The 57,671-nt window shown below is 37.8% G+C and carries 44 protein-coding genes and 1 riboswitch (1 of these 45 running past the window's edge); of the genes, 27 read left to right on the forward strand and 17 right to left on the reverse strand.

What is annotated here, in order from left to right; all coding sequences use genetic code 11:
- Positions 1 to 52: 52 nt before the first annotated feature.
- The 5 genes from B3317_RS17060 (at position 53) to mobV (ending at position 5,321) form a co-directional block, all read left to right on the forward strand.
- Positions 53 to 766 carry a hypothetical protein gene (locus B3317_RS17060; protein ID WP_291113974.1) on the forward strand — a complete coding sequence of 238 codons (714 nt, stop codon included), beginning with the start codon at positions 53 to 55 and terminating at the stop codon, positions 764 to 766.
- A 170-nt stretch (positions 767 to 936) separates the two neighbouring features.
- Positions 937 to 1,221 (forward strand): hypothetical protein, encoded by a 285-nt coding sequence (locus B3317_RS17065; protein ID WP_291113976.1) that lies wholly within the window; start codon positions 937 to 939, stop codon positions 1,219 to 1,221.
- Between the two features lie 4 nt (positions 1,222 to 1,225).
- Complete coding sequence (locus B3317_RS17070; RefSeq protein ID WP_291113978.1) at positions 1,226 to 2,434, forward strand: VapE domain-containing protein; 1,209 nt, start codon at positions 1,226 to 1,228, stop codon at positions 2,432 to 2,434.
- Between the two features lie 247 nt (positions 2,435 to 2,681).
- Positions 2,682 to 3,647 (forward strand): toprim domain-containing protein, encoded by a 966-nt coding sequence (locus B3317_RS17075; RefSeq protein WP_291113980.1) that lies wholly within the window; start codon positions 2,682 to 2,684, stop codon positions 3,645 to 3,647.
- A gap of 258 nt (positions 3,648 to 3,905) precedes the next feature.
- Positions 3,906 to 5,321: a MobV family relaxase gene (gene mobV, locus B3317_RS17080; protein ID WP_291113982.1), complete on the forward strand. Its 1,416-nt coding sequence runs from the start codon at positions 3,906 to 3,908 to the stop codon at positions 5,319 to 5,321.
- Between the two features lie 177 nt (positions 5,322 to 5,498).
- Here the strand turns inward: mobV and B3317_RS17085 are convergent, their stop codons facing one another.
- From B3317_RS17085 to eno, 12 genes are all read right to left on the reverse strand, one after another.
- Positions 5,499 to 5,858, reverse strand: a complete 360-nt coding sequence (locus tag B3317_RS17085; protein ID WP_291113985.1) for a DUF4751 family protein — start codon at positions 5,856 to 5,858, stop codon at positions 5,499 to 5,501.
- Between the two features lie 134 nt (positions 5,859 to 5,992).
- Complete coding sequence (locus B3317_RS17090) at positions 5,993 to 7,477, reverse strand: fimbrillin family protein (protein WP_291113988.1); 1,485 nt, start codon at positions 7,475 to 7,477, stop codon at positions 5,993 to 5,995.
- Positions 7,478 to 7,499: 22 nt separating this feature from the next.
- On the reverse strand, positions 7,500 to 8,420 hold the full coding sequence (locus B3317_RS17095) for a fimbrillin family protein (protein WP_291113991.1): 921 nt from the start codon (positions 8,418 to 8,420) through the stop codon (positions 7,500 to 7,502).
- 47 nt (positions 8,421 to 8,467) lie between these two features.
- A complete protein-coding gene (locus B3317_RS17100; RefSeq protein ID WP_291113994.1) occupies positions 8,468 to 9,313 on the reverse strand; it encodes a fimbrillin family protein in 846 nt (281 codons plus the stop codon).
- Positions 9,314 to 9,357: 44 nt separating this feature from the next.
- Complete coding sequence (locus tag B3317_RS17105) at positions 9,358 to 10,191, reverse strand: FimB/Mfa2 family fimbrial subunit (RefSeq protein WP_291113997.1); 834 nt, start codon at positions 10,189 to 10,191, stop codon at positions 9,358 to 9,360.
- A 22-nt stretch (positions 10,192 to 10,213) separates the two neighbouring features.
- Positions 10,214 to 10,783, reverse strand: coding sequence for a DUF3575 domain-containing protein (locus B3317_RS17110; RefSeq protein WP_291114000.1), 570 nt, complete (start codon positions 10,781 to 10,783; stop codon positions 10,214 to 10,216).
- Between the two features lie 233 nt (positions 10,784 to 11,016).
- A complete protein-coding gene (locus tag B3317_RS17115) occupies positions 11,017 to 12,810 on the reverse strand; it encodes a helix-turn-helix domain-containing protein (RefSeq protein ID WP_291114003.1) in 1,794 nt (597 codons plus the stop codon).
- Positions 12,811 to 13,197: 387 nt separating this feature from the next.
- On the reverse strand, positions 13,198 to 14,388 hold the full coding sequence (locus tag B3317_RS17120) for a PDDEXK nuclease domain-containing protein (RefSeq protein ID WP_291114009.1): 1,191 nt from the start codon (positions 14,386 to 14,388) through the stop codon (positions 13,198 to 13,200).
- Positions 14,389 to 14,407: 19 nt separating this feature from the next.
- Entirely contained in the window at positions 14,408 to 15,661 is a 1,254-nt protein-coding gene (locus B3317_RS17125) for a site-specific integrase (protein ID WP_291114012.1), read from the reverse strand.
- A gap of 501 nt (positions 15,662 to 16,162) precedes the next feature.
- Entirely contained in the window at positions 16,163 to 16,975 is an 813-nt protein-coding gene (locus B3317_RS17130; RefSeq protein WP_291114015.1) for a DUF190 domain-containing protein, read from the reverse strand.
- Between the two features lie 6 nt (positions 16,976 to 16,981).
- Positions 16,982 to 18,232, reverse strand: coding sequence for a voltage-gated chloride channel family protein (locus B3317_RS17135; protein WP_291114018.1), 1,251 nt, complete (start codon positions 18,230 to 18,232; stop codon positions 16,982 to 16,984).
- A 91-nt stretch (positions 18,233 to 18,323) separates the two neighbouring features.
- Positions 18,324 to 19,604: a phosphopyruvate hydratase gene (eno, locus tag B3317_RS17140; protein ID WP_291114021.1), complete on the reverse strand. Its 1,281-nt coding sequence runs from the start codon at positions 19,602 to 19,604 to the stop codon at positions 18,324 to 18,326.
- Between the two features lie 169 nt (positions 19,605 to 19,773).
- A riboswitch (Fluoride riboswitch) is annotated at positions 19,774 to 19,842 on the reverse strand.
- A 543-nt stretch (positions 19,843 to 20,385) separates the two neighbouring features.
- Here eno and B3317_RS17145 point away from each other — a divergent pair.
- From B3317_RS17145 to B3317_RS17210, 14 genes are all read left to right on the forward strand, one after another.
- Positions 20,386 to 20,973 carry an RNA polymerase sigma-70 factor gene (locus B3317_RS17145; protein ID WP_291114024.1) on the forward strand — a complete coding sequence of 196 codons (588 nt, stop codon included), beginning with the start codon at positions 20,386 to 20,388 and terminating at the stop codon, positions 20,971 to 20,973.
- 69 nt (positions 20,974 to 21,042) lie between these two features.
- Positions 21,043 to 21,996, forward strand: a complete 954-nt coding sequence (locus B3317_RS17150; RefSeq protein ID WP_291114027.1) for a FecR family protein — start codon at positions 21,043 to 21,045, stop codon at positions 21,994 to 21,996.
- A gap of 173 nt (positions 21,997 to 22,169) precedes the next feature.
- Positions 22,170 to 25,493: a SusC/RagA family TonB-linked outer membrane protein gene (locus B3317_RS17155; RefSeq protein ID WP_291114030.1), complete on the forward strand. Its 3,324-nt coding sequence runs from the start codon at positions 22,170 to 22,172 to the stop codon at positions 25,491 to 25,493.
- A 12-nt stretch (positions 25,494 to 25,505) separates the two neighbouring features.
- The gene (locus B3317_RS17160) at positions 25,506 to 27,134 is read left to right on the forward strand and encodes a SusD/RagB family nutrient-binding outer membrane lipoprotein (protein WP_291114033.1); all 1,629 of its coding nucleotides are present in this window, start codon (positions 25,506 to 25,508) and stop codon (positions 27,132 to 27,134) included.
- 22 nt (positions 27,135 to 27,156) lie between these two features.
- Positions 27,157 to 28,194, forward strand: a complete 1,038-nt coding sequence (locus B3317_RS17165; RefSeq protein WP_291114035.1) for a glycoside hydrolase family 18 — start codon at positions 27,157 to 27,159, stop codon at positions 28,192 to 28,194.
- Positions 28,195 to 28,208: 14 nt separating this feature from the next.
- Entirely contained in the window at positions 28,209 to 29,354 is a 1,146-nt protein-coding gene (locus B3317_RS17170; protein WP_291114038.1) for a DUF1735 and LamG domain-containing protein, read from the forward strand.
- 29 nt (positions 29,355 to 29,383) lie between these two features.
- Entirely contained in the window at positions 29,384 to 30,802 is a 1,419-nt protein-coding gene (locus B3317_RS17175) for a BT_3987 domain-containing protein (RefSeq protein ID WP_291114040.1), read from the forward strand.
- A gap of 35 nt (positions 30,803 to 30,837) precedes the next feature.
- Positions 30,838 to 31,830 carry a hypothetical protein gene (locus B3317_RS17180; RefSeq protein WP_291114043.1) on the forward strand — a complete coding sequence of 331 codons (993 nt, stop codon included), beginning with the start codon at positions 30,838 to 30,840 and terminating at the stop codon, positions 31,828 to 31,830.
- A gap of 235 nt (positions 31,831 to 32,065) precedes the next feature.
- Positions 32,066 to 33,373 (forward strand): MFS transporter, encoded by a 1,308-nt coding sequence (locus tag B3317_RS17185; RefSeq protein ID WP_291114046.1) that lies wholly within the window; start codon positions 32,066 to 32,068, stop codon positions 33,371 to 33,373.
- Between the two features lie 27 nt (positions 33,374 to 33,400).
- Positions 33,401 to 34,402, forward strand: a complete 1,002-nt coding sequence (locus tag B3317_RS17190) for a glycoside hydrolase family 130 protein (protein ID WP_291114048.1) — start codon at positions 33,401 to 33,403, stop codon at positions 34,400 to 34,402.
- Between the two features lie 7 nt (positions 34,403 to 34,409).
- Complete coding sequence (locus tag B3317_RS17195; protein WP_291114051.1) at positions 34,410 to 36,734, forward strand: GH92 family glycosyl hydrolase; 2,325 nt, start codon at positions 34,410 to 34,412, stop codon at positions 36,732 to 36,734.
- 23 nt (positions 36,735 to 36,757) lie between these two features.
- The gene (locus B3317_RS17200; protein WP_291114053.1) at positions 36,758 to 39,019 is read left to right on the forward strand and encodes a GH92 family glycosyl hydrolase; all 2,262 of its coding nucleotides are present in this window, start codon (positions 36,758 to 36,760) and stop codon (positions 39,017 to 39,019) included.
- A 31-nt stretch (positions 39,020 to 39,050) separates the two neighbouring features.
- A complete protein-coding gene (locus B3317_RS17205; RefSeq protein WP_291114056.1) occupies positions 39,051 to 40,481 on the forward strand; it encodes a glycoside hydrolase family 125 protein in 1,431 nt (476 codons plus the stop codon).
- 52 nt (positions 40,482 to 40,533) lie between these two features.
- Positions 40,534 to 40,977, forward strand: coding sequence for a hypothetical protein (locus B3317_RS17210; RefSeq protein ID WP_291114059.1), 444 nt, complete (start codon positions 40,534 to 40,536; stop codon positions 40,975 to 40,977).
- Positions 40,978 to 40,983: 6 nt separating this feature from the next.
- Here the strand turns inward: B3317_RS17210 and B3317_RS17215 are convergent, their stop codons facing one another.
- The 3 genes from B3317_RS17215 to B3317_RS17225 are packed head-to-tail and all read right to left on the reverse strand — an operon-like array spanning position 40,984 to position 43,337.
- Positions 40,984 to 41,436 carry a hypothetical protein gene (locus B3317_RS17215; RefSeq protein ID WP_291114062.1) on the reverse strand — a complete coding sequence of 151 codons (453 nt, stop codon included), beginning with the start codon at positions 41,434 to 41,436 and terminating at the stop codon, positions 40,984 to 40,986.
- Entirely contained in the window at positions 41,433 to 42,689 is a 1,257-nt protein-coding gene (locus B3317_RS17220; RefSeq protein WP_291114065.1) for an ABC transporter permease, read from the reverse strand. Before B3317_RS17220 ends, B3317_RS17215 begins: the two co-directional genes overlap by 4 nt.
- A 12-nt stretch (positions 42,690 to 42,701) precedes the next feature.
- The gene (locus B3317_RS17225; protein ID WP_291114068.1) at positions 42,702 to 43,337 is read right to left on the reverse strand and encodes an ABC transporter ATP-binding protein; all 636 of its coding nucleotides are present in this window, start codon (positions 43,335 to 43,337) and stop codon (positions 42,702 to 42,704) included.
- 705 nt (positions 43,338 to 44,042) lie between these two features.
- Between B3317_RS17225 and B3317_RS17230 the strand changes: the two genes are divergently transcribed.
- From B3317_RS17230 to B3317_RS17255, 6 genes are all read left to right on the forward strand, one after another.
- On the forward strand, positions 44,043 to 45,011 hold the full coding sequence (locus B3317_RS17230; protein ID WP_291114072.1) for a CobW family GTP-binding protein: 969 nt from the start codon (positions 44,043 to 44,045) through the stop codon (positions 45,009 to 45,011).
- A gap of 12 nt (positions 45,012 to 45,023) precedes the next feature.
- Entirely contained in the window at positions 45,024 to 46,214 is a 1,191-nt protein-coding gene (locus B3317_RS17235) for a GTP-binding protein (RefSeq protein ID WP_291114075.1), read from the forward strand.
- Positions 46,215 to 46,222: 8 nt separating this feature from the next.
- Positions 46,223 to 48,568, forward strand: coding sequence for a TonB-dependent receptor (locus B3317_RS17240; RefSeq protein WP_291114078.1), 2,346 nt, complete (start codon positions 46,223 to 46,225; stop codon positions 48,566 to 48,568).
- A gap of 105 nt (positions 48,569 to 48,673) precedes the next feature.
- Positions 48,674 to 49,735: a DUF4625 domain-containing protein gene (locus B3317_RS17245; protein ID WP_291114081.1), complete on the forward strand. Its 1,062-nt coding sequence runs from the start codon at positions 48,674 to 48,676 to the stop codon at positions 49,733 to 49,735.
- 34 nt (positions 49,736 to 49,769) lie between these two features.
- Positions 49,770 to 50,249, forward strand: coding sequence for a DUF4625 domain-containing protein (locus B3317_RS17250; protein WP_291114084.1), 480 nt, complete (start codon positions 49,770 to 49,772; stop codon positions 50,247 to 50,249).
- Between the two features lie 238 nt (positions 50,250 to 50,487).
- On the forward strand, positions 50,488 to 51,321 hold the full coding sequence (locus tag B3317_RS17255) for a class I SAM-dependent methyltransferase (protein WP_291114087.1): 834 nt from the start codon (positions 50,488 to 50,490) through the stop codon (positions 51,319 to 51,321).
- Between the two features lie 437 nt (positions 51,322 to 51,758).
- On the opposite strand, the gene B3317_RS17260 is transcribed toward B3317_RS17255, so the two are convergent.
- Positions 51,759 to 52,094: a hypothetical protein gene (locus B3317_RS17260; RefSeq protein ID WP_291114089.1), complete on the reverse strand. Its 336-nt coding sequence runs from the start codon at positions 52,092 to 52,094 to the stop codon at positions 51,759 to 51,761.
- Positions 52,095 to 52,366: 272 nt separating this feature from the next.
- Here B3317_RS17260 and B3317_RS17265 point away from each other — a divergent pair, with 272 nt between their 5' ends.
- Complete coding sequence (locus B3317_RS17265; RefSeq protein WP_291114091.1) at positions 52,367 to 54,745, forward strand: hybrid sensor histidine kinase/response regulator; 2,379 nt, start codon at positions 52,367 to 52,369, stop codon at positions 54,743 to 54,745.
- On the opposite strand, the gene B3317_RS17270 is transcribed toward B3317_RS17265, so the two are convergent.
- Positions 54,742 to 56,052, reverse strand: a complete 1,311-nt coding sequence (locus B3317_RS17270) for a sigma-54-dependent transcriptional regulator (protein ID WP_291114094.1) — start codon at positions 56,050 to 56,052, stop codon at positions 54,742 to 54,744. The genes B3317_RS17265 and B3317_RS17270 overlap by 4 nt on opposite strands.
- 454 nt (positions 56,053 to 56,506) lie before the next feature.
- Between B3317_RS17270 and B3317_RS17275 the strand changes: the two genes are divergently transcribed.
- Positions 56,507 to 57,671, forward strand: the 5' portion of a protein-coding gene (locus B3317_RS17275; protein WP_291114097.1) for a hypothetical protein. Its footprint extends 8 nt past the window's final position; only the first 1,165 of its 1,173 coding nucleotides appear in the window; it begins with the start codon at positions 56,507 to 56,509; its stop codon lies beyond the right edge, outside the window.

A 57,671-nucleotide genomic window follows, 5' to 3' on the forward strand; every position in this document is an offset into this window, starting at 1 on the left:
GTATCGTAAAAATAAAAAATCTTCGTAATTTTGTAGAGAAATTTAGTGAAGTATGGATAAGTATCGAAAAATATACAACGATAACTTCTTGGGAACATCAGATGTTTCCATCCTTAAATTCTATTATGCCAGCTTTAAGATACAACAAGCGAAAGGTAAAGCTCCTGATGTAAATGTCTTTTTAGATGATTGTGCGAAAATATCTGAAGAGAGTAACCTTATGCTAAAAGTTTCCAGCGTAATACCGTTCTTTAATTTGCTTTTTGGAACAGGTAGAGAACAAAAACATATAGCTGAAATAATAAGGACCAAACGTGAAGAAGTAGAGAAGCTATTCATACAGGATGATATTTCGGATGAAGCTATAAAATCTATGTTGTATGGCATGTCATCTTTTACACAAGCTGGTAGCTTGACAAAAGAAGATATGATACAGGTAGTAAAAGATAAAATTCTAAAATGCTATTCTATAAAAGGCAGGAAGCAATTAGGCGATCGTATTTTCGGCTATTTATTGGCTTCGGAACTTATTTCCGCCTATACACCCGAAGAGCGATTGCAAGCATGGCAAATACTTATCGGAGAAAAAATTGCTCCGTCCGATACAAAGCTACACGCGACTCCCTCCTTAAACCGTAGTAATGTCGATAGTAAAACACTTCTAAAGCATTTAGATACGATTCGGGAATTTTATTCTGAAATTAGACTTGCAAAAGCGGTATCGATTATTGAAAAAGACATGAAAACTCTATCGCTCAAAGTCTGAGACTCTCCTTTATTTCTATTCAGTTATCTTTATTTATTCTCAGCGTAACAAACGGACTTGCCCCATTTCGTGAGTTGTTGTCCCAACTTGTCCCAGTGATATAAATTGCTTATATTCAGATAAATTGTTATATATATTTGTCTTTCGAAATTTCTAAAATTATTAGTAAAATGAGAAAGACATTCAAGAAATTCTGGTTAAAATCAGAAAATGAGGAAGCTATTGAGAATAGTATTCCTCAAGAACAAGTATCGCCGGTTGACAAGGCGATGAACAATCTAATCAAAATGAAAGAGGCTGTTAAACTTCTCAAGGCCTCTGCTCCCACCGTCCGTAAATATGCCAGACTTGGTTATTATAAAGAATACCGATTCGGCGAAAAACTTGTATTTTACAACAAAGAAGAAATCTTAAACTTTATCTTAAACCGACTCAGAACCGCAGAAGATTCTTGATGCCATGAAAGAAAAAGCATCAGCCTCTGCCCGTAGGTCGAAAAATGAACGGATTGAAGAGGAACTGCGGACACTGTACAACTTTCGGTTCAATACCGTAAAGAGCCGGACAGAGTACCGGGACATCCATGCACAAGGGGAATTCAGGCCTGTAACCAAATACTTCCTGAATTCCCTCCGCCGGGAAATTGATGTCCGCATTGGCATTACCACTTCTGCGGATAATATCCGGGCTATTCTCGAAAGCAACTTTGCGGAAAAAGTACATCCCATCCGGGAATATCTTTCTCGATTGCCTTTGCTGAATCCGTTGGACTTTGGATATACTGATCAGCTCTTGCAAACCGTTGAAGTCTCCAATCCTGATAAGTGGAAAGAATACATTTTAAAGTGGCTGATCGGGGTTGTAGCTAATGCGATGAGTGATGTCGGTTGTCAGAATCACACTTGTTTAGTGCTGACTGGCGAACAAGGTAAGTTTAAAACAACATGGCTCGACCATCTTTGCCCAGATCCGTTAAAAAGCTATCTGTTCACAGGGAAGATAGATCCACAGGGAAAAGATGTATTGACCCTGATCGCCGAATACCTGTTTATCAATATTGATGACCAGCTGCGAGCTTTAAACAAACATGATGAGAACGAACTCAAAAACCTGATAACGACTCCGGCTGTCAAGTACCGCAGGCCATACGATACCTATATTGAAGAATACTCTCATCTGGCGAGCTTTATGGCATCGGTGAACGGCAACGATTTTCTGACTGATCCTACAGGCAGCAGACGCTTTCTTCCATTCGAGGTTATCCGTATTGATATCGACAAGGCTTTATCCATCAATATGGATCATGTTTTCTCTGAAATCATGTATTTATACAAACAAAGTGTCCGCTATTGGTTTGATAACAAGGAAATAGAAGAATTACACAGGTTAAGTTCGGGTTTTCATGTGCAAACAGTAGAATATGAAATGCTGATGCAGGGTTTTGAAAAGCCCGATGATACGGACGATTCGTTTATGACAACGGCTCAGGTACTGAACTATCTAAAGATATTTAGCTCTTTGCCCCTGTCAGAGAAACGGATGGGCGAAGCCATCCGGAAGGCTGGATTTACACGGACTCAGAAACGGATTAACCGCAATCCCTCTCCTGTATATGGTTACCGGATAAAGAAGATTAAGCCGAATCCCTTTGTCGATCAAGAACTGTAATAAAGATGATGCATTCTTTTTGCTTACTACCTTACTACATAACAGATAATCCCATGAAAGAAAAAAGATTAGATGTAGTAGGTGCAAAAATATCATCTTACTCTCCTGTTACTACCTTACTACAGTTGTAAGGTATTTAGTTACTACAATTCGATATAGATACTACATATTACAACCTAAAAATAAAACACTTAAGTCATTTGTAGTATGTAGTAAGAAAAAGTTTTACAAAATTAAAAACAAGATTATGACAACATATAACGAAGCAAATAAAATAAGTATCAAAGTCTATCTGGCTAATAGAGGTATCCATCCGGTTAAAGATCATGGTTATTATGGCATGTACCGTTCTCCATTCAGAGAGGACAATAATGCAAGCCTGAAAGTCGATTATAATAAAAATCTATGGATCGATTTCGGAAGCAATGACGGGGGAACAATGATCGATTTGGTTATGCGAATCAATAATTGTTCATTGAACGAAGCAATGCAAGAACTAAATCGATACAACAGTACATCAGTAAATCTGCACAACACTACAACAGCACAACAGCAATCAGAGTCTTTTTCTTTTCACGGCAATAATTCAAAGAAGAATACCCCTGCTATAACAATACAAAAGGTGCTTCCGATCACACACCAAGCCCTGATCGATTATATATCGGAAAGAAAGATAAGTCTTGATATCGCCAAGCAATATTGCTCTGAAATTCATTATTCCGTGAACGGAAAATCTTTCTTTGCTATCGGTTTTCCAAATGATAATGAGGGTTGGATATTACGGAGCGAGCCATTTAAGGGTTGTACTTCTATGGATGTAGCAACATATAACGGAGCAAACAATACCAATAACACAAAAGAATCGTGTTTAGTCTTTGAAGGTTTTACCGATTTCCTCTCCTACCTGACATTAAGGAATATTCATTCTCCCCAAGAGGATGCTATAGTACTTAATTCACTATCCAACCTTCCCAAAGCTATCGACAAGCTAAAAGAATACAAAGAAGTCCATACTTATCTCGATAATGATAGTCCGGGAAAGAAAGCTACTCTAACCATTAAACAAACTCATCCGGCTGTAATTGATCAGTCAGCAAAGTATGCAGGCTATAAAGACCTGAACGAGTATCTTATTTCGATCAGGCAGATACAGCAAAAAGAGAAGCCTAAAACGGAAGTCGAACGGAAACCCTTCAAAGGTTTCAGACCCTAAACTTTCATGCGTACCCAAGGGGCTTTTGAAAAAGCCATAGCCTATTAGGGATTTTTCTTTACGCTCTCGTTTCACTACCACTAAAAAATCCCAATAGGCAAAGGGTGTTCCCCCTTTTGAATCCCCCTGAGCGGTCTGATGACCGCAGTCGCTTTAAGCGACTATTTGGAATGATGAATCATAGTCCACCGACAAGGGATAGGCGGCAGGCATGGTTTCCAATTATCAAAATTACGAACTTTTTAATTAAAAATAGCTATGGGATATGTTGTTCTTCATTTAGATAAATCACCACGAAACGAAGCGGCGATGACAGACCATATAGAACGGAAAGTAATAGCTCCGAATGTCGATCCGAAACGGACACATTTGAATAAAGAATTGATTGAATTTCCCGAAGGAGTAACCAATAGAACGGAAGCGATACAACACCGACTGGAAAATGCAGGGCTAAGCCGTAAGGTCGGAAAAAACCAGGTACAGGTTATTCGACTTATACTCTCCGGCAGTACTGAAGACATGCTGAGAATACAAGCGGAAGGCAAACTCGATGAATGGTGTCGGGATAGTATGGATTGGCTAAAAAAAGAATACGGAGAGAAAAATGTTGTAGCGGCAACTTTGCATCTGGATGAAGATGCTCCGCATATACACGCTTCGGTAGTTCCGATTGTTCAGGGAGAACGGAGAAAGAAAAAATCCAATAAAGAACCGGAAGCTCCCAAAAAGCAGTATAAGAAGAAAAACATAAATAGGCCTCGACTCTGTGCTGATGATGTAATGACCAAAGAAAAGCTGATCCACTATCAGGATAGTTATGCGGAAGCTATGGCTCAATATGGATTGGATCGAGGTATCAAAGGATCGGAAGCCCGGCATATCAGCACATCGGAGTTTTATCGCAATCAAAAAGAAGAGTCCAATAACTTACAGGTAAATATAGGCTTATTGCTGATGCAGGAAGAATCCAGACGCAAGAACATTGAGCAACTCAAACAACAGGAACAAGAGGCAAAGCAAGATTTCGAACAAGCCGAGAAGCAGAAGCAACAGAAAGAAGCCGAATTGCTACAAACAGAACAGGTACTTAGTAAAACTAAGGGCGAATTGAAAACCGAGAAACTCAAAAATACGGCGGCCGATGTAGGTTCTACTATTATGGATGGGATTAGCTCTATGATAGGTTCTTCCAAAGTGAAACGGCAACAGCAGGAGATAGAGTATCTGAAAGAAGAAAAGGAAAATCTAATTCAAGAAGTGAAGACTCTGAAACAGGATATGCAGACCAAGCAAAAGGAACATGAGACTGCATATGATAAACTAAAACAGGAGCTAAAGAAAATCTATGACTTATTTCCAAAGATCAAAGAGTTGCTATGGATTGAAAAGTTGTTACAGACTATGAAGTTTACAGAGAGTCTTATCAAGAATATATTAGAAATAAAACCTGTTGTATTCAAAGGGGATGTATATTCTCCTGAATACAAACGATATTTCAAAACGGAAAGGTCTGTTGCGGAGATCAAGCAACATTCAGAAAAGCCAGACAAATATGAACTGACTATTGACGGAGTGGATGATACAAACTGGTGCAGGAAGAAATATAAGGAATCGTTGGAAGCTTTGGGGATAAAACCGAATGAACCTAAAAAAAATCAGGGACAGAGACGGTAAATCCTAGAAGAAATCAATATAAATTGAAATAGCTCAAACACCTATTTTATCCAACTTTCAAGTGATCATATATGTAACAAAGAGTCATTCCCGATAAGGTATGGCTCTTCGTGTTTTCCAATACTATTGAGTAAGCTGAAATTTTTCAAGTATCCCAATAATTATGGATCAAAATGTTTAGTCGTGCAAATGATTTATCAGTATCAAAAGTTCACCTTTCCATTTACGACCATCCCAACCAATATAGCATATATGGTCATCAGTATGAGATTTAGATTCATCACCTTCGGGAGAATGCACAAAAGTTGTTCCGTCAAACTTCAGTTGCCATTTTTCACCTGCGTCTGAAATGTAGTTTAAAATATTATCAGTATGCCCTTTGTCTTTTTTCCCTTCGGGATAATGATAAAATTTACCATCTTTAAACTCAGCTGTCCAACGGGTTTTATCCCATGTCAGATAGTCAAGATAATTCGAAGCTGTTTTAATCTCTTTTGGATTTTCTAGAGAAGTAAATACAAACCATGTACTTTTCATAATCATTTTTTTTAAATTGTTTTACATTCATTTGTCTTTTATCCTATTTCTTTTTCCTCCTTTCTTTAGAAACAGCTCTATTTTGTTTTTCCTACTCTATTTCCGGCTTTTCGGATACCACCTTTATTTATTCTTTAAAAATCATTTATCACTCTCATTTTTGCATTGTTACCACTCCACAGTAAGAAAAATTTAGATCCTGAACTAAAGTATATATAATATACAAATCCTCCTCCCGGGGTAGGATTTCCCCATTCATCACTTTTAGGTGATCCATAATACAATGAACCTGTAATATTATCTCCACCTGCATCTGTTATTTTAGTATTGAACCAAGTTTGGGCGGAATCGTTTCTATTTCTGTTACTTGGGTAGTCTTCTCCCCATGTCTCGTAATTCATCCCATTATAAGCACAATAAAGGTAATCCATATCTACACTCAGGGGTGTATACCAACCTGTGCCCGCATTATAAGTAGTTCCATAATTTGTAGCCCATGTTTCATCCAGTGCAACCTCTGCCCGTTCATACAATCCGACAATTTTCCCATGTACACTAACCTTATCATACGGATGATTGCCAGCTCCTTGATTACTTAGCCAGAATACAACACCTACAGCCGGCATTCCGCTGATAAGTACTCCGTTTTGGTATATGGCAGTAGGATCTGGATAGTAGTCGCCTACCTTATACCCCTTTTGTATTGTACCCTGTGTTGCAGGATTACCTGTTCCTATCCAACTTGTAATACCACTGGAGCTAACAGTTATACCGGTCTTGCCTACTGTAATATTATATTGATGGTTTTTACCTATCTGAAGTTCTGTATTCGCAGGAAAATTCCATTCAAATTTGCTTGCATTGTCGGTTAGAGTTACAACCAATTTATTTCCCGATAAGGTTTGCGGTATAACAATAGCTGAACTGCTCAACCCATCTGTGGCGGTGTTGGCTATTAATGTCTGCCCGCTGTTGGTTTCCGTTACCGATCCATTTGCCAAACTTACACTGGCAGTAGTAGCAAGATTGGTAATTTCTATTTTAGCTCCTGTCAGATTTGGGGAACCTGTACTCGAAATCAGCATAAAACTGAGCTTGCTTAATGCATGGTTGAATCCCAAATCTACTGTACCACTATTTTTATTGTAACCACCACTGGCGGTATTTGCCGTATTAGCATATAATACATCGATATTGGCAGGACTAGTCTGATTGCTTACATCGACAGGATAAATATAATTCGTTAATGAGGATTTATACGGGTAGTAGGCGATAAAGTCCACTTTGTCTCCATTCTGTGGATAGAAAATAGGCGTGCCACTCACAGGAGTAAATCCGCTTATAACGTTGCCGCCTGTCTGCGCCTTATATTCGACATTATCAGCATCCTCTGTTATATAGCTACTATTAAGGGGTTGCCCATTCTTTAGCATAAAAATGCCTATGGGATCATTCAGCGTCCATTGATTGCCATCATTTGTGGTTTTGGTTTGGACAATGCCTGAACCGAACTGCACGGCAACAGGAGCAGCTTTGCCTCCTACATCCTCATCGCTGTTGCATCCCGTTAGGAGGCAGGATGCAACAAGAAGAGTATATAATCTGATTATTTGCTTCATAACTGTTCAGTTTCTGACTATTTTACTTGGCAGTACCCGAAACAGCTCCTACCTGATCCCATCCATTGATAGTACCACGAACAGCTACGCCTGTGCGTTGCACCGTAACATTGAAGGTGTGTTTTTCAGCTTTGGCAAAAGTTGTGGCAGGGACTTCATAAACAAATACTTCGCTTTTGGCATTGTTCAGAGCGAACTCAACAGTTACCACACCTGCGGTAAAAGACTGGGGCACTACAATCGCTTCGTACAGCTTTCCGCCAGTAGTGTTTTTTGTCAATATGTCTGCAACGGTATTTGGTGTACTCAATAAATCTGTGGTTATGTTATAATTAGCTTTTGTATTCAACCCATTGATGGTTACAGTCATGTTAGCTAGATCGGTTTGTGTAAGCCCGTTATCGGTGTCGGGAGTTGTATTGATTATCACCTTAGTCAACTTGTGATCGAATGCTAGATTTACATAGCTCACTCCTTGTGTTTTGTCGTATCCCGATCCGCTATTGTTGGCCGTTGCCCTCATCAGGTCGATAGCCGACTGATTGCTTTGGTTGGCTACATTTATGGGATATACATAACTGCTTACCGAACCACTGTAGGGGTGATAGGCAATAAAGTCTACTTTCTGCGTAGCATCCACCGGATAGTAAATAGGGGTAGTGGATGTGAAAGTTGCTGCCGCACCTGTGGATGTTGTAGTGTACTTAATATTTTCGGCATCTTCGGCTATAAGCACGTCTCCGGTTTCTACCATATAGATACCGATTGCCTCGTTGCCTTCCCACTGATTGCCATCGCTTCCGCCTACTTTGGTCTGGTTAGCAGATACACCTGACGAAAATTTTACATGTCCGTCGTTTGTTTCGGGTGTGTTGTCTTCGTTACTACATGATACAAGTAAAATTACTGTAATTGCTAATGCTGACAGAAATTTTGTTTTCATAATCTGTTTTGTTTAAATTATTTTATATATTATTTATTATTCCTATTTTATGGTTGAGTTGTACTGTATTTCTTTATATTTCCGCTTGTAAGGGCCACATTTGTTGCGGGAGTGACTGTGTAAGGTATGTCGTTTTTCTTCCACACAAAGCGAATATCCATTGTTTGAGGAGGCACTAATGCCCAGCGAAAAAAGGTATAATAACCACTAGTATATCTTCGCCACATTTGGATCGTATTCTTTGTGCTTCCGGGTATTATACTTTGATTAGCCAAATTTATAGTGCAATCGGTTACTGCCTCCAATAGATTGACTGTTGGTGGGGTGTTAACATTATCAGCTATAGCTAATTCTATCATAGCCAAAGCATGTGAAAATAGTAAAACTAGAACATTGTCATTTTTAGAAACATTCTCCAGTTTAGCCCACAAAAAATCATTTTTCTTATAATACTCACCATCATTAGACGCTTGATCTATCGGTACATTGAAAATGTAAGCATTCGGGTTGGTCATACCGGCATCGTAGGGATAATAGGCATAAAAACTCAAATTATCACCATCGTTTGGGTAATACTGCGGAGTGATGGTAATCCATGCTCCATTGTTGTAAGTAAATTGCACATTATCGGCATAGTTACCCGATGCCAGTAATCCTCCATTACCTTTTACGATGTATACTCCTATTTTATCGCCATTCTGCCACGTACTGATGAAGTTATATGTAGTAGCAACCTTTGTTTTAGGCGCGTTGTCTTCCTCTCCGGCAAAATTCATTGCAAATGTTATCTGTTCGCCGCCTTGTGGGTTCGGAAATAATTCATCATTATCATTGCTACATGAAGCCATCCACACGAGGCTGCCCAGTAACGTTAATAATCGTATTGCTTTCATATATTTTAGCTTTTTTTATTAGTTCTCTTTTACTTTTTTGATGATTACCAAGCTACTCCGCTGCTGCTACCTGTCACCTTCCACCCTGTAATGGTGGCTGCAAATCCACTTTCTTCGGGTGTATTCAGATTGCCTGAAATAGTTAGAGGAACATGTTTGTTCTGATTGAAATTAACCAATTGGGCACTCACATCCGATTCTATGTGTTGAGTCTCGCCATCGGTAAAGGTGATATCCAATATGAGTTTCTTAGTTTCATTCGCCATACCTAACAGACGAACTGTGGCCGTGAGCTTATTGCCATCGCGGGTAAAAGAAGGCGCGATAGATAGATTTGTACCGCTATGCATATTAATCTCATAATCAAGGCTGTTGGCAATACCCGTTAATGTTGCGGAAGTGGACGCAATACGTTTGGGATCGCCTTCTGTTACAGTTAATTCAATAGTCAACTGTCTTACTTGCTGTCGCATTTGCACGGTAATTGTCTCTTCTTTGAAGTCTGCATACCTAGCCTCTGTAGTGGCTGTAAATAGCCATCCGGGAAGGGGATCAACCAAATTACCTGTCATTGTTACTGCTGCGGTTGTCCCTGTGATGCTTATTCTATCAGGGCTGTTATAGATATAAATGGGATAATTACCTGCCTCAAGCTCTGGTAATATGTTCGTGGCTTGTGTATAGTTCAAGGTTTGATTGTTGATTATTACCATGTAACTTGCAGGTTGCTCTATACCCGAGGTACGTTTACTCCAGTCAGTAACAAGTGTCATTTTTCCTTTCAACGGATCTTCGAGGTCTACTCTGGTACAGGATATTACACTTAACAGTAAACAGTTAGCAGTGAATAGGAGTAGCTTGTTTATATTGATTTTCATATCTTGATTTATTTTTCCGTTATCAATTTATTTTCCAGACAAAGGTCATGGAGATACCTGTTGGCCCCCAGTAGCCGTTAGCGGTTTTCTTTCCGTCACGGTAGTCTACACCTCCAATCCGTTGGTATTTTTCCTTGTCATAGAGATGCAGGTAGCCTAAAGAAAATCCTAAGTCGACCATCAGATTTTTGCCTGCATAGAATTGATGACCGAGGGTAAGTCCTCCACCCATATACTTGCCTTGGTTGCCTGTCAGGTTGTACTCGCCCATTGTATATTGGGCTCCAATGTAATTGTATTTGGATTCTCCTATATAATAGCGTGCCTGTGGAGCCAGATTCCACATCCGCCAGTATTTGTTTTGGGTATCCAGGCTCCAGTGTGCCCAGCCACCATCAATAATCAGGCTTACGTGGTCGGAGTTTTTATATTCTATACCCACATTCGGGGTAAGCATTAACCAGGGGATTACATTGGTTCGTAAACTGATACTGCCTTTTGGCGAGTAAGTAGATAATGATTCCGCGTTGCTTTGTCCGTAGGAATACAAGGATAAAGCAAACAGTAGAATAAAGAGGGTATAAGATTTCATCTTGTTCTTTATTTTGTTTATATAGATGTTATATTATATCTTAGGGCAATGGAAATAGCCTGAATTTATTTAGTATCAGAATGAAAATTGTGAGATGATGTGTTAAAACACAGAGTAAAGTTAAGCGAAAATTCTAAAAATAAATCAGGCAAAAGAGTTGTGAGACTTGCTTTTGCCTGATTCTTGACATATTTTATTGTAAAATATTTATTAACAAATAAATACAATGGATATTAATCCTCAAATCCTGACATGTTTTTTTTCGTTTTTTTGAATTGGGAAGGAGAAATACCTGTCATTTTTCGGAATGATTCATAGAAAGAACTGCGGTTGCTAAAGCCTACCCGTATACCGATATCATCGACAGACAAAAATTTATTTCCAGGATCTGATAAAAGGCGGATAGCCTCTTTCACCCGGTATTCATTGATATAGGTGTTGAAATTTTTACCTGTGGTACTATTGATTGCTTTGGATAGGTATTTACGGTTGATACCTACATGTTCTGATAAGATCTCAAGGTTAAAGCCGGGTGAAGTATATAGCTTTTGGCCGACGACAAAAGAGAATATACGTGACATGACAGCAAGGTCTTCTTTAGATACATTGTCCGAGGGATTATCTATACCAACGGGAGTTAGTTTATTCTTATCATTATTTTTGCAGTCAACCTGATTAAGAATAAATGTACCCTCAATTCCTTCTATTGAGTTTGCCCATTCCTGATTTTTCCGAACTAACGTCCTGTAGGCTGATTGTGTACGGCGATAAAGTACTACGATAACGGATAGGGCGGCAACTGATAGTATAAATACGATGGATATAATCAGTATGGCTTTACGTTGTGTTTCAGCTTCCGCTTTTCTTGTTTCTATTTCGTTTTCTGCAATGTTTTGCTTTGCCTGAACGATATACTGAGAGCTACAAACTTTATCTTCTTCCTTATAAATACTTATTAGAGAATCATTATATTCCTGTGCCTTATCTATATCTCCTTGCTTGGCACTGTATTTTGCCAAAATGGTGTACGCCTGCTTTAGACGTTTATTTTTATTATAAGTATCTTTGTGTGCATAGTAAAGAACACTGTCTGCTAACATGGCTATTTGGGATGATTCTTCCATTCCGAAATAGGAAAAACATTGACAGGCATACATTCCGGCAAGATGTCCGTAATCATCCCCTCTTTTCAAAAACGGTAGTACTTCCAGATCCAATGCCAGAGATTTTTCGTATTCTCCTTTCAGCATCGCATTACATGCCAAATGTGACAAGGCAATAGCATTATATACAGGGCGGTTAAGCACAATATCTTTACTCTTCAGTGTAGACTGGAAGTAATAGTCGGAAGTATCCATCTGGCTTATATTGGCATAACAGATACCAATAATTTTACGTGCATCCAGATTGGCACAGTCGGTAAAAGAGCGTGAAGGCTTTTCTGTGATAGCATGTTTAAGTAATTCGATGCTTTTATTAAAGTCATTGAATAGATAATAGGCTTCTCCTAATTTAAAATAAGCGGCTCTTTTATCGGGATATTCTTTCTCTGAAACAACGGATAGCTTCTTTTCGAGTAGTATAGCCATTTCAAAGGCTTTTGTATAACTGGGGGGCTGCGACCAAAAGGCCGTATTGAATGCTTGGAGGAGTAATTCAAGCTCCAAGTTAATATATCGTTTCCTTGCGGCTTGCAGCGACAGGGAATAGTATTCGTTAATTTTTAGGTTTGTTTGATCGTATGTTGTGCTGGGCAGATTAGTAATTTTTTTGTAATGATGGTTCAGTTCTTTACTATCTGAATATGTTTTTTCGATATGTGATACATTGTCATAATCCTTCAATGCTTTTTGATAGGCAGAGACCTGTTCTGAAGCAAGTGTTCGGCGATACAGCTCCAACTCAGGATAAGTTATTTTTGTTTGAGATATGACAAATATTCCTGATTGCTGCAAGAGAAGAATAAATAGCAGCAATACTTGTTTCTGATGATTTCCCAATAATAGTACACGTTTTTTTGTTTTCACAAGAGATTGTTTATCAGCGTTCCCTAACAAAAATAATATTTTTCAGGAAATATTGGATGCAATACTGGAGTAAAAAGAATTTGATTTTTTATTCTTCAATAAGCTAATCGTTGATTGGCTTATTGAATATTCTGAATTCGGCGGTCATTGAAGCCCGAATTAAATCACTATTCTTTCAACAAATCTATCTTTCTCGCAATCTTTTCCCATCTGGAAGGATTTTCTGATAAGAATCAGGCAATTCAGATGTAAGTCTATAGGTTGCCACACCAATTGGTTGAATAGAATCTTTAAGAGCGTATTCCACAATGATGTACTCTTAAAAAAACTGTCATATAATCTATACTTTATAATTCTCCAACCATCAGCCGGAGAAATTCCATTCTTTTATTTCTCCAACTCTGCTTTGACAATATTTTCTAAAACTTTCTTATCTGGTAATTTTAGAAGATATTTTGAAACAAAGAGCTGATCTTCCATATTGACAGTAGTGTATTTTACCAATGTGTCATTTTTATCAGCACATAAAATAATTCCGATTGGGGGATTATCGCCTTCTGTCATCTCTTCTGCTTTGAAATAATTCAGATAAAGAGTCATTTGCCCTGCATCGGCATGAGTAAATTCTCCGATCTTCAAATCTACTAAAACGTGACTTTTTAAAATTCGATGGTAAAACACTAAGTCTATCCGGTAATGAGTATTGTCAAATGTAATTCGTTTTTGGCGAGCTTCGAAACAGAACCCAGTCCCAAGTTCTACCAGAAATTTTTGTAAATGAGTTAGTATAGCTTGCTCCAAGTCTAGTTCTGAGTGGGCAGAATTATCTTCTAAACCCAAAAATTCAAGAATATAGGGATCTCTAAGTATTTCGGAATTAGTGGTAGGCTTTAAACTCTTCACTTTGGCTATAAGTGCCTCTTTATTCGTAGATATAGATGTTCGGAAAGCTAAAGACGTATTTGTGGCTCTTTTCAGATCTCTAACGCTCCAATTGTTCTTGATCGTTTCTACTTCATAAAATAAACGTTCCAAAGGATCTTCAATTTTAAACAACTCTATAAAATGTGTGTATGTGAGTTTCGATAATATCAACTCAACAGGTAATATCATTTCCTCATCGAATTGGCTAATCAGTGATTGGCTTTTTTCTAAACCTTGTATATTCAGCTGATTATCTATGCTTTGCAATAAGCCAATCACTGATTGTCTTATTTGCGGATACCTCTGATAAAAAGTTCTATGATTTTTCAGAGCACTGACAGAAAATCCTTTTACCTCTTTTTGTTTCAATTGAGAGGCTATTTCACCTATCAAATTATCTCCATATTTTGCTTTATCTTCTCCCTTCTGTTCATACTCAACGATATAATATCCAACAAGCCAATTGCGAAGGGTCAGATTTAGATTGACACTCTTTTGAGCATTATCTTGAAATTGATAATGTGCTTGAGAAATACTATCTATAAGTTGGTCAAAGCTCGACTGTCGTTTATTGAGTTCCATATTGGGATTAGTTATTTGTATCTGTAAAAATAATAAAATATAACAAAAACTGAAGTTTAATTCTGCAACCATTAGATGCAGAATTAGAAAATCACTTCTTCAAGTTATTTCTCAATGCTTTCAATCTATCAGCAGCCTGAAAGTTATCGACTTTAATATATCGCATAAATGCAGCTGGACTTTTGTGTCCCGATATTTTCATTAGTTCCTCGGCAGGAAAGCCCGATAGATACATATTGGTACAAAAGGAACGCCTACAGGTATGTGACGAGATCATTTCCCATTTCTTGTTTACCTCGGCAACCCTATTGTTTCCTCTCTTTCTCACGACTTCTACTTTGTGGATAAGTTTTATTCTCTGTCCTAACTCTTTTACTCGTTCATTAAATTTATAACTATGGACTTTCGGTAAATTATAATCATACTTCTTAAGAATATCAGGCACATAGTCAATCATTGGAATAACAACGGCTTTGTGTACTTTACGTTGCTTAATATTAATATTCCCATTGATATGATCAATGTGCTCCGAGTTTAGTGTAGATAAATCACTATATCGAAGGCCTGTATAACAGCCCACTATGAAGATGTCTCTTATTTCTTCCAATTCCTTATCCTCAGATAAGTCAAGCCTATAAATAGCCTCTAATTCTTTTTCATTGAGATAAATTGCATCCGTCTCTTCCTCTACAACCTTGAATGATTTCAAATCAATATTAGGAATCACTCCTTTCGTAATTTGATAGTTGACAAATCCTTTTAGCAGTCGTACAACTTTTCCTGCCGAATTAGTAACTAAACCAACTGTTCCATCAGGTTTGACAGCTTTGTAGAAAAGATAATCCATAAATTCATTATAGAATTTAAGATTCAAATTTCTGAATGTGACAGGCTGAGATGAATATTCTTTGAAATTAGTGAGGTGCTTTCGCAATGTCTTATAGTCTTTTACTTGATCTTTAGAAACATGGGGAGCTTTTTCTTCAATATACAGCTCCAATGTTTTAAACATATCTACTCTATTCGAACGTTGCTCATACTCTCTATTCTTTTCCAATTCGAGCAGAATATAGTCCACAGTAGGGTCAATAGTATTGTCCACTGCATAACTGAGTATTTCGCCAAGTTTAGATGTTATTTTGGTAAGTACAAGATCAATCTCTTCAAATTGCGGACAAGCTCGCTTTATCCATTTTTTCTTATTATCCCAATGCTCAGGCTTTATGTCGTAACCTGTTGCGATAAGAGTTCTTCGAGAACGAGAATAGTTATAGCATACATACAAAGGAGTAGTCCCATCTTGAGAAATACGTTTCGCTAGTATATAAGGAACATAATTTGCCATACTTTTTATATTTAAAAGTGTCGTGCATTTGTCGTGCAAATCTACAAAAACTATTGAACAATGCAAACAAAATGGGAAATTATAAAAATATAAAGTATTGATATATAGTAATTATTGTAAAATATAGAAAAATATTAAAAATAAATAAGAGTCCCGTCCATACCGCAGAAGCCTTAAGATAAAGGGCGACAGAAGTAAGACAAGCCCTTCATATTCACTGAATATGAAGGGCTTTTTTCTTTTTTATCTGTTTAGGCAGAAAGACAACCGAAAGACAAAAAAGGCATGACTTGTGATATTGTAAAATAACAGATATATAGGAAATAATAAGTTTTGACATCTCTTAACCAAGAGGTATAAAGTCTCCTTTTTACATTTGCAGAATAAGATAAAAAGAACTTTAACAAGTTTTAAACAGTAAGCTGGTATATAATCACAAAAAAAAATGCTAAATATTGATAGACAGATGTTTAATTCTATGCTTGATTTGAATTGTTTTCTTTATTTCTTTCGTGGTGTAGTAATTAATACAGGAACTTTTGAATGTAAAATAATATGTTGAGCAATACTGCCCATAGCAAACAACGCAAAGCCACTTTTCCCATGTATACCTACAACAATTAAGTCTGCACACCAATCTTCAGCAGTTTGTAGTACATCATCTTTGGGGTTACCTTCAGGCATAAATTTTAAGATGTTATAATCCGATCCATATATTTTAATAAATTGATCTAATGTATCTAAAGCTTCTTTCTTCAATGCTATAAGTGCTTCATTTGGCATTATCCCTGCATCAGGATTACCAACAGCCTTCGTTTTGTCAACAACAAATATGAGAGCTATTTCGGCATTAAGTTGTTTTGCCAATTCGACACCTTTTTTTACCACATTCAAAGAGTTTTCACTACCATCAACAGCTATCAAAACCTTTTTATAGTTTTCTGTTACTTTTTCCTCAAAGTTTGGAAGATTTAAACTGATTTGATCTTCAATGATGCTGATTTCACTATTCTCAAACTGCTCTTTATATTTATCTAAAAATGAGTTAATCGTCTCTTTTTCTCCTGACAATTCGATACATTGAGGATGCTTAAGAGATAATATCTCTGGATGTTCTGTCTGTATTTTCGAGTGATGTGCAAGGTAACCAGCTGTTACATGGAAGGAGATTGCTTGGTTAATTCTGGCTTCTTTAGCTGCTTTTAATATGTAATGAGAAAAACCATTGTGAAATAGTCTTTGCATGAAAGTAAGCCCTTTTACTTTTTGTCCGTGTTCAAAATAGATTCGAACGGTAATATTATTGTTATTCATTGTATTTTATTTTATATGTTGTCCTTTAAATTTTCCGTATATAAGATGTTTCGGGCTTCCCACTATCTGAGAAGCGTATATTCCGGTATGTCCTGAAAACAGATATGAGATAACACAGGCAATGCCAATGTAGATAGCACTTTCCGCTCCAAACAATTCTATTCCCATAAGGGTACATGCAATAGGAGTATTAGTTGCTCCTGCAAATACACCGACAAATCCCATTCCCGCCAACAGTGCCATTGGCAAAGGAATAATTCCAAATAATGCACTTCCTAATGTGGCTCCAATAAAAAATAACGGAGTAACTTCCCCTCCCTTAAATCCAACTCCGATAGTAAATGTTGTAAAAAGTATTTTTGCTAAAAAGTCATACCAATCCTGCTGTACAGAAAATGATTCAACAATAGTTGGCACTCCAAGTCCGATATATTTTGTTGTGCCTAAGCCCCAAACAACGAGAGCGATAATCACTCCACCTATAAACGGACGAAGTGGTGCATACTTTATCTTATCTTTCGCCAATTTAGTCCAAAGGTGTACCGAACGGGAAAAAAGCATGGCTGTAAGACCAAACAGAATACTAACAGCTACCGCAAGCAAGATATTCAGAATGCTTAACTCGGGAACGAAAGGAATACTATAATGAGTATGTGCTACACCCCACAAGTGACATGCCAGATGGGCGAAAATAGCCGCCAGAAAACTCGGTAATATAGCTTCATATCTCATTCTTCCTACAATAATCACTTCCAATGCAAAGACCGCTCCTGCCAGTGGTGTGCCGAATACCGAAGCAAATCCTGCACTAATACCCACTATAATCATTATTCTATGGTCACGCTGCTTTAATCTGAATATGCGGGAAAACTGACCGGCAATTGCTCCTCCCATTTGTACAGCAGTTCCTTCCCGTCCTGCCGAACCTCCAAAAAGATGCGTGATAACCGTCCCTATATAAATAAGAGGTGCCATCTTAAAGGGGATAATATCTTTGGGCGCATGTATTTCTTCTATCAGGTAATTATTTCCTTTTACGACATTACCACCCCAGTAATGATACATTAATCCGATAAGCAGACCCGCTATAGGTAACAATGCAATTATCCATAGATGTGACTCCCTGTAATTTGTTACTAAATCGAGTGAAATAAGTAATAAGGCTGATGCCGAACCAATCAATGCACCTGCAATTAATGTTATAATTAACCATTTGAACAAGTAAAACAGGAGTGGAATCTGTTCTATTTTAATCATTAACCTTTTATATGAATTTATCCGGTACATATTATAGTTACAAAACATAAAGAAAGGTGACTATTTCTAATCACCTTTCAAAGTGAAATACTTAGTTATTTTTAAATGTTTTTTTCCCCGCGAATAGAGAGTTTTTACCTAACTCATGCTCGATCCGCATAAATTGGTTGAACTTCTCAACACGTTCGCCCCTGCATCCGCTACCTGTTTTTATATGACCGGCATTAAGTCCAACTGTCAGATCTGCGATAAAAGTGTCTACCGTTTCGCCACTGCGGTGCGAAATGAATGTATTGTAGCCATTCTTATTTGCCAGTTCCATTGTTTCCAATGTTTCAGTTACTGTACCTATCTGATTTAATTTTATAAGAATAGAATTGGCAACACCTTTGTCGATACCTTCTTGAAGAATGGCTTTGTTGGTGCAAAAAATATCATCTCCAACTAACTCTGTTTTGTTTCCCAAATCTTTGGTTAAAGCTTGCCAACCTTCCCAATCGTTTTCAGCCAAGCCGTCTTCAAGTAACACAATAGGATATTGTTTCGTCCAGTTTTCCCACATTTTTATCATTTCATCACTGGTTAGCAGTTTGCCTGTACTCTTGAATAATTTATACTTTCCGTTTTCCCACAATTCACTAGTAGCGGGGTCGAGGCAGATACTGACATCTTCTCCGGGCTTATAGCCTGCTTTTCTAATGGCTTCGAGAATAACCTCTACTGCTTCTTCGTTTGATTTCAAATCCGGTGCAAAACCACCTTCATCACCGACACCTGTACTCAGCCCTTTTTTATTTAATACAGCTTTCAATGTGTGAAACACTTCTTCTCCCATGCGTATTGCTTCACGGAATGAAGGAGCATTATGCGGAGCGATCATAAATTCCTGAAAATCTACATTGTTATCAGCATGCTTACCCCCATTGATTACATTCATACAAGGTACAGGCAGTATATAGGCATTACTGCCTCCTAAGTATTGGTACAACGGAGTTTTTCTACTCAATGCTTTTGCCCTTGCATATGCCATCGAAACGGCTAAAATAGCATTTGCTCCGAGTTTCGACTTGTTTGGTGTCCCATCCAAATCGATCATTAAATAATCAAGTTCGCGTTGACTGTGGAAACATTTACCTACGATTTCATTAGCGATAATTGAATTTACATTATCAACCGCTTTTAGTACTCCTTTACCTCCATAACGTTTTTTATCTCCGTCCCGGAGTTCTGTTGCTTCTCTTTCTCCTGTGGATGCACCACTGGGAACCATTGCCCTTGCCTGTGTTCCGTCTTCCAGTAGGATATTGGCTTCTACGGTAGGATTTCCTCTTGAATCGAGAATCTCTAATGCTTCTATTCTTGAAATTTTCATAACTTAAGTTTTATTTATTGATAATATTGCCAAAATGATATAAGGATACAGCACACAAAATATTTTGTATGTGATTAAAAATGTGATTAAGAAGAGTCTTGCGGAAATAAAAAATCCGCTACCGAATGCCTGTATATATAACTCCTACCCATAATCTACTAAGATTAATTAAATGGTAGGAACTATCAGCTATTTGATTAGCGGTTTATAACAGGGAAGTCCCATTCCCTTTAGAATAATGATACAAATGTAAATAAACTTTTTTACATTCTGCTAATCACTAGTAAAAGATATGTTTTAAGTTATTATCTATTTAATATTGCCTAATTCATTATTATTGTTTTTAGCTTATAGAATCTTCATTTTTTACTACTTTGTAACTGTAGTTTATTACGTTATGTAGAAAAAGAGAAATATAGAGATATTGCCTCTCCGGATCTCGGCATATATCTCGAAAAAGAAGAGTGGGAAGGTGAAAAGGTTATTGCTAATCATTTGAGAAATATAAGGTACTGTCGGTATGAAAATAGATAAAACTTGCATCGCAGGAAGAAAAAACGGAAGAAGGTATTAGAGAAAAATAACTATTTTCAAAAACAAATCCAAATTTAGATAAGCTACAAGTTTGTTATCAAAAAATATAAAATTTATATTTGATTACAAATAATGTTGATTTATGTGTCTTTATATATACAACATATAATCTAAATATTCAGAAAACACAAAAGTCTGATTCTGATTAACTAAAGTAATCATAGTAAGACTATAAATTTGATTGAGGATGTCTCAGGATTCATTTACACAAATAACCTCTGCTGAATTTGGAAAGTTATTTGAACAGTATAAGTCACAATTTGTGATAGTTGCTCGTTCATATGTCCGGGATGTTATGGTTGCAGAAGATTTGGTTATGGATTGCTTCATCTCTTTCTGGGAAAACAGAAACAAGACAGAAATAGTTCACAATATACCTTCATATATATTAATTTCGATAAAACGTCGCTGTCTAAATTGGCTGCGGGATCAAAGTATACATTTAAAGGCACAAGAAGATATTCATTCGACAGCATTACGCGTAATATCGTCACGTATAGCAACTATTGAGACAAACGATCCAAACGGCCTTTATGCAGATGAAATAGCCGCTATTATAAAACGGGAATTGGCAAATATGCCTAAACAAACACGCAGGGTATTTCTTGCTAATCGTTTTGATAATATGACCTATAAAGAGATCGGAGAAAAATTTGGATTGTCTTTTAATCAGGTCAATTTTGAAATCCGGAAAGCAACCCAAATTCTTAGATTATCATTGAGAGATTATCTTCCATTACTTATAATGTTGGGTATTAGACAGTTTTTTCTGTAAAATCTTTGTAAAATAAAAAAATCTCTTTTTAATTGCAAACAACCAACTATTAAGTGTCTTTATTATAGTATGGAAAAAGAATTACTCATAAAGTTTTTAAAGTGCGAAACAACACCGGAAGAAGAAAAGCTTTTGGTTGATTGGCTGGAAGCAGAACCCGAACATCGCAAAGAATTAGATTCGATGCAATTGATAATGGAGGGTATGGCCCTATGTGCTCCCGAGTTACAAGACATGACTTCAGACAAAACTTCACTTCGTGTTTCGCTATTTACAAAACTTACAAAAATATCTGTAGCCGCTTCAATAGTAATAATTATTGCAGCAGGTATCGGCTATAATTACATTTCAGATAAATTGGATAATCTGTCTAACCAAAAGACAATGGTAGAAGTTCCCGGAGGACAACGAATATGTATAAAATTAGGTGATGGCACCGAAGTTTGGCTTAATTCGGGTGCAAAGTTGGAATACCCATCTGTTTTTTCAGGAAATCAACGTCTTGTAAAATTATCCGGTGAAGCAATGTTCAACGTAAAACATGATGAAAAACATCCTTTTATAGTAGAAACTTATGCTTGTAATATTGAGGTACTTGGCACAAAATTTAATATTAATGCCAATGAATCATCAAACAGTTTTTCTGTAGCCCTAATGGCTGGTTCAATAAAATTGACGAACAAACTTAGCCCTGAGAGTTCCATTATAATGAAAGTTAATGAAGAAGTAACCCTTAAAGACGGATACTTACAACTGGAAAATATTAAGAATCATGATGAATACCTTTGGCCTGAAGGAATTATAAGCATCCATGATACAACATTTGAAGAGCTTATGGCCAAATTTGAACAAATCTTTAATGTTCAAATAGAAATACGAAGTAAAAAAATCCCGAGTATTAATTATAATCGTGGTAAAATTCGCGTTTCTGATGGGATCGATCATGCTTTAAAAATATTGCAATTGTCATCAGACTTTACTTATAAAAGAGATCCGGAGACGGGAGTAATAACAATTCTATAATGATTTTATCAACAAAACCTTAATATGCCTATGGAATAACAAAAAGAATAACCTAACCTCAATCTGCCATTTACATAATAAAAACCTGCCAATGCTGTAACATCGACAGGTCGTGAATCGCAGTTAATTAACTTTAAAGTTCTAACTACTAATGATTCTTATTTCACAAAGTTATGGATAAAAAAAGTATTCAGCAAAAAAAATGGTTCTTTACCACTATGTTAGCCATTTGTTTTTTTCTGATCAACCAACAATCTATTCTTGCACAAAATACCCAGGTGACTATAAATATGCGGAATGTCCCGATGGAAAGTGTAATGAATGAAATCGAAAAACAAACCAAATACCTCTTTATATCAGATAAAGAAGTAGATATCAAGCAAAATGTAAGTGTTAACACGCAAAATAAGCCACTCAGTGAAGCGCTGGAGCAAATGGTAAAAGGAACAGACATTACTTATAAAATAAGTAACTCTAATATTCTTTTATCTAAGCAAGTTGTCCCTGCTGATAAAGTTGAAACGCTATCAGGGATTGTATATGACGAGCACGGAGAACCTGTTATCGGAGCCTCTGTTGCAATAGACGGCACTACAAACGGGACCTTGACAGACATAGATGGTGCTTTCTCTTTACGGGCTTCTATTTCCGGAAACACATCCCTGCGAGTTTCTTATGTAGGTTATGAATCTGTTATAGTACCGGTTGGTAATAAAATACAGTTCAACATTACACTTCAGGGAAAGGATAATATTTTAGATGCTGTAGTTGTCACAGCCTTGGGCATCAAGCGTTCGGAGAAAGCGTTGAGTTACAATGTAACACAGATAGATGCCGAGTCCGCGTTGACTGTGAAAAGCGCCAACTTTATCAACTCTCTGAGTGGTAAAGTTGCCGGTTTGAACATTAATGCATCCTCTTCCGGTATCGGAGGTGCCAGTAAGGTCGTCATGCGAGGTTCTCGTGGAATTGAGCAGTCGAGTAACGCTCTTTACGTAATAGATGGTATCCCTATGTACAATCTTAGTGCGGCGGGAGGAAGCGAGGAATTCCAATCGCAAGGATCCAGTGAAGCCATCGCCGATATCAATCCTGAGGACATTGAATCCATATCCGTTTTGTCGGGTGCAGCTGCCGCAGCTCTTTATGGTAGCAACGCCTCAAATGGAGCTATCCTTATTACAACAAAAAAAGGGCATATAGGACGTACTACAGTTACCGTATCAAGCAATACTGAGATGCTGAATCCTTTTGTCATGCATAAATTTCAGGATAGGTACGGAACATCCGGCACGGAAGCCAGTTGGGGCTCTCGTCTAAACGCCGGCAACTACTACGGATACAACCCGAAAGATGATTATTTCCAAACAGGTCTTATTGGTACGGAAACGGTTACCCTGTCTACAGGTTCTCAACAGAATCAGACTTACCTGTCGGCTGCTGCTGTAAATTCACGGGGAATAGTGCCTAATAATAAATACGATCGTTACAATTTTACCTTCCGTAATACGACATCTTTCTTAAATGATAAAATGAAACTTGATATGGGTATGCAGTATATCATACAGAAAGATGATAATATGGTGAACCAGGGCGTATATGCCAATCCGGTTGCATCTGCTTATTTGTTTCCGCGGGGAAACGACTGGGAAGAATATAAAATGTTCGAACGTTTCGATCCTGCCCGTAATTTATATACCCAGTATTGGCCACAGGGTGGCGGTTCATTTCGTTTGCAAAACCCATACTGGATAAATTATCGCAACTTGCGTGAGAATGAAAAAGACCGTTACATGCTCAGTGCTGCACTGTCTTATGATATTCTGAGTTGGTTGAATGTTTCCGGACGGGTTCGCGTGGATAACTCTACAAATACATATAAACAGAAATATTATGCCAGTACCGAGCCTGTTATCGCCGAAGGTTCACAAAACGGTTACTATGGTGTAACCAATACGGGAGACAAACAAACATATGCAGATATCCTTATGAATGTCAACAAGCATCTTGGCGAAGATTGGTCATTGACAGCGAATGTCGGTGCTTCTTACTCCGATAATCGTTCAGATGCTCTCTCTGTTTCGGGGCCTATACCTGCAGATGGACTTGCGAATTATTTCACTATCGCCCAGTTGGATAAAGCGACAACTAAACGATCGGAAAACGGTTACCGTGAACAAACTCAATCTGTTTTTGCTTCCGCTGAAGTGGGTTACGAGAGTACATATTACCTGACGTTCACCGGACGTAACGATTGGCCTTCACAGCTTGCAGGTCCCCGCTCTGCACAGAAATCGTTCTTCTACCCATCCGTAGGTGGCTCGATTATTTTATCTGAACTTTTGACTTTACCTCAAAATATATCCTATCTGAAACTACGCAGTTCATGGGCATCGGTAGGTCTTCCATTTGCACGTTTTCTGGCTTATCCTACTTTCTCATGGGATGATTCAAAAGGGAGCTTTACTTCACAATCAGCCTATCCGTTGTATAACCTGAAACCGGAACGGACTAATTCCTGGGAGATAGGTCTTACTTCCCACTTCTTTAAAAATTTTAATCTGGATGTGTCATATTATAATACAAAAACCTATAACCAAACGATGAATGCTAATTTATCTCCTACAGGTGGTTATAGTACATTTTATGCGCAAACAGGTGATGTAAGCAATCATGGTATAGAACTTTCTTTGGGTTACAAAAACACCTGGAATAAATTTACCTGGAGTTCTAATTATACTTTTAGTGCCAATAAGAACAAGATTAACAACCTGATAGATGGATATATACACCCGTTGACCGGAGAAACAATCACAAAAGAAGAAATGAATGTAGGCGGTTTATCTAAAGCGCGCTTCATTTTAAAGAAAGGTGGTTCGTTAGGAGATTTATATTCCATGGCCGACTTGCAACGTGATTCGAACAACAATATTTATGTAGATGCAAGCGGTGCTGTAAAGGTGAATGATCTGGCAGAAGGTATCTATCTGGGCTCTGTCTTTCCTAAATCAAATATGGCATGGCGCAATGACTTCTCGTTGGGCAATTTCGGATTAGGCTTCCTTGTTTCAGCGCGTTTTGGCGGCGTCGTTTATTCAGCGACACAAGCAGTTCTCGACTCTTACGGCGTATCTGAAGCAACAGGAAATGCCCGTGACAATGGGGGTGTAGTTATCAATGGTAATGATGTGCTGGATGCACAACAATGGTACTCATTAATTGGAGCTGATAGTGGTATTCCTTTGTTCTACACCTATAGCGCTACGAATATACGTTTACAGGAAGCTTCTTTCAGCTATACGATCCCTCGTGCAAAGATTAATAATATTGCAGACATCACACTTTCATTGGTAGGTCGCAACCTGTTTATGTTCTATTGCAAGGCTCCGTTCGATCCTGAGGCTGTTGCCACCACAGGCAATTACTATCAGGGTATTGACTATTTTATGATGCCAAGTTTGCGCAGCATAGGACTCAATGTAAAACTTAAATTCTAAAACTCAGACAGTATGGAATTACATAAAACCATAGCAAAGTTTATCATGATCGGCGCAATCCTTTTTGGTATAGCCGCTTGCACATCGAATTTCGAAGATTATAATAAGAATCCTTACGAACCGGATGTAGATGATATGATGGCAGACGGGTACTTAGTCAGAGCTCTTGTATTGAATATGCAGGATGTGATGATGCCCGAAAATGAGAATTTCTCTCAATATGTTGACTGTCTGATGCCGGGTGGATTTTCCGGATATATAGCCGATTCTAACCTGGGCACCGGCTGGTCCGGACGTTTTGCGACTTACAACCCATCGGAAAACTGGTCGAGGGTTCCTTTTGGCGATTTCTATGAGAAGTTCTATCCTGATTATTTCCAATTGGTAAACCAGAGCGAAGATGAACTTTTTCTTTCACTGGCCGAATTGTATCGCATTGCTGTGATGCTTCGTGTAACCGATACATATGGCCCGATACCTTACACAAAAGTGGGTGTCGACAATGCTATTAAGTCTCCTTACGATTCGCAAAAAGACATATATACGAAAATGTTCGATGATCTGGATAATATCATTGCAGTACTCACCAGATTGTCTACCCAACAGTTCAATGCAGGAGCAGACCGCATCTTTGGAGGTAATATCGCTTCCTGGGCAAAGTTTGCGAATTCCCTGAAACTTCGTATGGCTATGCGTATAGTATATGCTGATGCAACCTTGGCGAAAACAAAAGCGGAAGAAGCCGTCAACTCTGAATTGGGTGTAATGACAGCATCTACAGATGGCGCTTTTCGCAAAGTAGCCGATCATAATCCGTGGGAACGCTTCATGCCTAACTGGTCTGATGCCCGTATTTCCGCCGACTTGGTTTGCTATATGAATGGATTTAATGATCCTCGTCGTCAGGTATATTATAACAAGTCAACCTTTGGCACTACCTCGAATGGAGGTTACACCGATGCGGAAGATTATGTAGGTTTGCGTCGCGGAATCAGGCAGGGAGAATTTAATTCATGGTCTCATGGCTATTCTTGCATGAATGTTACCACTGAAGATGATATCCTCGTTTTTCCGGCTTCCGAAGCCACTTTTTTACGTGCTGAGGGTGCCCTTCGCGGATGGAATATGGGAGGTACTGCCCAGGCTCTTTACGAGGAAGGTATCCGTATATCGTTCGCTGAACGGAATGTTACAGGGGCGGATGCTTATATTGCAAATGCTACGGGAAAAGTGACAGCCTACAGAGACCCACTAGCCAGAAAATCCGGACAAATCTATGATTATTCCGGCTCTATTGTGTCCAATGTGACTGTTGCATGGGATGAGGCTTTCGATTTTGAGATAAAACTGGAGAAAATAATTACCCAAAAGTGGATAGCTATATTCCCTAATTGCATGGAAGCCTGGTCGGAATATCGCCGTACCGGATATCCTAAGTTAATGCCGATGGCAGTCAACTTGAGCGGAGGAATCGTTAATGATGCTGAAGGGATAGCCCGTCTGGCTTATCCTACGAATGAGTACCGCGAAAACAGGGAAAACGTAGAAGCTGCAGTTAGCTTATTGACAAGGGAATCGAGCAATAAAAAAGGTGATTCCATGGCTACCCGTGTATGGTGGGATTGCAAACCTGGTAAATAATCCGTTTTAACTAAGAATAATTATGAAAAAATATAAGAAAAATAATATTTCTCTAATGCTTTTTTCCATGCTGGCAGCCATACTGATGGTATCCTGCAATGATTGGACAGAGGTGGAAACAATCGATCTCAACAAGGCGAATGTAGCAGAAGAGAACCCGGAACTTTATGCCCGATATCTGGAAAACCTGCGAGAGTATAAAGAATCAGATCACGTTCTGGTATATGCCTGGGTTGATAACAGTGAAAAGAAACCTTACACCAGGGCGCATCACATAACAGATCTTCCCGACAGTGTAGACATAATTGGACTGATACATCCGGATAAACTCGCCAACTGGGAGTTGGAAGATATAAGCAAAGTGCGCAGTGAGAAGGGAACGAAGGTTATCTACACGATAGACTTTGAGACAATCAAAGCCGCATATAACGCCAAACTTGAATTAGCCACCGAAGAAGAACCGATTGCATTGGAATTTCTTGACTTTCTGACTGATTCTTTGGAGTACTCACTCAGCTTGGTGAACAAATACAACTACGATGGTATTTGTATCGGTTATGCCGGAAAATCACGGCTTCATATGCGTCCTGATGAATTGAAACAATATATCGAAAACGAAACCGCTTTCATCAATATTATGAGAGACTGGAAAAGACGTAATCCGGGGAAAATAACAATATACGAAGGAAAGCCTCAAAATCTGATAGATTCTTCATTACTAGATGATTGTCTGTCTATCCTTGTTTCAGGAAAAACAGCAACAGCAAAGGATGAATTGACTTATACTTTATTACTAGCGAACATAGATAATATTGCAAAAGATCGTTTCGGAATGGTGGTAATGGCTATTGATCTGAATGATCCGAACAAAAGTATCGGATATTTTGCCGACGGAACAGTGACGATGGAAGGACTCGCCGACTGGGCGCCGGTTCCGCATGGTGGAATAAAAGTAAAAGCCGTGGGTGTTTACAATGCATCTACCGATTACCATACCACTGTAAAGGATTATTACTACCTGAGAAAAATTATTTCGAGTGTTAATCCATCCGTAAAATAAAAGAAGAAATGATTATGAAAAACAGAATCAATAATTTAGTACTTTCATTTTTTGTAGCATTCTTGGCTTGCGGTGCATTCACTTCTTGCGGAGATGATACGGAAAATTATGATAATAAAGCTTTCACCACTTCGGAGAAAGTTGGCTCTATACTGCTGATGGGAACTAATGAAACAGAGAGCAGAACCATTCAGACTTCTATTGCCAAGCCCGAAGGATCTGATATTGTAGTGACTTATAAAGTGGACGAGTCTTTAGTAAGCCAATATAATATGACATATGAAGATAATGCCATTATCCTTCCCGGTGAATATTATGAGTTTACAGAGGCGGTATCTACCATTGCAGCCGGTACAGTGAAAGGTAGTGATGTGGAAATAAGTTTCAAAAACCTTTCCGGCTTAGACCGTGATTTAGTTTATGTATTACCAATAACCGTGGCCCAATCAAATATTGAATTCCTGAAAAGCGCCCGTAATACTTACTTCGTAATTAAAGGTGCTGCCCTGATTAATACAGTAGCCGATATTACAGAAAATTACCTTTCGCTACAGAATCCGGGGACTTCTTCCTTGAAAGATATGAAAGAGGTATCTATAGAAGTATTGTTATATGTAAACAAGTTTGGGAAACTTATTAGTACAGTAATGGGTATCGAAGGAAGCTTCCTTTTCCGTATTGGCGATGCAGGAGTCCCTGACAATCAGCTCCAGTTAGCTACTTCCAGTGGAAATATCACAGATGCAGCCTGGCAGTTACCGACCAACGTATGGGTACATTTCGCTGCTACTTACAACTCGGCTGATGGTGCTGTGAATGTTTATATCAATGGTGTCAAAAAAGGCGATACTAAAACAACAAATTATCGAAATAGCGTGAACTGGGCTACATCAAGCTTCTATGTCGGAAAATCGTATGACGACAATCGTTATATGGAAGGAACTATATCCGAGTGCCGGGTGTGGAACCGTGTACTTACTGCAGATGAAATTCAAGGGAAAGATCATTTTTATGTAGTAGCGCCTGACAGTCCGGGCTTAGCAGCATATTGGAAGTTCAACGAAGGAAGCGGACAGATAATAGCTGATCATACAGGGCATGAGAATACCATAGTTGCAAACAAGACAATTACATGGATGCCGGTTTCGTTGCCTAAATAACAGTCTTATAACTTTTAAGAAAAGAATTTATGAAATATTTAAAATCTAAATATTGGATTGCAGCCTTTATGCTGGCAGGCAGTTTGCTTACAGCCTGCTCCGAAGATATTACAGTAGGAATTCTCGATGAAAACAGATATTCTACAGGGGACGGTTCTGTAATGGGCTACATTAGCGACAACAACGGAAAGCGAATGTTCTCGAATGTAGAATTCCGCGATGCAGGTGATATGTACCTGCAACTGAAGACGACAGCAAAACTTGCCTCGGAAGCTACAGTAGCTGTAAGCTATGACGAAACTATACTTACCGAATATAATAATACCTACGGTACTACTTACGAAGTTTTTCCTCAGGCAAAAGTTATATTGGCTGATGGTGGAACTATCAGCCTGAATAAAGGTTCGGAGCAATCAGCTGCCATGAAAATATCATATACTTCAGATGGTAGTCTTTCTCCTGAAAAAAGCTATGTTATTCCTTTGCGTATGAAAGTAACTTCGGGCGATTTTAAATTAGCGGAAGCTGACCAAACCCGCATGATATTCATAAAAGACCTGACCGGAATTCCTGACTGTACCAAATACGTAGATGGTGCTCCGGGTGTTAAAGTATTCAGTTGTATGGAGGTTAATGATACCAATCCGCTAAACAATCTTAGCTTTACATTAGCCAGTAACGGTAAACCGTTAGTAGATGCTTTGATTATTTTTTCCGCGAATATCAACTATAACGAAGAAACCGGACGGGTATATATTTTCAACAACGAAAATGTAAAAGCCATTCTTGATAACCGTGAGAAATACCTGAAGCCATTACAAGATAGAGGTATAAAGATTATATTAGGGCTTTTAGGGAACCATGACCGGTCGGGAATAGCAAATATGAGTAAAGAAACAGCTCAGGAATTTGCCAAGGAAGTAAAAGCAATGTGTGATGCTTACCAACTGGACGGAATATTTGTAGATGATGAATATTCAAACTATGAATACAGTAATATAACTCCCGGATTTGTATATCCCGGTAAGGAGCCGGCAGCACGCCTCTGCTATGAAGTAAAGAAAATTCAACCGGAACGATGGGTGGTTGCTTATGCTTATAGCACAACATACGGCCTGCCTGTTATTGATGGTATGAATTCCGGCGAGTTTGTTGATTATGCATTACATGATTATGGTGGTTCTTCAGATTTAACCTCTTATTTCCCAGGAATGCCTAAAGCTAATATGGGCCTGTATTCACAAGAGTTTTCACAAGGACGTATAGCAAGTGAAAGTAACTTGAAAAGAATGCGCGACAACGGATATTTGTCACATATGATCTTTGCTATGGACCCTAACCGATCTAATTTTGCTCTTCAATATTTGGCTATGCAAAGAATGGCAAGAGCATTCTACGACGATGAACTGGTATTTGATGGTATTAAGTATCCGAAAGACTGGAGATAGGAAAGCGTACTAATCATTTAAATGTGAAATGAATTATGAAAACCATAAATAAAATAATACAGATGTTGGTCGTAGTCATGTTGTTGCCCATTGGGTTTACTGGATGCAACGATGACGACAATGAAACTATAAATCCCGGAGGCGAAACCGAAGTTCCGGCATTTACACTTGGACAGGAATCTATTAGGGTAAAAGTAGGCGTTGAGAATAAAATAACTGTGGATGTAAAAGAAGGGGGAGGAGAATATGATGCATTTATTTTGGATGCAAATATAGCCAAAGCTGAAATTGTAGATGGAGTGGTGAAAGTAGAAGGAGTTGCGAATGGGCAGACCTCATTGATCGTTTCTGATAAGTATAGCCGCTATCGTAAAGTGCCGGTTAGTGTGTACACCACCGATAAGCTCCAGTTAAGTCATGAAACATTTGACTTGGTAACCGTATTAGGTAATTCTAAGACTCTGACTGCGAATGTAGTGTTAGGTAACGGCGGATATGAAGTTACATCAAACAATCCTGCCGTGACAGTTAGCGTGAATGAAGAAGGGGTTATCAGCATGACTGCTGTTTCTAAGAAAATAGAATTTACAGCTATAGTTACGGTAACGGACTGTACCGGGCTATCGGAAGATATTGCGGTTACAGTAACGGCATCTATGAATCCTTTTACGGATGCAGAGTTAGAAACTATTATGCTTGACAATACCCGGCGTTATTTTTATAATGGTTCCAAAACGGATGCCTCGTATTATACATATCTGAATGAAGTAACTAGCCAAGGTAAACAAAGGTATGGCTGGGACTACTATTCCTATTATTGGTATAAATTGGAATTTAAGGGAGGTAAAGATGTAGGAACCAAAGAAGATGCTGTGTTTGACTATTACTATTATAGTGCTGGTTCTATTGTTACTCCTGTCACAATGAGAATCATTAAAAACGATGGAACCAACATCTGGGGAATATTCTCATATATAAATGACGAGCAAGAGAAATTATATACAGGATACTTCTGTGCACCTATATAAAGTGCAATCTAAAGTATTATAAACAATTAACAGCCGCACAGGCGAAGGCGGATAACCTTTGTCCGTGCGGCTTTCTTTAGAAAATAAAATGATCGAATCCTTGAAATATCTTTGTGGTTTTTCAGTTTTGTGCCTTAACCAATCTGAATAGCAAACAGAATAATTTGCTACAAAAGTTATTTTGTATTGTATATCTGGAGTTCGGCAGATCTATTTTAAAACTCATTTGAAAAACATGAAATATATTATATCTAAGGTTAAATCTCCTTTGTTTTGGGTTCCTACGGTTTATTTTGGCATGGGCTTACCGTTTGTCATGGTACAGCTTGTGTCGGTAATTATGTTTTCCGAAATGGGAATATCTGATGCCACAGTCGCTTTTTGGACATCGCTCATTATACTTCCGTGGAGTTTGAAACCTGTATGGAGTCCTTTTCTGGAAATGTTCAAAACAAAGAAATACTTTGTAGTCGGTACCCAGATGATTACCGGGCTTTGTTTTGCCCTGGTAGCGCTGAGTCTTCCTTTGCCCGATTTCTTTACCTATACCATTGCATTGATGGGAGTGATTGCATTTAGCGGGGCCACGCACGATATAGCTACCGATGGGGTGTATATGACAGAACTGGATACAAAGACCCAGGCTAAATATATCGGATGGCAGGGTGCTTTCTTCAATATAGCAAAGGTTGTAGCTAACGGAGGATTGGTATTTCTTGCCGGAACACTGAAAAATACAATGGGGGTTGTCAATGCGTGGATGCTTATAATGGGAGTAGTTGCTGCCATAATGATTCTTTTGAGCTTGTGGCATAGCCGTGTGCTTCCGTCCGGAGGAATTTCTGCAACTAAAATTAATTCTGCCAGAGAGGGATGGAATTCTTTTAAGAATGTATTTGTAACATTCTTCCAGAAGAAAAACATTGCTTATTATATTATATTTATCATATTATACAGGCTGTCCGAAGGGCTGGCGATCAAGATATTACCACTCTTTCTGAAAGCCCCTGTAGAAAATGGAGGTCTTGGTCTTGCAGTAAGCCAGATAGGGCTTATAAACGGTACATTCGGAACCGTGGCATTTATCCTGGGCTCGATACTTGCAGGGTATTACATTTCCCATAAAGGACTACAAAAAACATTATTCATACTTTGTTGTGCAATTAACCTGCCATTCCTTATCTATTTGTTGCTGGCCATATTCCAACCGTCAAATACATTTCTCATAGGCTCGGCCGTTATATGTGAATACTTTGGTTATGGATTTGGTTTTGTTGGCCTCACTCTGTTTATGATGCAACAGGTAGCACCGGGAGCGCACAAAATGGCGCATTATGCTTTTGCATCGGGAGTAATGAACCTTGGGTACATGTGTGCCGGAATGGTCAGCGGTGTATTAAGTGATTGGCTGGGATACAAGCAATTCTTTGTGGTTGTTGCCGTTGCAATGATACCGGCTTTGGTGGTTTCCCGCATAATTCCGTTTAAATATCCCGATAGAAAGGAAAATGAGGGCGAAATATTAACAGAAGAAATTAAATAAATCTAGCTATAAAATAATAATGCAATTATGGCAAGCAAATTAAAAATAGAAGGTCAGTCTTTATCGGGTATGCCTTGGGAAGAACGTCCGGCAGGATGTAAAGATGTAATGTGGCGTTATTCTGCCAACCCGATTATTGGCCGTGATGCCCTTAGTACATCGAACAGTATTTTCAATAGCGCCGTTGTGCCTTTCGGCAATGGTTATGCCGGAGTATTCCGTTGTGATGATACTAATCGCCGGATGAGGCTTCATGCCGGGTTCAGTAAAGACGGAATCAACTGGGATATTAAGGAAGAGGATATAATATTTACTGGTGCCGATACCGAGATTGGGGAATGGGTTTATGGCTACGATCCTCGCGTTGTTTGGATCGAAGATCGTTATTATGTGACATGGTGTAACGGCTATCACGGGCCTACTATCGGTTGTGCATGGACGAAAGATTTCAAAACATTCCACCAACTGGAGAATGCTTTTATACCATTTAACCGCAACGGAGTAATGTTTCCGCGCAAGATAAACGGGCGTTTTGCCATGCTTAGTCGTCCGAGCGATAACGGACATACAGCTTTCGGCGATATATTCTACAGCGAATCTCCCGACATGGAATTCTGGGGACGTCACAGGCATGTTATGTCACCCGCCGCATTCGAACACAGCGCATGGCAATGTATGAAAATAGGGGCAGGCCCTATTCCTATCGAAACATCAGAGGGCTGGCTGATGATATATCATGGTGTATTGCGTTCATGTAACGGTTATGTTTATAGCTTCGGTTCAGCATTACTGGATAAGGATGAGCCGTGGAAAGTAATCGCCCGCAGCGGCGCATACCTTATCGCTCCACGGGAATTGTACGAGTTGACAGGAGATGTGCCTAATGTTACATTCCCTTGTGCAGCATTGCACGACCCCGAAACCCGGCGCATTGCTGTATATTACGGATGTGCCGATACTGTTACCGGATTGGCATTCGGCTATATAGACGAAATAATAGAATTTACGAAACAAACAAATATTCTATAATATTGTAATGAAAAGACGTGTCACTCTGATAATAGTATTCACCATTGCTGCATCTTCCTTATACCCACAGAAAAAACAGCCTGTCGATTGGGTTGATCCTTTCATAGGGACAACGAATTTCGGTACTACCAATCCCGGGGCGGTTGTGCCTAATGGAATGATGTCGGTTGTGCCTTTCAATGTAATGGGAAGTAAAGACAATACATTCGATAAAGACGCACGCTGGTGGTCGACTCCATATGAATATAACAATGTTTTTTTTACCGGTTACTCACATGTAAATCTGAGCGGGGTAGGTTGTCCGGACTTGGGGTCATTATTGATAATGCCAACAATGGGGGAGTTGGACGTGGATTATCATCATTATGGTAGCCGCTATATCCGGGAGAAAGCTACTCCGGGATATTATTCCAACAGGTTGACGAAATATGATATTCTAACAGAAGTTACATCTACAACCCGTGCCGGCGTACACCGTTATACATTTCCAAAAGGACGGGCGAATATATTGTTCAATCTGGGTCAGGGGCTGACCAATGAATCAGGAGCTTTTGTCCGTTTCAATGGGAGTAATGAAGTAGAAGGAATGAAAATGTTGGGTACATTCTGCTATAATTCGCGAGCTGTTTTTCCTGTCTATTTTGTGATGCGTATTGCAAAAAATCCTTCTCAAAGCGGACTATGGAAGAAACAACGTCTGATGGAAGGAGTTAAAGCCCAATGGGACCCCGATCATGGAAAGTACAAAATATATGAGGGATACCAGAAAGATATTGCAGGAGATGATGTCGGTGCATGGTTTAGTTTCGATTTACCGGAAGAAGAACAAATAGAAGTACAAATAGGTGTTTCATTTGTCAGTATAGAGAATGCCCGGCTTAATCTTGATAAGGAGACTAAAGATAAAAATTTTGATACCATATATGCCGAAGCCAAAGAGAAATGGAATAATGATTTGTCACGTATTCTGATTGAAGGCGGGACAGATGAACAAAAGACAGTTTTCTACACAGCCCTTTATCATACGTTGATACATCCGAATGTATTAAACGATGTGAATGGAGAATATCCCGCTATGGAGGGAAATAAGATTTTGAAGACTGATAATATCCGTTATACGGTTTTCTCTCTTTGGGATACCTACCGTAACTTGCACCAACTGATGACTCTTGTCTGGCCTGACCGCCAGATGGACATGGTACGGTCTATGATAGATATGTACAAAGAATGGGGTTGGATGCCTAAATGGGAACTATACGGACGTGAGACCTGGACGATGGAAGGGGACCCTTCAATTCCTGTTATCACAGACACATGGCTGAAAGGATTACGTGATTTTGAAATTGAAACGGCTTATAAAGCCTTTTATAAATCGGCAACTATGGCAGGTATATCTTATTCAACCGATACAATACGAAAAGGAGGGGCATTACCTGACTCTTACTATGCATCCTCAAAAGGTGATTTTAATCGTATGCGGCCTGATAATAGTGATTATATGCGGTTGGGATATGTACCTCTAAGAAGTGAGTTTGATAATTCGGTTTCTCATGCTCTGGAATATTATATAGCTGATTATTCGCTGTCCCGTTTGGCAGAAGCTTTGGGCAAAAAGGAAGATGCTACCCTTTTCAAACAACGTTCTTTAGGCTACAAGAACTATTACTCATCCGAATACGGAACTTTCCGCCCTAAGCTTGTGGATGGGACTTTCTTATCTCCTTTTAATCCGAATCAGGGTATGAATTTTGAAGAGAATCCGGGCTTTCATGAAGGAAGCGCATGGAATTATACTTTTTATGTACCGCATGATGTGGAAGGGCTTGCAAAACTTATGGGTGGAAAAAAGAAGTTTATAGATAAGCTTGAAATGGTTTTTGATAAAGATTATTATGATCCTGCTAATGAGCCGGACATCGCATACCCTTATCTTTTCAGTTATTTTAAAGGAGAGGAGTGGCGTACACAGCGTCATGTGCGTCGCCTGTTAGATAAACACTATACCATTAAGCCTGACGGAATTCCGGGAAATGACGATGCCGGTACCATGTCTGCGTGGGCGGTGTTTAATATGATGGGTTTTTACCCGGACTGTCCAGGAGAGCCTTCTTATACACTGACGAGTCCTGTGTTTGACCGGATAACAATAAAGCTTGACGAACGCTACTGGAAGCAGAAAGAACTGGTTATAGAATCGAATCGCAATAATGAGTCAGGTATATATATAAAGAATATAACTGTAGGAGGGAAGCCATTTAGAAGTTACCGTATATCTCATCAGGAACTCATAAATGCAGGGAGAATTACTCTTAATCTGAAGCAAGAAAAATAAATATAAAAAAATCAGATCAGAAAATGAAAGGAAATCATATTCAAATAAAGAAGCTTGGAGTATTAGGCTATGTATTGTTTGGTTTGGCTGTGCTTGCCTCTTCCTGTAAAAATATGGATCAACATGTTGAAGAAAATGATTTTGCAAAATATGTTGATCAACGTATTGGCACCGGTGGGCACGGCCATGTTTTTATGGGGGCGAATGTCCCTTTCGGATTGGTACAACTAGGACCGACAAGTATCCCCCAAACATGGGACTGGACATCCGGTTATCACATATCCGATACAACGGTTATCGGATTCAGCCATTTGCATCTGAGTGGTACCGGTATAGGAGACCTGAGTGATATTGTACTGATGCCTGCAACAGGTACTGTAAACCATAGCCGTGGCACACAAGATAGTTATGATACGGGGATGTGGTCTTACTTCAGTCATGCTAATGAACATTTTGCTCCCGGTTATTACGCCACATTCCTCGACCGTTACAATGTAAATGTAGAACTGACAGCAACTCAAAGAGTGGGATTCCACAAATATACTTTTGAAGAGGAAACCAACGATGCCCGTATTGTCATAGATGTGGAAAACGGTACCTGCTGGGATAGCCCGGTAGAAGGAACCCTGACCGTATTAAACAATAGCACCGTTGCCGGATACCGGTATTCGAAAGGTTGGGCCAACGATCAGCGAATATACTTTGTTGTGGAATTTTCCCGTCCTTTTAATAAATTCCAACTCTATGATAAAAATATACCGAAAGAAGATAAGTCATTTACATCGAAGCAAGTATATGGGGAAGCTTTTTATGGAAATATAGGTATAGAACCGCTTTATATTAAAGTGGCTTTATCTCCTGTAAGTATCGAAAATGCAATGCTGAATATGAAGGCTGAACTTCCTGCATGGGATTTCGATCAAGTAAAACAAAATGCTTACAATGCCTGGAATGAGGAATTGTCGAAAATAAAAATAAAAACCGGAGACGAGAATGTAAAGAAGATATTTTATACCGGACTTTACCATACAATGATTGCTCCGTCAGTTTTTAATGATGTGAACGGAGATTACCGGGGAGCTGATGGACAATCTCATTCGGATGACGGATTTACTAATTATACTACCTTTTCATTGTGGGATACTTATCGTGCTGCACATCCGTTGATGACAATAATCCATCCCGAGAAAGTTCCTGATATGGTAAATACGATGCTGCATATATATAAACAACAGGGCAAGCTCCCGGTTTGGCATCTGATGGGGTGCGAAACGAACTGTATGGTTGGCAATCCAGCTATTCCGGTTGTCGCAGATGCCATACTGAAGGGTTTTACCGGTTTTGATTATGATCTGGCATATGACGCAATGAAAATATCAGCCACACTGGATGAACGGGGACTGGACTTATACAAAAAGTATGGTTATATCCCGTTTGATAAATACAATGAATCGGTAGCGACATGTCTCGAATATGCATTGGCAGACTGGGCTTTGGCTCAGGTGGCACAAAAAAATGATAAGAAAATGGATTACCAATACTTCAATAACAGAAGCAAAGCATATAGGTATTATTTTGATACACAAAGTCATTTTTTAAGAGGACTTTCTTCTGATGGAAAATGGCGTACTCCATTCAATCCTATCCATTCTACCCATAGGGAAGATGACTATACCGAAGGTAACGCATGGCAGTATACATGGCTGGTGCCTCACGACATAGAGGGACTTACCGGACTATTCGGCTCTCGTGAGAATTTTCATCAGAAACTTGATTCTTTGTTTATCATCGAGGGTGATATGGGAGAAGAAGCTTCCCCGGATATCAGTGGACTTATAGGACAATATGCCCATGGTAACGAGCCCAGCCATCATGTACTTTACCTATATACAATGACGGGACAACCATGGAAAACAGCCGGTTTGGTAAGACAGGTACTTGCGGAACTTTACCATAATCAACCGGATGGATTATCTGGGAATGAGGATGTAGGTCAAATGTCGGCTTGGTATATCTTATCGGCTCTCGGATTTTATCAGGTTGAACCTGCCGGCGGTCGTTATTATTTCGGGTCGCCAATAGTTGATGAGGCTATATTGAATGTCGGAAAGGATAGATTGTTTACCATTGTCGCCCATAATAATTCAACAGAAAATAAATATATTCAATCTTTGAAACTTAATGGGAAGTCATATAGGTTGCCATATATTAATTTCTCCGACATATCGAATGGAGGAAAACTGGAATTTGAAATGGGCACAAAGCCTGCTGTATGGTTTGAATAATAGGAAAGTTAACTATAAATAAACAGACAAGATGAGCCTAAAACTATTTATATCATTTTTATTGTTTTCAACATTAGGAGCTCTTTCATTAAAGGCTCAAATTACGCCTGATTATGTTTCTCAACGGAAACCATTGGAAAAGCGGCTTTTCACATCGCAGGTGATAGAGGATGAAATAACCCTGATAACAAACTTATTAACTAATCCTAAGTTGAGATGGATGTTTGAGAACTGTTTTCCAAATACATTGGAAACTACAGTCCATTTCCGGATGACAGACGGTATACCCGACACCTTTGTGTATACAGGGGACATTCATGCTATGTGGCTACGTGATTCAGGAGCTCAGGTATGGCCTTATGTACAATTTGCCAACCGTGATCCAAAGCTTAAACAGATGCTTGCCGGGGTTATCAACCGCCAGTTTATTTGCCTTACTATAGATCCATATGCTAATGCTTTCAATGATGGCCCGGTGAAAGACAGCCGTTGGGCAAGCGATGTAACTAACGAACCGGCAAACCCTCTTGTTTACGAACGCAAATGGGAGATAGACTCACACTGTTATCCTATCCGCTTAGCCTATGAATACTGGAAAACCACAGGAGATACTGTCGTTTTCGGTGAGACTTGGATAAGGGCGATCGAAAATGTATTGAAAACGATGAAAGAACAGCAGCGCAAAGAAAATCCGGGAGAATATTTCTTTTTACGAATGACCGATAGACAACTCGATACTAAGAACAACCGCGGTTGGGGAAACCCTGTAAGACCTGTCGGACTGATTGCTTCATCTTTTCGTCCGTCAGACGATGCCACATCTTATGAGTTTCTTATCCCATCCAATTTTATGGCGGTAACAACATTGCGTAAAGCGGCCGATATACTCCTGTCTGTTAACAAGAACAGCAATTTGGCGGAAGAATGTATAGCCCTGGCTGACGAGATTGAAACCGCACTAAAAAAATATGCCATATATGAACATCCGAAATATGGGCCGATATATGCGTATGAAGTTGATGGTTTTGGAAATTATTGCCTTATGGATGATCCGAATGTTCCAAGCCTGCTGGCAATGTCCTATCTTGGCGATGTAGATATCAATGATCCTGTTTATCAGAATACCCGCCGTTTTATATGGAGTGATGACAATCCATATTTTTTCAAAGGAAGAGCTGGAGAAGGAATCGGCAGTCCACATATAGGACGATATGATATGATATGGCCTATGAGCATTATGATGAAAGCCTTCACTTCCCAGGATGATGTCGAAATTAAGATGTGTATGGAATCTCTTCTGAATACAGATGCCGGAAAAGGATTTATACACGAATCATTTCACAAAGATGATCCTAATGAATTTACCCGCGAATGGTTCGCCTGGCAGAATACGCTTTTCGGAGAACTTGTTATAAAAATTATTAACGATGGGAAACTTGATATTCTAAACTCAATAGATTAATTATTTAGAGAAAATATTTTTGTACTTTTATGTCAATAATCAAGAAGAACCAATGAAGAAATATATTTATAGTTTTATCGCTTTTCTGGCTTTTAGCTGTTCATCCGTTTTTGCCCAGACCAATACAGATTCAATTAGATATATAGATCCAAGCCCATGGGATTTCAATATTTACGAAACTACTTCATTAATAAAGCTCATTGCTAACCCAGAGAAATACGATGGCAAAATGCTTCAGGTAATAGGGTATCTGCATTTAGAATTCGAGGGCAACGCTTTATATTTACACCAAGAAGATTTCAAAAACAATATTTATAATAATTCTTTTTGGGTAGACTTTTCAGAGAAGTTGACACAGGGTAAGAATATTATGGATTACAATGATCATTATGTATATATCATCGGTACATTCAAGATGAACGATAGAGGTCATTTGGATTTATTCGGAGGTACTATAGAAGATATTGTTCGGTTAGAATTTGTTGGTACTCGTTAATACTATTTATTTAATAATCTTTACTAATTCTGCATCTTTCAATAGGTACATCAGATGATTTGGGTCATCCCGATTTATAACCAGTATACCTTTAATTTCTATATACTTATCCGTTTTAACCCGTCTTAGCTCCTTATATCCTTTTTTGACAAATATTTCCATAACCGTTTCTATACCGCCTGTCCCACAAAAAAAACACATGGAGGACGGAGACTTTGACAAAGCAAACATTTTTCCTTCCATATCGATCGGAACATAAAAACCTTTGATCGATATCTCTTTTTTATTCAAAGCTTCAATACCTGATCCAAAATGAGGGATATCGTAATATCCATCTAATGCTTTTACATAGCTACGCTTCCAATATACGTCATTCAAAGCCTGCCAGGCTATTGGTTTCTGGGCTTTTAACAAACAAAACCAGAAAATAAAAATGACAAAGAGAATTACTTTTTTCATTGGCCTAATATTTTTGAGATGTTGGCATTCATTGCTTTAAGTGCCGGTATAAATGCTGCTATGAGGCCTATAACCAACGAAACGGATAATAGAGATAAGTCAGTTAAAGTTACCCACTCCAGCAGGCTATAATTAAAATTATTGTCAGTATAAGAAGATAAGGAGAACATTGCTAAACGACTGATTACGAATCCGATTATATAACCGAGAATAACAAAGCTTACTCCTTCTAAAACGATACAGCCAAACAATCTAAAGCGACTTCCTCCCATGACACGTATCAGTGCCAGCTCATATTCCCGATCTTTCAGGGAGTTCAGCAGTGAAATGAAAATACTCAGAGCGGAAATAAATATAATAAATCCGCTTATATATGTTAAAGCTTCAATGCCTATACCAAGCAATGAGTACAGACGGTTTATTTCCTGTACAGGCGATGCAGCCTGCATATTGGTCGATTTATTAATAAGGCGTGGCAAAGTTATGGTTCCCATCGGATTCTGGTATTGAATGAGCAAAGATGTTATTTCTTTTGGATTATCCGCTTGTTCATCATGTTCGTGAGTATGCCCCCCTTCTTTATTGTGCTCATGGTCACAATTGTGATGATCTCCAGACTTACTATGGTCATGATGGTGTTCATGTATTTTCCATACGCTCTCAACATTGGTTAAGATCAACTGGTCAAGGACTGTTCCTGTTTCTTTAAAGATGCCGGTTACCGTATAAGGAGTACTTTCATGTACATGGTCCGATTCAGCAGATAGACCGTGGACTCCTGCAAATTGACGACCTATTGCTAATCCTGTCTTTGAAGCGACTTTTGAGCCGATTGTAACGTCAAAGTCTTTTTGCCATAAGCTTCCTGTTTTTAATTGTCCTTTGTAAATATCAGGGTATGCCTTATTGGTACCGACAATACGAAACCCTTTGAAATTATCGCCAAGAGCAAGTGGAATTGCCTGTTTTATTAAAGGATTCTTGCTTAATTCTATTGCCTCATTGTAATCTATATTTCCCGTTGGGTAGTCAACATGATAAATGCCTGACAATATTAGCTGTAGGGGACTCCCCTTGGCACCCACAACAAGATCTATCCCTCCGGCATTTTTATATATCTGGTTTTCAAAAGATTCTTTTAAGAGAAAAACCAAAGAGATTATAGTGATTCCTGTTGCAAAAAGAATAATATTTAAAACCGAGGATAACGGGCGACTCTTTATTTGCTTATAATTGAATTGTATAATATTCATTGTCTTTAATGATTATAAATGGATGATCTGGGAAAAATCAGAAATAAGCCGGCTGTCATGAGTTACTATTATTAAACTGGTCCCAAGCTCTTCTGCCTTATTCTGAAGAAGTCCGACAGCTTCTTTGCAATTTTTATCATCAAGACTTGATGTAGGTTCGTCGGCAAGTATAAGAGATGGTTTATTGATTACTGCTCTGGCGATGGATAATCGCTGTAGTTCTCCTTGGCTCATTTCGTTTGTTTTACTTTTCCGGCAGCGGCTGATATTCAAAGAATGGAACAGATTGTCCAGATAAGTCTTCTCTACTGGCAGGTTATTAAGGGATGCTGCCATCATTAAATTTTCTTCGGCTGTTAATGATTTTATAAAATGGGGAACTTGGAAAACTATTCCAATTTCCCGTCCTCTATATCTGTCTAGTTCTTTACTTCTTAACCTAGTGATATCCGTCCCTTTTACATAAATATTTCCGCTTTTGGGGCTTATTAAACCTGCTATCAGGTGTAATAATGTTGTCTTCCCGCAACCCGACGGGCCTGCAACAAGTAAATGGCTTCCTTTTTTACACGAAATATTTGGAAATTTGAACGTATATTCTTGATTATAAGAATACTGTATATTATCTGTAGCTAAACTCTTATCCATAACCAATAATATTTTCAACAAAAGTAATTAATTTTTTAATTCGCAACATTGTTGCAAATGAATTTTTATTACATTTGCAACAATGTTATTTCAAGATTGATTTAAAAACATACTGAGATGGATTCAGTCAAAGATATATTACACCGGAATAACTTAAAAGGGACATCAGCCCGGATTGCAATTTTGAATACGATTATAAGTAGTGAGGCCCCTTTGAGTGAATCTGATATAAAAAAAAGAATACATGAAGTTGACAGGGTAACATTCTATCGCTCAATAAAAAGTCTGTTGGATACAAAAATTATTCAAGGAATGATTACTCAGGGCAAAATAATCAAATACACTTTTTGTCCGGAGAATCAAAAACAATGAAACAGCAGTTCAATTTTATTGTACCGAGTGCCAAAGAATAGCTGATGTGGAAATAAAAACTCAGTTTCCGGTCGTTCCGCAAGGATATAAAGAAAAGACGCGTAGCATAACTATAACGGGAATTTGTAAAGCATGTAATAATTCATCTGAAGAAGAAATAGACGGTGTTGTTATTTAATTCTATGGCGGCATACGGATCTTTGATCCGACCCGGAGGTAATATCTGCGTAGTTGCCTGTATTAATGCGCTGATTTGGACAAAATTTAAATCGATGGAGCAATCATAAATCCAAAAATAGAACTAAACTGATTATCTAATTAAATTAAATAATAATGGGCAAGATCCCTGTGACAATAATAACCGGATTTTTAGGAGCCGGGAAAACTACTTTAATAAACAACCTGATAAAAGAATATCCGGAGAAAAAGTTCGCAATTATCGAAAATGAATTTGGAGAGATCGGTCTGGACGGAAGTTTTATTATCGGAGCTGATGAGAATATATTCGAACTCTCCAACGGCTGTATCTGCTGTTCTTTAAATAATGATTTTTATGAACTTATAAACAAGTTGTTGACAGGGAATTATGATTTCAACCACTTATTGATAGAAACAACGGGAATCGCCGACCCCATATCCATCGTAAATGCTTTTCTGTCTGATTATGAGATCATAGAACGTTTTGCTATTGATTCTGTGATTTGTCTGGTAGATGCAGTTAATATTGAGGACCTGATAAATTCGGAACCCGAAGTGCGTAAACAACTAGCTATAGCTGATATCATTTTGTTGAATAAAGTAGATCTGGTAAGAACAGGATATTCCGATGAATTAAAAGATAGGATGCAGGAATTCAATCAACTGGCTAGAATATATCCAACTTCAAAAGCGGATATCTCTCAGGTTGAAATTCTGGATACTTGTCAGTATTTGGGCAGAAAAATCGAACAATCCGTCTCTTCTTTTAAGAATCTTACCTTTCTGGGTAATAATAATGTGAAGCATGATATAAAATCGGTTGGAATCTCCATTCCCGGAGACTTGGACTTTGAACGTTTCCGCTTTTGGTTCGAGACTATCCTCTTCTTTGCCAAATACAGGCCGTACCGGGTAAAAGGTATTCTCAGTTTTAAAGATGTGCCTGAGAAATGCATTTTACATGCAATAAAGGATAATTATGTATTTGATAAAGGCGATTTGTGGCAGTCTAATGAAGAACGTTATTGCAAACTCGTATTCATTGGCCGCAATCTCGATAATCTGGAAATAGAAGAAAACATATACAAATTAAGAGCAGAATAAAATAATAAAACAATGAACAAAATACCTGTAACAGTCTTAAGTGGCTTTTTGGGGGCCGGAAAGACAACCATATTAAACCATATTCTCAATAACCGTGAGAATATGAAGGTCGCTGTCATAGTCAATGATATGAGCGAAGTCAATATTGATGCTCAATTAGTGGAAAGAGGCTCTACTCTTTCCCGCACAGAGGAAAAGCTGGTACAGCTTAGCAATGGTTGTATATGCTGTACGCTGCGGGACGATTTGGTAAAAGAGGTAACCCGTTTGGTCGAAAATGGCAAATTCGATTATTTATTGATCGAAGGAACAGGGATAGCAGAGCCTATGCCTATCGCACAGTCATTCAGCTATGCCTTTGAAGATTTGGGCGTTGACCTGACGAAAATTTCACGTCTGGATACAATGGTAACCGTTGTCGATGGATTCAATTTTTATAACGATTTCGGATCGTCCGAAACATTAACAGACAGAGACCCTGACAATACGATCAGTGAACGCTCCATTGTAGATCTTTTAGTAGAACAGATCGAATTTGCGAATGTCATCATATTGAATAAGGTAGACCTGATATCTGTACATCAACAGGAAGAAATGAAGAGCATTATCCGTAAATTAAACCCCGGTGCGAAGATTATTTTAGCCGATCATGGCAAGATTGATCCTAAAGAGATTCTCAATACACATCTATTCGATTTTGTAGAAGCTGCCCAAAGTTCGGGATGGCAGAACGAATTGCAGAACAAACATATTCCCGAAACAGATGAATACGGTATCGGTTCATTTGTTCTCAGAGAGCACCGTCCTTTACACCCTCGAAGATTCAGGGAATATCTTAGCAAACATTGGGATGCAGGCATTGTCCGCAGCAAAGGATTTTTCTGGCTGGCAAGCCGCAAAGACGAAGCATTGTTGCTTAGTCAGGCCGGAGGATCTATTGTCGTGGAACGGATTGGTTCCTGGTGGGCATCTTTCCCTATAAAAGAAAGAAATCAGCATCCTTCATTTCAGGCAAATGAAGAATATATATTGAGCCGGTGGGATAAGAAATGGGGAGACCGTATGAATGAAATTGTATTTATCGGACAAAATATGGATGAAAAGAAGATAAGAGCGGAAATGGAATCTTGTCTTTGCACAGACATTGAATACAATGCTTATCAGAATCAACTACTGACGGATAACAACTGGGATTTTTTATAAAAAAGCGAATGAAATTTATTTATACATATCTGGTTTTTCTTTTTATGGGTATCAATCTTTCGGCACAATCTTCAATTAAAATCAGCGGATTTATTATGAACGATGAAAGAGTACCGATAGAAGCTGTTACAGTTTCGGTTGTAGGGGTTAATAAAGTAACCCGAAGCGACCGGAACGGATACTTTGAACTCATGCTATCAACATCCGGGACTATAACAATCCATATTGATGCTTTAGGCTATTTCCCTATGTCAACACAATTAAGCGTGGATAATAATATGCACCGGGATTTTATTCTTAAAAAGAATGATATAGAACTGAATGAGGTCACAGTAAGCGCTGATAGCAGGAAAAACTTTCAAATGAAATCATCTCTGAATATCGTTAAGGCCGATAAATCATATATTGAAGATAATTTCTCGGGAAGTCTGATGCAAAGTTTAGAGAAAATACCGGGTGTCAGAGCAATGACTATCGGTTCGGGGCAATCAAAACCGGCTATCAGAGGATTTGGCTTTAACAGGATGATGGTTACCGAAAATGGGATCAAACACGAAGGACAGCAATGGGGTGAGGATCACGGATTGGAAATAGACCAGTTTTCGGTCGATGATATTGAAATTCTAAAAGGCCCGGGTTCGTTATTGTATGGTGGCGACGCCATAGGTGGAGTAATAAGTTTACGTAATAATTATATTCCTTCAACCAAAACCGAAGGGAATATAAATTTCTACGGAAGAAGCAATAATGAATCGCTTGGTTTTTCCGGTCTGATAGCCGGACGAAACAATAAGTTTTATTATAAAGTTAATGCCACCTATGTAGATTATGGTGATTATAAAGTCCCTACTGATAGTATACAGTACTATTCTTATTATATAAAGCTCAAAGATAGACGATTACGGAATACAGCCGGGAGAGATCAAAATGCAGGAGTTACACTGGGATACATAAATGAGAAATTTCGCAGTAACTTTCTGATATCGGATGTATATTCAAAGAGCGGCTTCTTTGCCGATGCGCATGGCCTGGAGGTACACATGTCCGGTATTGATTACGACAAATCCTCTAGGGATATTGATTTACCCTACCATTCGGTTAATCACTTCAAGGTAATCAACAACTCCCATTTACAGCTGGGAACACTGCATCTTGAAGGTAATTTTGCTTATCAGAACAATCTGAGAAAAGAATTGTCAGAGCCTGTATCACACGGATATATGCCTATCCCGTCCGATGCGTTGGAGCGTAAGTTTAATAAAAATACATATACATCCAATATCTTATTTAAACTGCCAATAAAGAATAAGCACAGTTTACAAGGTGGAATTAATTCGGAATATCAGCATAACTCAAGAGATGGATGGGGGTTTATTATTCCTGATTTTCGAACAACCAATATAGGAGTTTTTCTCTATGATCGTTATTCCTTATCAGAAAGCTTAATTATTAATTCCGGAATACGGATAGACAGGACGAAGATTCATACAGACAGTTATCACGACTGGTATCAAACACCTGTGGAAAATGGAGACTGGGTATATAAGGAACGGGCTGCCAACCTGAAAAGGAGTTTCAATAGCTTCACCTGGTCGGTAGGCATTAATTACAATAAAGATAATTGGATGCTTAAAGCCAATGCAGGTAAAAGTTTCCGCGCTCCTACTCCAAAAGAGCTGGGGTCTGATGGGGTGAACTATCACATATTCCGCTACGAAAAAGGGGATAAGAACCTGAATCCGGAAGAATCTTATCAGATAGATATGGGTATCAATTGGAAAAATGATGTCTTGGATATCCGGTTGGAGCCTTACTTGAATTATTTTCCCAACTATATTTATTTGAATCCGACATCGGGATATTATGAAGGTTTACAGATGTATTACTATACACAGGCAAAAATAATAAGATATGGATTTGAGACCAGTCTGGAATACAAACTAAATCATCAGATCACATTGGGAATAGAAGGCGAGTACTTATATGCCGAACAACTTTCAGGCGATAAGAAAGGATATACGCTTCCCTTCTCTCCTCCATGGTCTTCCAATTTTATTGTTGCTTATCATCCTCAAAATAAGATATTCGGAACAGATGGAAATATCCGGCTGGAATATAATATTGTAGGTTCTCAAAACAGAATAGTACCTCCTGAAAACAAAACAAAAGGATACCAGACGATAAATCTGTCGTTGGGGCGTAGCTGGCAGATAAACCGAAACCAAATAAAATTACGTCTGCAGGGGCAAAATCTATTGAATAGGAGGTATTACGACCATACAAGTTATTATCGGCTGATAGATGTTCCGGAACCGGGACGAAATATATCAATTATGATCGGATATAATTTTTAAATGAATACACTTAATATTTTTATTTTCTAACCGGGCATATACAGCCTACTTAATTAATGTATTATGAAACAAAAATTTTTATGGGGAGCAATCCTTCTTTTAAACATGTCCTTACTAGTTTTTTCGTCTTGTAGTAGTGATGACGATGATGACAATCCAGCTAAGCCAACAGTTCAGATATTGGAATTAGGTTCCGGCCACGATTCACCTAATGACCAAACGGCCTATATAGGAACAGATGCGCATATTGAAGCTACAATCCTGGCTGAAGGCCTGATAAAAGAAATTGAAGTGGAAATACATCAGATTGATGGTACGTATGAGTTTGGAAAAGTGTATACTGATTCCAAGTATGTGGGGAATAAAAATGCAACATTCCATGAACATCTGGACATTCCGGCGGATGCTCCGGCAGGAAAATACCATTTACACTTAGTTGTAGTGGATCAATTTGGACAAACAGCTACGGCTGAATCTGAATTAACTCTCAAAGAAGCAGAAGTGTCTATTTCTATTGACGGGCTTATTTTCGGATCTGGTCATGATTTTCCGGATGACAAAACCGGATATATCGGTACTGCTCCGGTGATAGAGGCTGCATCTATTAAAGCGGAAAAAGGGATTGACAGGATATTTGTAGAAATTCACAGCGAAGGTGGAACTGCTGCTTTTGAATTGGATACGACTTATACCTATGCAGGTGAAACTGAACTAAAAGATTTCCATAAGCACTTACTTATACCTGATAATACTCCTGCCGGGGATTACCACCTTCACTTCCAAGTATATGATAAAAGCGGAAAGTCTCTTGAAAAATCGATGGATATAGAAGTTAAAGAAACAGGGATTGCTATATCCGGCTTAGAAATAGGAAGCAATAATTCAGCCGTAGCATCTAACATTCATACCGAGTTTAAAGTGAATGCAACACATCCGTTAAAATCTATTCGCGTGCGTGTCTATAAAGCAGAAACTCCAACAACTTATGTACTCAATGAAACGTATGTTGATGAATTTGCAACAGGTGATGTAAAAGAATATACTTTTCATAAACACTTGAAGGCAACCGGAGCTGCTGTTGGAGAGTATATAATTGAAATAAGGATAAATGATGCTAAAGGTGCCAATAAAACTATAAAAGATAAACTTACTATTACAGGAGAATAATTTTGAATAAAAACTATTCGCTTAAAAAAACAGAATGAATAAAAAGATTATACTATTCAGCCTTTTTTGTCTTCTTGCTATGGCTTGTAGTAATGATGATGAAGACAGCCGGGATATGGAGAAACCTTCCATAGATATGGGCTTCAAGAATGCTTATCCACAAAATTGTGTGATTTTGTACCGGGGGGAAAGCTTCCCTTTCAGGGCAGTATTCACAGATAATGAGGAATTGGGAAATTACAATATCGAAATTCATAATAATTTCGATCATCATTCCCATAGTACGGATGATGTAGAGTGTGATTTGGAACCAAAGAAAACTCCAGTAAAAGCATTTGTCTATAATCAGGATTTCTCGATTCCTTTAGGAAAAAATATCTTTGAAGCCGATAATGAAATTTTTATACCAGAGGATGTGGATACTGGAGATTATCATTTTATGGTTCGGCTGACAGATAAAGCCGGATGGCAACAATTAAAAGCAATAAGTTTAAAAATAAAAGACAGAAATTAAACCTTTATTTTATAATTCAGACTTCAGTATTAGAATTAATATAACAATTCATATATAGCTATTTATAAGAGTTGTAAATAGCTATATATGACTAATAAACCGAATGCTTAATATTCCTATTTCTTATATTCATTGATACCTAATTATCGTTATTTTAACAGGAATTATCACAAATAATGGGGATTTAATTTAGTTTCTGTAACTTCTACCTTTGTAAGGTACTAATCATATATAAATTATGAGAAAATTAGTTCCCTCCATCAGTGATAATATAGCTGATACACTTTTCATCACTGTCTATATGAGAGCTTTAGACGCCCAACAGAAAAATCCTGTTTTGGGAGACAGTAAGAGTTTAGAATTGATGAACATGGTAGATTATCCATTTGAAAAATATTCGGGAATCAAAACAATGAGTCGTCTGGGAACCTGCGTCCGTCTGAAATATATTGACAACGAGTTGGAAAAGTTTATTTCTACTCATAAAAACACAATTGTTGTAAATATCGGTTGTGGCTTAGATGATAGATATAACCGGATAAAGAATGCATCTGAAGCAGTTTTTTATGAATTGGATATTCCTGAATCCATTCAATTACGGCAACAGTTAATCCCTGTACGAAAGAATCAATCTTTAATATCTGGGTCTGCTTTTGAAATAGATTGGCTGGATAAATTGAAAGAAAAACACTCAGATAATCACTTTATTTTTATAGCAGAAGGTGTGTTTATGTACTTCCCGGAAGAAATGGTTAGAAATTTGCTAACAGCTATATCAAAACGCTTTCCGGGAGCATCCATTATTTTCGACGGATTATCCGGGTATCTTAGCCGGCATTCGGATAAGCATGATACCCTGCGAAAGTCAAAAGCAATTTTTGCCTGGGGATTTGATAACAACCAGATATTTAAAGAATGGCATCCTAATTTAAAATTAGATAAGGTATTTTATATTATGCATGGTATGCGACCATATAATTTTATGGTTCGCTTGCTAAGTTATATTCCCGTTTTTGGAAAAGGATCTAAAATTGTCTCGTTGAGTGTTACTTCTGACCAGAAAAAAAATTGAAGTTGAAATAGTTTTTTATAAAGAATAGAATATCATGATTGTATTTCCGGAGAGAAAATATCTATTTGAATTATCATTCATGGATAAATAGGAACAGTTAGTGAAACTCTTATATTTATGTATGTCTCTGAATAATATTTCTAAGTATTAATTGAAAAATTAAAGTGAACGCTGTATAAAAAGAAGAATCTAAACATGTAACCTGAACTCGCATTATTGAATTTAAAGATAAAGAGAAGATTCACAAATTATAAAGACATTATTCCTGTTTATATTTCTATGGCCAGGTAATATTGACAAACTCATATACGAATTAAATAAGCATTTTGATTAGTATTTTTCATTGCTTTTTTCTCTCATTCTCTAAAAAATAAAAGGAAATGCTGAAAGCATTTCCTTTTATCTACTAAAATTGTCAGATGTAGATTGGGTATAATTTATTCGGCAGCAGTTTCTACATATTCCTTACCTTCGTCATCCAAAATAACAACTTTAATGCTTTCATCTGATTTTGAAGATAAAGTTACTTTAGTAAGTTTCTTATCTGCATTGTAGGCCAGAGCTGTGACATTATATGATTCTGTGTACCCTTGAATAGCAGCTTGTACTTTCTCGTTCAAATCTTCTAACTTCACGTCCACATATCCGTCATCATTTGCTTGACTAACAGCAACGACTGCATTATTCTCAACTGATAAACTTTGTACATTTGCAAAAGCTGATGTTCCAAAAACTATCGCAATGGCTAACATCATTAATTTCATTGTTTTCATGTCTCCAAATTTTTAAATTACTATTAATAAGTATAAATGTGTAAACTTCCGTTACATTATACAATTTGCAATAGGTATGCCAAAAAGACCATAAATATTCTTTGTTTTTGTAATGCTCCGTAAATCAGTGCGATATGTGAATGTTGTTAATCAGATAGCAGAAATGAAACTGTGGAACTGTGGAAAATTTCCACAATTTAGACTGTGGAAAACTAAATAGAATTATTATTTGTTCGTTTTATATATGTATAATAGAAATAAATAATAAAAGGATGTCAGAAACTCCCGAAAAAAATATAAGATTCAAAGCTATATTGATATATGTAATTGTTGCTTTTATTTGTGGCGGAATGCTTATTTATATATATAAACTAAGAGATGACATTGATGATCAAAAGAGAAGTATTTCACAGTACTATAAAGAGCTATCATTAGTCAACGAACTGATTGATTCTGTAAATGCATCGCAATCGGAAGTAAATATGTATGTGTCTACAAAGCAAATAAGGCATTATAAATCCTTCAATGAAAGCCTGAATATCGTCGAACAGCTAATGGATTCTCTTAGTCATATAAATCCATTACACAACGATAAATTACAACAAATTAATCACCTTTTGGTAAAAAAAGGGGTAATTGTTTCAAATTTGAATAAACAATTTAATAATAAAAATCCCATAGAATCAATAAATGAAATATTAAAAGAAATCGATCCTGTTATCAAAAAAGATACTGTCTTGGTCACTACAACGGTACAGGATACTATAATTTATTCGGGGCCCCAAAAAGGCTTCTGGAGGAAACTGGGGGAATTGTTTTCTTCTTCAAAAGGGGCCGATACTGTGACTTCAATTACTACAGCCAGGTTGGATACATTGACTGTGCCGAAAAACGATACACTCCATGTAGTTACAGAGGTTACAGAAATAGCAGAACAAGCCAAAGACGACTATGTAAAAAGAATTATATCTATCGAAAAAAATCTAAGCAGCCTAATTGTAGCAGATCAGGAAATTTCTTCTGAAATCACTACATTACTAATTGGCTTGTATAACCAAACTGTTCAGGCGAGACTTGATGAAATTCAGAAAAGCGAACAACTGATACGTAATAATAATACTTATTCTATAATAAGTAGTATCGTTTCTCTTATCTTGATTTTTATATTTATATCACTCATAATAAGTGATGTAAATAAGAGTTATAGACTGCGAAAGAATGTAGAACGGGCAAACCTGAGGATTAAGCAAATTATGGATAGTCGTCATAAATTGTTACTATCTATTTCTCATGATATTAAAACGCCTCTTAATTCTATACTAGGAACGTTAGAATTAAAAGAAACAAGCAATGGGTTTCTACATGATGAAGTGCGCACGATGAAAGATTCGGGAGAATATATCCTTGCTTTGCTAGGTAACCTATTGGAATTTTCGAGTATTGAACAAGGTACTTCGAATATATCGAATCGTATCTTTAATCTACATGCCCTATGTCAGCAGACAGTTGAAATGTTTATTCCTCTTGCAAACAAGAAGAATCTTACATTGGCCTATTCGTTTGACTTCGATAAAAATTTGATATTGTCGTCCGATTCTTTAAAAATTAAACAAATACTAATAAATATATTATCTAATTCAATTAAATATACATTAGAGGGTTTCATTCAGTTTAATGTAAAATATTCTGATTCCGGATTATATTGTACTATAGAGGATACAGGCGTAGGTATTCCTGAAAATCAAATCAAAAATATATTTCAGCCATTTAGCCGGGTTGATCAAAATTCACATTTGTCGGAAGGTTCAGGATTTGGAATGTATGTCGTAAAAGGTTTGGTCGATTTATTTCAGGGAAATATAAAAGTTACTTCGGAAGAAGGGAAGGGAACCAGAACTGAAATATCTATTCCGGTAAGTGAAGTTTCTATAAATGAAACTTTTATTCCTAAGAGAATATTAATAGTAGACGATGATATATCTTATTTGATAATTATTCGCAATATGTTATCAGACTTAGGGCATATACCTTCTATGTGTGGTAATATAGCAGATTTTGAAAATATAATAACAGAAATCAATCAATATGATGAGATATTGACGGATATGGAAATGGAGAATTTTAATGGAATTGATGTTTTAAACAGGATAAAATATAGTGGAATAAATATACCGGTTACAGTCGTTACGGCCCGGGAAGATATTAATAATGATGATTTTATAAGAATGGGATTTAAAGCCTATATTAAGAAACCGATTTCAACCTGTGACTTAAAGTTACTGTTCGGAGGACAAATAAAAGATGAAAGAGTAGCAGGCTTTAGTTCGCTTAATAAAATGCTGGAAGAAGATTCCGATGCATTGCATGAGGTTCTAACATCTTTTGTCGATTCTACAACAGAAAATATCGGCAAACTTAAACAGGCCGTACTCAATAGTGATTATAACATGGCTCAGTTTATTAGCCATAAAATGCAGCCGATGTTTATACAGGTCGGAGCAGTTGAGAAGTTAGATATATTGAAGAAACTGGACGCACACCGTTTAGATGGAATGTCAATGTATCCCGGATGGGAGGATGATGTACTTGAACTTATTGAATATGCGGAACAGATAATAACTGAAACTGAAAATTATTTGAAATCTCATTAAATATCCATACCATATTGATGCATTTTATTATAAAGAGTTTTTCTATCTATATTGAGTAGGTTTGCTGCTTTTGTTTTATTTCCTTTCGTTATTTTCAGGGCTTTTAGAATTTGTTCCCGTTCATCTGCCGGCAGTAAGGTTTGTTCTGGTTGTATAGGGATTTGAATAAATTCAGGTAAGAGGTCAGGGGTAATTTCCGTTCCTTTTGCAAACAATACAGTTCTTCGTATAACATTTCTTAATTCACGTAGATTACCTGGCCAGCGATATTGTTTTAGTATGGACATACTATCTTCCGAGAATCGCTCTACATTTCGTTCCAATTCTTTGTTGGCATCAGTTAAAAAACTATTTGCAAAAAGAACGATATCCTCTTTTCGCTCGCGTAAAGGGGGAACTATTAAAGTAAACTCATTTAATCGATGATATAAATCTTCACGAAAACGCCCTTCCGAGATCGCTGTTTCTAAATTTTCATTAGTTGCGACTATCATCCTTACATCGACTTTAATGTCGCTGGCAGAGCCTACCGGACGTATTTTTCGTTCCTGTATGGCTCTTAACAGCTGAACTTGTACTTCGTAAGACAAGTTTCCCACTTCGTCAAGGAAAACTGTTCCTCCTCCTGCTTGTTCAAATACACCTTTCTTATCCGCAATAGCAGAGGTGAATGATCCTTTCAGATGGCCGAATAGTTCGCTTGGCGCCAATTCTTTTGACAAGCTACCACAATCTACAGCCACAAACGGAGCTTGTTTTCTTTGGCTGTTGTCATGTATCATCCGTGCAGTATATTCCTTTCCCGTTCCGCTTTCTCCTATTATAAGTACAGACAGGTGTGTCGGTGCAACTAGTTTTATATGCTCGTACATTTGTTTGGATAAAGTACTGTTGCCATAAACGATATTTGTTGCAGGAGGATTCTCTTTTGGTATTTTAATTGGAGTATAATTTAGAGCTTCATCTATTTTTGATCTTAGAATGTCCGGATTTATAGGCTTTTCCATATAATCGAAAGCTCCCAGTTTAATTGCTGCGACAGCACTCTGAACCTCCCCGTAGCTGGTCATGACAATTACAGGAGTGTTTATTTTCCTCTCTCTGATCCATGTCAACAACATTATTCCATCTCCGTCAGGAAGTCTCAGGTCGGTGATAATTAACTTGAAATCAGCCTTTAATAGATTCTTTTTAGCTTCAACCAAAGTAGATTTAACGAATGCATCAAATCCATTTTTGTTAAACCATTTCTTAAGGACGATTCCGAATGTATTGTCATCTTCAATAATTAAAACCTTGGAAGCCATTGTTCATTATGAATTAGAGGAAAGTTTTTTCAAAATTATTTGTTTTTATTTTCAGACGAAAGGGTTTTATTCTTAATTAACACTAATAAATAAGATATGGTTAGGCTAATTGATTTTAGTAATGATTAATAAAAACAGAATATGAGTAAAAGATATTACCTACACATTCGTTATTTTTCAAAAAAGTGATAATTAATCTATTTAAGATAATAATATTCAAAATACTATTTTTATAAGATGTTAATAAAATATAATTAATGCCGCAAAAATATATATACTGTAACATATGTGACATGTTTTTAATTTTATTTTTATAATAGATTGTTTTATAGTTATATATAAGTAATCATAAATCATTATTTTTTTATTAAAAAACCCTAACTTCTAGGTATTGTGACTCACTTATGCATCGAATACCTTTGCAAAACATTAAATTATATTAATCAATAAACATATGAAAAATATTAAAGTTGTACTGCTTGTTCTATGCAGTATATTATTTTTGAATTCTTGCAGTAGTGATGATGATAATGATAATAATCCGGTAATACCGACCGAAAGTATAAAGTTGGAAGGAAAATGGATTATTAAAGAAATAAACTTCAAATCGAATGTCAAAGCGTGGAAAAGCGAGACATTCTCTGATGTGATGGATGTTTTTGGCTGGGCTCCTTATATGTTCGAAAGTGCTTCGGGTGTTGAGTTTACGAACGAGGATTACACAGATTCTCAGACACAGAAATCGGGAAAAGTATTTAAGTTAATAACCGGCAGCTCGTATGGAGGCTCAGGAAAGGTATATTGGATATGGAACCAGAGTGAAGACGGAAAAGCGTTTGAAGTCGTTCAGTTTAATAGCCAGATGCCTCCCTATGACTTTTCAATGTCCAAAACTTCTTCTTTAGAAGAAACTACTCTGGATGGCAAACGTGTGCTTATCTTCACAACAACATTGGTAAGTATCGATCAGGATAGAATGGATGAATCTTCAAACCCAATGACTCGTCCTAAAGTGGCAGCAACAGCAACATTCACGTTAGTGGAGACCAGCGGGGAAATAGATACGGAAGTATCTCCCAATCTGAAATTGAATGGTGCAGCGTTTAAACTGCCGGAACAAATTGATCCTACTGTGGTAACAAAAGCAAATCTGGCAGGCACTGCATGGATGCTGAAAATAGGATCGAAAATATATGATCCGGGATTTGCTACCCAGAATCCGGTATTGGAATTTGCTAAACTTATCACTCTCTATTTCGAAGATGAGAGTGTACTTAAATTCAGATATTCATTTCCAATGGGTATTGTGAGTACCAAAGAAACGACTTGGCAATATGATAATACAACATACATTATAAGTTATGCAAAAGGAGAAGGAGCAATGGAAAGCTCTGTAATGAAATTTGTATGGAAAGCTTCATATCAGATAACTGACGATGTGAAATCACTCGTACTGGAATTACAAGAAGTGATAAATAATGCCGGGCAGGAAGCTGAAACCAAACTTGATCTAAGTACAGTAAGCGCTGATATTCTGAAAAGAGAATTTACTTCTGTATCTGCTGACGATGTAAGCGATAATAGTACTACTGTAAAAAAGGACAATTATACGGTTTTCA

The organism is Dysgonomonas sp. UBA7710, from assembly GCF_002482385.1.
Lineage (GTDB): Bacteria > Bacteroidota > Bacteroidia > Bacteroidales > Dysgonomonadaceae > Dysgonomonas.

What these genes read in the sequence shown, in the direction of transcription:
- B3317_RS17060 (WP_291113974.1), top strand. Translation starts at nt 53, where the DNA reads ATGGATAAGTATCGAAAAATATACAACGATAACTTCTTGGGAACATCA.
- B3317_RS17065 (WP_291113976.1), top strand. Translation starts at nt 937, where the DNA reads ATGAGAAAGACATTCAAGAAATTCTGGTTAAAATCAGAAAATGAGGAA.
- B3317_RS17070 (WP_291113978.1), top strand. Translation starts at nt 1,226, where the DNA reads ATGAAAGAAAAAGCATCAGCCTCTGCCCGTAGGTCGAAAAATGAACGG.
- B3317_RS17075 (WP_291113980.1), top strand. Translation starts at nt 2,682, where the DNA reads ATGACAACATATAACGAAGCAAATAAAATAAGTATCAAAGTCTATCTG.
- mobV (WP_291113982.1), top strand. Translation starts at nt 3,906, where the DNA reads ATGGGATATGTTGTTCTTCATTTAGATAAATCACCACGAAACGAAGCG.
- B3317_RS17085 (WP_291113985.1), bottom strand. Translation starts at nt 5,858, where the DNA reads ATGAAAAGTACATGGTTTGTATTTACTTCTCTAGAAAATCCAAAAGAG.
- B3317_RS17090 (WP_291113988.1), bottom strand. Translation starts at nt 7,477, where the DNA reads ATGAAGCAAATAATCAGATTATATACTCTTCTTGTTGCATCCTGCCTC.
- B3317_RS17095 (WP_291113991.1), bottom strand. Translation starts at nt 8,420, where the DNA reads ATGAAAACAAAATTTCTGTCAGCATTAGCAATTACAGTAATTTTACTT.
- B3317_RS17100 (WP_291113994.1), bottom strand. Translation starts at nt 9,313, where the DNA reads ATGAAAGCAATACGATTATTAACGTTACTGGGCAGCCTCGTGTGGATG.
- B3317_RS17105 (WP_291113997.1), bottom strand. Translation starts at nt 10,191, where the DNA reads ATGAAAATCAATATAAACAAGCTACTCCTATTCACTGCTAACTGTTTA.
- B3317_RS17110 (WP_291114000.1), bottom strand. Translation starts at nt 10,783, where the DNA reads ATGAAATCTTATACCCTCTTTATTCTACTGTTTGCTTTATCCTTGTAT.
- B3317_RS17120 (WP_291114009.1), bottom strand. Translation starts at nt 14,388, where the DNA reads ATGGTTGCAGAATTAAACTTCAGTTTTTGTTATATTTTATTATTTTTA.
- B3317_RS17125 (WP_291114012.1), bottom strand. Translation starts at nt 15,661, where the DNA reads ATGGCAAATTATGTTCCTTATATACTAGCGAAACGTATTTCTCAAGAT.
- B3317_RS17130 (WP_291114015.1), bottom strand. Translation starts at nt 16,975, where the DNA reads ATGAATAACAATAATATTACCGTTCGAATCTATTTTGAACACGGACAA.
- B3317_RS17135 (WP_291114018.1), bottom strand. Translation starts at nt 18,232, where the DNA reads ATGATTAAAATAGAACAGATTCCACTCCTGTTTTACTTGTTCAAATGG.
- eno (WP_291114021.1), bottom strand. Translation starts at nt 19,604, where the DNA reads ATGAAAATTTCAAGAATAGAAGCATTAGAGATTCTCGATTCAAGAGGA.
- B3317_RS17145 (WP_291114024.1), top strand. Translation starts at nt 20,386, where the DNA reads ATGTCTCAGGATTCATTTACACAAATAACCTCTGCTGAATTTGGAAAG.
- B3317_RS17150 (WP_291114027.1), top strand. Translation starts at nt 21,043, where the DNA reads ATGGAAAAAGAATTACTCATAAAGTTTTTAAAGTGCGAAACAACACCG.
- B3317_RS17155 (WP_291114030.1), top strand. Translation starts at nt 22,170, where the DNA reads ATGGATAAAAAAAGTATTCAGCAAAAAAAATGGTTCTTTACCACTATG.
- B3317_RS17160 (WP_291114033.1), top strand. Translation starts at nt 25,506, where the DNA reads ATGGAATTACATAAAACCATAGCAAAGTTTATCATGATCGGCGCAATC.
- B3317_RS17165 (WP_291114035.1), top strand. Translation starts at nt 27,157, where the DNA reads ATGAAAAAATATAAGAAAAATAATATTTCTCTAATGCTTTTTTCCATG.
- B3317_RS17170 (WP_291114038.1), top strand. Translation starts at nt 28,209, where the DNA reads ATGAAAAACAGAATCAATAATTTAGTACTTTCATTTTTTGTAGCATTC.
- B3317_RS17175 (WP_291114040.1), top strand. Translation starts at nt 29,384, where the DNA reads ATGAAATATTTAAAATCTAAATATTGGATTGCAGCCTTTATGCTGGCA.
- B3317_RS17180 (WP_291114043.1), top strand. Translation starts at nt 30,838, where the DNA reads ATGAAAACCATAAATAAAATAATACAGATGTTGGTCGTAGTCATGTTG.
- B3317_RS17185 (WP_291114046.1), top strand. Translation starts at nt 32,066, where the DNA reads ATGAAATATATTATATCTAAGGTTAAATCTCCTTTGTTTTGGGTTCCT.
- B3317_RS17190 (WP_291114048.1), top strand. Translation starts at nt 33,401, where the DNA reads ATGGCAAGCAAATTAAAAATAGAAGGTCAGTCTTTATCGGGTATGCCT.
- B3317_RS17195 (WP_291114051.1), top strand. Translation starts at nt 34,410, where the DNA reads ATGAAAAGACGTGTCACTCTGATAATAGTATTCACCATTGCTGCATCT.
- B3317_RS17200 (WP_291114053.1), top strand. Translation starts at nt 36,758, where the DNA reads ATGAAAGGAAATCATATTCAAATAAAGAAGCTTGGAGTATTAGGCTAT.
- B3317_RS17205 (WP_291114056.1), top strand. Translation starts at nt 39,051, where the DNA reads ATGAGCCTAAAACTATTTATATCATTTTTATTGTTTTCAACATTAGGA.
- B3317_RS17210 (WP_291114059.1), top strand. Translation starts at nt 40,534, where the DNA reads ATGAAGAAATATATTTATAGTTTTATCGCTTTTCTGGCTTTTAGCTGT.
- B3317_RS17215 (WP_291114062.1), bottom strand. Translation starts at nt 41,436, where the DNA reads ATGAAAAAAGTAATTCTCTTTGTCATTTTTATTTTCTGGTTTTGTTTG.
- B3317_RS17220 (WP_291114065.1), bottom strand. Translation starts at nt 42,689, where the DNA reads ATGAATATTATACAATTCAATTATAAGCAAATAAAGAGTCGCCCGTTA.
- B3317_RS17225 (WP_291114068.1), bottom strand. Translation starts at nt 43,337, where the DNA reads ATGGATAAGAGTTTAGCTACAGATAATATACAGTATTCTTATAATCAA.
- B3317_RS17230 (WP_291114072.1), top strand. Translation starts at nt 44,043, where the DNA reads ATGGGCAAGATCCCTGTGACAATAATAACCGGATTTTTAGGAGCCGGG.
- B3317_RS17235 (WP_291114075.1), top strand. Translation starts at nt 45,024, where the DNA reads ATGAACAAAATACCTGTAACAGTCTTAAGTGGCTTTTTGGGGGCCGGA.
- B3317_RS17240 (WP_291114078.1), top strand. Translation starts at nt 46,223, where the DNA reads ATGAAATTTATTTATACATATCTGGTTTTTCTTTTTATGGGTATCAAT.
- B3317_RS17245 (WP_291114081.1), top strand. Translation starts at nt 48,674, where the DNA reads ATGTCCTTACTAGTTTTTTCGTCTTGTAGTAGTGATGACGATGATGAC.
- B3317_RS17250 (WP_291114084.1), top strand. Translation starts at nt 49,770, where the DNA reads ATGAATAAAAAGATTATACTATTCAGCCTTTTTTGTCTTCTTGCTATG.
- B3317_RS17255 (WP_291114087.1), top strand. Translation starts at nt 50,488, where the DNA reads ATGAGAAAATTAGTTCCCTCCATCAGTGATAATATAGCTGATACACTT.
- B3317_RS17260 (WP_291114089.1), bottom strand. Translation starts at nt 52,094, where the DNA reads ATGAAAACAATGAAATTAATGATGTTAGCCATTGCGATAGTTTTTGGA.
- B3317_RS17265 (WP_291114091.1), top strand. Translation starts at nt 52,367, where the DNA reads ATGTCAGAAACTCCCGAAAAAAATATAAGATTCAAAGCTATATTGATA.
- B3317_RS17270 (WP_291114094.1), bottom strand. Translation starts at nt 56,052, where the DNA reads ATGGCTTCCAAGGTTTTAATTATTGAAGATGACAATACATTCGGAATC.